This is a genomic window from Stenotrophomonas sp. STEN054 (assembly GCF_056854535.1).
This window is the reverse complement of the sequence record NZ_JBXFWG010000009.1, coordinates 54210-107628: the sequence shown is the minus strand read 5'-3', so window position 1 is coordinate 107628 and position 53419 is coordinate 54210. Positions and strand designations below refer to the sequence as shown.

53 protein-coding genes, 1 tRNA gene and 1 riboswitch (1 of these 55 running past the window's edge) are annotated in these 53419 nt (G+C 67.6%); of the genes, 38 read left to right on the top strand and 16 right to left on the bottom strand.

The window, feature by feature from the left end; translation table 11 throughout:
• Nucleotides 1-175: 175 nt before the first annotated feature.
• Nucleotides 176-1033, bottom strand: a complete 858-nt coding sequence (locus AC1VXD_RS05680; protein WP_482991233.1) for an EamA family transporter — start codon at nt 1031-1033, stop codon at nt 176-178.
• A 43-nt stretch (nt 1034-1076) separates the two neighbouring features.
• Between AC1VXD_RS05680 and AC1VXD_RS05675 the strand changes: the two genes are divergently transcribed.
• From AC1VXD_RS05675 to AC1VXD_RS05665, 3 genes are all read left to right on the top strand, one after another.
• Nucleotides 1077-1748 (top strand): alpha/beta hydrolase, encoded by a 672-nt coding sequence (locus AC1VXD_RS05675; RefSeq protein WP_324805790.1) that lies wholly within the window; start codon nt 1077-1079, stop codon nt 1746-1748.
• On the top strand, nt 1745-2845 hold the full coding sequence (gene zapE, locus AC1VXD_RS05670) for a cell division protein ZapE (RefSeq protein WP_482991232.1): 1101 nt from the start codon (nt 1745-1747) through the stop codon (nt 2843-2845). The genes AC1VXD_RS05675 and zapE overlap by 4 nt, the downstream gene beginning before the upstream one ends.
• 66 nt (nt 2846-2911) lie before the next feature.
• Nucleotides 2912-3172, top strand: coding sequence for a hypothetical protein (locus AC1VXD_RS05665; RefSeq protein ID WP_482991231.1), 261 nt, complete (start codon nt 2912-2914; stop codon nt 3170-3172).
• A 222-nt stretch (nt 3173-3394) separates the two neighbouring features.
• Here the strand turns inward: AC1VXD_RS05665 and AC1VXD_RS05660 are convergent, their stop codons facing one another.
• Nucleotides 3395-4201, bottom strand: coding sequence for a DUF2884 family protein (locus tag AC1VXD_RS05660; protein ID WP_482991230.1), 807 nt, complete (start codon nt 4199-4201; stop codon nt 3395-3397).
• A gap of 566 nt (nt 4202-4767) precedes the next feature.
• Between AC1VXD_RS05660 and AC1VXD_RS05655 the strand changes: the two genes are divergently transcribed.
• From AC1VXD_RS05655 to AC1VXD_RS05640, 4 genes are all read left to right on the top strand, one after another.
• Nucleotides 4768-7179: a ribonucleoside-diphosphate reductase subunit alpha gene (locus tag AC1VXD_RS05655; RefSeq protein WP_482991229.1), complete on the top strand. Its 2412-nt coding sequence runs from the start codon at nt 4768-4770 to the stop codon at nt 7177-7179.
• A gap of 112 nt (nt 7180-7291) precedes the next feature.
• Nucleotides 7292-8311: a ribonucleotide-diphosphate reductase subunit beta gene (locus AC1VXD_RS05650; RefSeq protein ID WP_482991228.1), complete on the top strand. Its 1020-nt coding sequence runs from the start codon at nt 7292-7294 to the stop codon at nt 8309-8311.
• Between the two features lie 362 nt (nt 8312-8673).
• Complete coding sequence (locus AC1VXD_RS05645; protein ID WP_482991227.1) at nt 8674-9327, top strand: hypothetical protein; 654 nt, start codon at nt 8674-8676, stop codon at nt 9325-9327.
• A 143-nt stretch (nt 9328-9470) separates the two neighbouring features.
• Entirely contained in the window at nt 9471-10031 is a 561-nt protein-coding gene (locus AC1VXD_RS05640; protein ID WP_482991226.1) for a hypothetical protein, read from the top strand.
• 118 nt (nt 10032-10149) lie between these two features.
• Here AC1VXD_RS05640 and AC1VXD_RS05635 read toward each other — a convergent pair whose 3' ends face one another.
• A complete protein-coding gene (locus AC1VXD_RS05635) occupies nt 10150-10713 on the bottom strand; it encodes a LysE family translocator (RefSeq protein WP_482991225.1) in 564 nt (187 codons plus the stop codon).
• A 164-nt stretch (nt 10714-10877) separates the two neighbouring features.
• Between AC1VXD_RS05635 and AC1VXD_RS05630 the strand changes: the two genes are divergently transcribed.
• The 3 genes from AC1VXD_RS05630 to AC1VXD_RS05620 all read left to right on the top strand — a co-directional run bounded on the left by AC1VXD_RS05630 (nt 10878) and on the right by AC1VXD_RS05620 (nt 13418).
• Nucleotides 10878-11300 (top strand): acyl-CoA thioesterase, encoded by a 423-nt coding sequence (locus tag AC1VXD_RS05630; RefSeq protein ID WP_482991224.1) that lies wholly within the window; start codon nt 10878-10880, stop codon nt 11298-11300.
• Between the two features lie 43 nt (nt 11301-11343).
• Nucleotides 11344-12150 carry an NAD-dependent protein deacetylase gene (locus AC1VXD_RS05625; RefSeq protein WP_482991223.1) on the top strand — a complete coding sequence of 269 codons (807 nt, stop codon included), beginning with the start codon at nt 11344-11346 and terminating at the stop codon, nt 12148-12150.
• Nucleotides 12151-12314: 164 nt separating this feature from the next.
• Entirely contained in the window at nt 12315-13418 is a 1104-nt protein-coding gene (locus AC1VXD_RS05620) for an NADH:flavin oxidoreductase/NADH oxidase (RefSeq protein WP_482991222.1), read from the top strand.
• A gap of 3 nt (nt 13419-13421) precedes the next feature.
• On the opposite strand, the gene AC1VXD_RS05615 is transcribed toward AC1VXD_RS05620, so the two are convergent.
• The gene (locus AC1VXD_RS05615) at nt 13422-14333 is read right to left on the bottom strand and encodes a LysR family transcriptional regulator (protein ID WP_482991221.1); all 912 of its coding nucleotides are present in this window, start codon (nt 14331-14333) and stop codon (nt 13422-13424) included.
• A gap of 122 nt (nt 14334-14455) precedes the next feature.
• On the opposite strand from AC1VXD_RS05615, the gene AC1VXD_RS05610 reads away from it, so the two are divergent.
• The 3 genes from AC1VXD_RS05610 to AC1VXD_RS05600 all read left to right on the top strand — a co-directional run bounded on the left by AC1VXD_RS05610 (nt 14456) and on the right by AC1VXD_RS05600 (nt 16678).
• Complete coding sequence (locus tag AC1VXD_RS05610) at nt 14456-14710, top strand: DUF2798 domain-containing protein (RefSeq protein WP_482991220.1); 255 nt, start codon at nt 14456-14458, stop codon at nt 14708-14710.
• Nucleotides 14711-14770: 60 nt separating this feature from the next.
• Nucleotides 14771-15622, top strand: coding sequence for a formyltetrahydrofolate deformylase (gene purU / locus AC1VXD_RS05605; protein WP_482991236.1), 852 nt, complete (start codon nt 14771-14773; stop codon nt 15620-15622).
• Nucleotides 15623-15706: 84 nt separating this feature from the next.
• Nucleotides 15707-16678 (top strand): glutathione S-transferase family protein, encoded by a 972-nt coding sequence (locus AC1VXD_RS05600; RefSeq protein WP_482991219.1) that lies wholly within the window; start codon nt 15707-15709, stop codon nt 16676-16678.
• A 13-nt stretch (nt 16679-16691) separates the two neighbouring features.
• On the opposite strand, the gene pncA is transcribed toward AC1VXD_RS05600, so the two are convergent.
• From pncA to AC1VXD_RS05580, 4 genes are all read right to left on the bottom strand, one after another.
• On the bottom strand, nt 16692-17318 hold the full coding sequence (gene pncA / locus AC1VXD_RS05595; RefSeq protein ID WP_482991218.1) for a bifunctional nicotinamidase/pyrazinamidase: 627 nt from the start codon (nt 17316-17318) through the stop codon (nt 16692-16694).
• 56 nt (nt 17319-17374) lie between these two features.
• Nucleotides 17375-18046, bottom strand: coding sequence for an epoxyqueuosine reductase QueH (locus AC1VXD_RS05590; protein ID WP_482991217.1), 672 nt, complete (start codon nt 18044-18046; stop codon nt 17375-17377).
• Nucleotides 18047-18204: 158 nt separating this feature from the next.
• Nucleotides 18205-18398: riboswitch (cobalamin riboswitch) on the bottom strand.
• 103 nt (nt 18399-18501) lie between these two features.
• Nucleotides 18502-19911: a nicotinate phosphoribosyltransferase gene (locus tag AC1VXD_RS05585; RefSeq protein WP_482991216.1), complete on the bottom strand. Its 1410-nt coding sequence runs from the start codon at nt 19909-19911 to the stop codon at nt 18502-18504.
• A 65-nt stretch (nt 19912-19976) separates the two neighbouring features.
• Nucleotides 19977-21026 carry a bifunctional nicotinamide-nucleotide adenylyltransferase/Nudix hydroxylase gene (locus tag AC1VXD_RS05580; RefSeq protein WP_482991215.1) on the bottom strand — a complete coding sequence of 350 codons (1050 nt, stop codon included), beginning with the start codon at nt 21024-21026 and terminating at the stop codon, nt 19977-19979.
• A 209-nt stretch (nt 21027-21235) separates the two neighbouring features.
• Here AC1VXD_RS05580 and AC1VXD_RS05575 point away from each other — a divergent pair, with 209 nt between their 5' ends.
• Together AC1VXD_RS05575 and AC1VXD_RS05570 are read left to right on the top strand one after the other, a co-directional pair.
• Nucleotides 21236-23110 (top strand): RpoH suppressor, encoded by a 1875-nt coding sequence (locus AC1VXD_RS05575; RefSeq protein ID WP_482991214.1) that lies wholly within the window; start codon nt 21236-21238, stop codon nt 23108-23110.
• Between the two features lie 43 nt (nt 23111-23153).
• Nucleotides 23154-23591 (top strand): hypothetical protein, encoded by a 438-nt coding sequence (locus AC1VXD_RS05570; protein ID WP_482991213.1) that lies wholly within the window; start codon nt 23154-23156, stop codon nt 23589-23591.
• Nucleotides 23592-23917: 326 nt separating this feature from the next.
• On the opposite strand, the gene AC1VXD_RS05565 is transcribed toward AC1VXD_RS05570, so the two are convergent.
• The gene (locus AC1VXD_RS05565) at nt 23918-25285 is read right to left on the bottom strand and encodes a helix-turn-helix domain-containing protein (RefSeq protein WP_333628747.1); all 1368 of its coding nucleotides are present in this window, start codon (nt 25283-25285) and stop codon (nt 23918-23920) included.
• Nucleotides 25286-25399: 114 nt separating this feature from the next.
• On the opposite strand from AC1VXD_RS05565, the gene AC1VXD_RS05560 reads away from it, so the two are divergent.
• From AC1VXD_RS05560 to mmsB, 5 genes are read left to right on the top strand one after another with little or no spacing between them, the layout of a single operon-like run.
• Nucleotides 25400-26905, top strand: coding sequence for a CoA-acylating methylmalonate-semialdehyde dehydrogenase (locus AC1VXD_RS05560; protein WP_200752216.1), 1506 nt, complete (start codon nt 25400-25402; stop codon nt 26903-26905).
• Between the two features lie 14 nt (nt 26906-26919).
• The gene (locus AC1VXD_RS05555) at nt 26920-28086 is read left to right on the top strand and encodes an acyl-CoA dehydrogenase family protein (RefSeq protein WP_482991212.1); all 1167 of its coding nucleotides are present in this window, start codon (nt 26920-26922) and stop codon (nt 28084-28086) included.
• Nucleotides 28083-28880 carry an enoyl-CoA hydratase gene (locus AC1VXD_RS05550; RefSeq protein ID WP_482991211.1) on the top strand — a complete coding sequence of 266 codons (798 nt, stop codon included), beginning with the start codon at nt 28083-28085 and terminating at the stop codon, nt 28878-28880. Before AC1VXD_RS05555 ends, AC1VXD_RS05550 begins: the two co-directional genes overlap by 4 nt.
• Entirely contained in the window at nt 28877-30052 is a 1176-nt protein-coding gene (locus tag AC1VXD_RS05545) for an enoyl-CoA hydratase/isomerase family protein (RefSeq protein ID WP_482991210.1), read from the top strand. Before AC1VXD_RS05550 ends, AC1VXD_RS05545 begins: the two co-directional genes overlap by 4 nt.
• On the top strand, nt 30049-30939 hold the full coding sequence (gene mmsB / locus AC1VXD_RS05540) for a 3-hydroxyisobutyrate dehydrogenase (protein ID WP_482991209.1): 891 nt from the start codon (nt 30049-30051) through the stop codon (nt 30937-30939). The genes AC1VXD_RS05545 and mmsB overlap by 4 nt, the downstream gene beginning before the upstream one ends.
• 203 nt (nt 30940-31142) lie before the next feature.
• On the opposite strand, the gene AC1VXD_RS05535 is transcribed toward mmsB, so the two are convergent.
• Entirely contained in the window at nt 31143-31568 is a 426-nt protein-coding gene (locus AC1VXD_RS05535) for an organic hydroperoxide resistance protein (protein ID WP_108758371.1), read from the bottom strand.
• Between the two features lie 109 nt (nt 31569-31677).
• Nucleotides 31678-32634, bottom strand: a complete 957-nt coding sequence (locus tag AC1VXD_RS05530; protein ID WP_482991208.1) for a cation diffusion facilitator family transporter — start codon at nt 32632-32634, stop codon at nt 31678-31680.
• A gap of 231 nt (nt 32635-32865) precedes the next feature.
• Between AC1VXD_RS05530 and AC1VXD_RS05525 the strand changes: the two genes are divergently transcribed.
• The 4 genes from AC1VXD_RS05525 to AC1VXD_RS05510 all read left to right on the top strand — a co-directional run bounded on the left by AC1VXD_RS05525 (nt 32866) and on the right by AC1VXD_RS05510 (nt 37985).
• Nucleotides 32866-34320, top strand: coding sequence for a SulP family inorganic anion transporter (locus AC1VXD_RS05525; RefSeq protein WP_482991207.1), 1455 nt, complete (start codon nt 32866-32868; stop codon nt 34318-34320).
• Between the two features lie 153 nt (nt 34321-34473).
• Nucleotides 34474-34932 carry a lysozyme inhibitor LprI family protein gene (locus tag AC1VXD_RS05520; RefSeq protein WP_482991206.1) on the top strand — a complete coding sequence of 153 codons (459 nt, stop codon included), beginning with the start codon at nt 34474-34476 and terminating at the stop codon, nt 34930-34932.
• Between the two features lie 25 nt (nt 34933-34957).
• Entirely contained in the window at nt 34958-35557 is a 600-nt protein-coding gene (locus AC1VXD_RS05515; RefSeq protein ID WP_482991205.1) for a lysozyme inhibitor LprI family protein, read from the top strand.
• Nucleotides 35558-35597: 40 nt separating this feature from the next.
• Entirely contained in the window at nt 35598-37985 is a 2388-nt protein-coding gene (locus AC1VXD_RS05510) for a VgrG-related protein (RefSeq protein WP_482991204.1), read from the top strand.
• 48 nt (nt 37986-38033) lie between these two features.
• Here the strand turns inward: AC1VXD_RS05510 and AC1VXD_RS05505 are convergent, their stop codons facing one another.
• Nucleotides 38034-39815, bottom strand: coding sequence for a peptidoglycan-binding domain-containing protein (locus AC1VXD_RS05505; protein ID WP_482991203.1), 1782 nt, complete (start codon nt 39813-39815; stop codon nt 38034-38036).
• Between the two features lie 43 nt (nt 39816-39858).
• Complete coding sequence (locus tag AC1VXD_RS05500; RefSeq protein WP_482991202.1) at nt 39859-40263, bottom strand: lysozyme inhibitor LprI family protein; 405 nt, start codon at nt 40261-40263, stop codon at nt 39859-39861.
• A gap of 234 nt (nt 40264-40497) precedes the next feature.
• Between AC1VXD_RS05500 and dusA the strand changes: the two genes are divergently transcribed.
• The 4 genes from dusA (at nt 40498) to AC1VXD_RS05480 (ending at nt 44324) form a co-directional block, all read left to right on the top strand.
• Nucleotides 40498-41529, top strand: coding sequence for a tRNA dihydrouridine(20/20a) synthase DusA (gene dusA, locus AC1VXD_RS05495; RefSeq protein ID WP_482991201.1), 1032 nt, complete (start codon nt 40498-40500; stop codon nt 41527-41529).
• Between the two features lie 212 nt (nt 41530-41741).
• Complete coding sequence (locus tag AC1VXD_RS05490; RefSeq protein WP_482991200.1) at nt 41742-42122, top strand: PepSY domain-containing protein; 381 nt, start codon at nt 41742-41744, stop codon at nt 42120-42122.
• Nucleotides 42123-42193: 71 nt separating this feature from the next.
• Complete coding sequence (locus tag AC1VXD_RS05485) at nt 42194-42877, top strand: response regulator transcription factor (RefSeq protein ID WP_004136763.1); 684 nt, start codon at nt 42194-42196, stop codon at nt 42875-42877.
• 22 nt (nt 42878-42899) lie between these two features.
• A complete protein-coding gene (locus AC1VXD_RS05480) occupies nt 42900-44324 on the top strand; it encodes an ATP-binding protein (protein WP_482991199.1) in 1425 nt (474 codons plus the stop codon).
• 91 nt (nt 44325-44415) lie between these two features.
• Here the strand turns inward: AC1VXD_RS05480 and AC1VXD_RS05475 are convergent, their stop codons facing one another.
• Both AC1VXD_RS05475 and AC1VXD_RS05470 read right to left on the bottom strand, forming a co-directional pair.
• Nucleotides 44416-45204 carry a M90 family metallopeptidase gene (locus AC1VXD_RS05475; protein WP_482991198.1) on the bottom strand — a complete coding sequence of 263 codons (789 nt, stop codon included), beginning with the start codon at nt 45202-45204 and terminating at the stop codon, nt 44416-44418.
• Nucleotides 45171-45455 carry a hypothetical protein gene (locus AC1VXD_RS05470; protein ID WP_482991197.1) on the bottom strand — a complete coding sequence of 95 codons (285 nt, stop codon included), beginning with the start codon at nt 45453-45455 and terminating at the stop codon, nt 45171-45173. The genes AC1VXD_RS05475 and AC1VXD_RS05470 overlap by 34 nt, the downstream gene beginning before the upstream one ends.
• Before the next feature lie 142 nt (nt 45456-45597).
• On the opposite strand from AC1VXD_RS05470, the gene birA reads away from it, so the two are divergent.
• From birA to AC1VXD_RS05450, 4 genes are all read left to right on the top strand, one after another.
• Nucleotides 45598-46563 carry a bifunctional biotin--[acetyl-CoA-carboxylase] ligase/biotin operon repressor BirA gene (gene birA / locus AC1VXD_RS05465; RefSeq protein ID WP_482991196.1) on the top strand — a complete coding sequence of 322 codons (966 nt, stop codon included), beginning with the start codon at nt 45598-45600 and terminating at the stop codon, nt 46561-46563.
• Nucleotides 46560-47291 carry a type III pantothenate kinase gene (locus AC1VXD_RS05460; RefSeq protein ID WP_108767424.1) on the top strand — a complete coding sequence of 244 codons (732 nt, stop codon included), beginning with the start codon at nt 46560-46562 and terminating at the stop codon, nt 47289-47291. Before birA ends, AC1VXD_RS05460 begins: the two co-directional genes overlap by 4 nt.
• 10 nt (nt 47292-47301) lie before the next feature.
• Entirely contained in the window at nt 47302-48147 is an 846-nt protein-coding gene (locus AC1VXD_RS05455; protein WP_482991195.1) for an SPOR domain-containing protein, read from the top strand.
• 197 nt (nt 48148-48344) lie between these two features.
• Nucleotides 48345-48420: transfer RNA gene (locus AC1VXD_RS05450), tRNA-Thr, on the top strand.
• Nucleotides 48421-48430: 10 nt separating this feature from the next.
• Here AC1VXD_RS05450 and AC1VXD_RS05445 read toward each other — a convergent pair.
• Entirely contained in the window at nt 48431-48718 is a 288-nt protein-coding gene (locus tag AC1VXD_RS05445; RefSeq protein ID WP_482991194.1) for a helix-turn-helix domain-containing protein, read from the bottom strand.
• 90 nt (nt 48719-48808) lie between these two features.
• Here AC1VXD_RS05445 and AC1VXD_RS05440 point away from each other — a divergent pair, with 90 nt between their 5' ends.
• The 6 genes from AC1VXD_RS05440 to AC1VXD_RS05415 form a co-directional block, all read left to right on the top strand.
• Nucleotides 48809-49258 (top strand): hypothetical protein, encoded by a 450-nt coding sequence (locus tag AC1VXD_RS05440; protein WP_482991193.1) that lies wholly within the window; start codon nt 48809-48811, stop codon nt 49256-49258.
• A gap of 145 nt (nt 49259-49403) precedes the next feature.
• Nucleotides 49404-50333, top strand: a complete 930-nt coding sequence (locus AC1VXD_RS05435) for a transglutaminase family protein (RefSeq protein ID WP_482991192.1) — start codon at nt 49404-49406, stop codon at nt 50331-50333.
• Nucleotides 50333-51088 (top strand): RHS repeat-associated core domain-containing protein, encoded by a 756-nt coding sequence (locus AC1VXD_RS05430; RefSeq protein ID WP_482991191.1) that lies wholly within the window; start codon nt 50333-50335, stop codon nt 51086-51088. Before AC1VXD_RS05435 ends, AC1VXD_RS05430 begins: the two co-directional genes overlap by 1 nt.
• Nucleotides 51085-51516, top strand: a complete 432-nt coding sequence (locus AC1VXD_RS05425) for a hypothetical protein (protein WP_482991190.1) — start codon at nt 51085-51087, stop codon at nt 51514-51516. Before AC1VXD_RS05430 ends, AC1VXD_RS05425 begins: the two co-directional genes overlap by 4 nt.
• A gap of 343 nt (nt 51517-51859) precedes the next feature.
• A complete protein-coding gene (locus tag AC1VXD_RS05420; protein WP_482991189.1) occupies nt 51860-52159 on the top strand; it encodes a helix-turn-helix transcriptional regulator in 300 nt (99 codons plus the stop codon).
• A 3-nt stretch (nt 52160-52162) separates the two neighbouring features.
• Nucleotides 52163-53419: the 5' portion of an AAA family ATPase gene (locus AC1VXD_RS05415; RefSeq protein WP_482991188.1), read on the top strand. Its footprint extends 768 nt past the window's final position; the window shows 1257 of its 2025 coding nt (coding positions 1-1257); its start codon is at nt 52163-52165; its stop codon lies off the right edge, out of view.

The window sequence follows — 53419 nt, the reverse complement described above, 5'->3', positions numbered from 1 at the left end:
CGCGCTGCCCGCCGGGGGCTCCCGGCGCCGCCACGGGCCGGGCCGGGGGCGCGGCCCCGACCCGACCCGGGGGGTGGTGGTTTTTGTTAATCCCCCCCCCGCCGCGCTGGGCCCGCCGCTACCGGTGTACGTGCGTTCGTTGGATGGGTAGCGCCGGGCCATGCCCGGCGGTCTTTCACCCCCAGGCGATCAAGCCGATCGCCAGCACCGCCAGCGCCAGGCCGGCGCGGTTCCACTTCGTGGTGGCCTCGCCGAAGGCGAACACGCCCACCAGCGCGCCCAGCACCACCACGCCGATGTTCATGCCGGCGAATACGGTGGCCGGGCTGTCCGGCATCGACTGGTGCGCGTGCACATAGAAAAGAATGTTGCCGCCGTTGAGCAGGCCCAGCAGCGCGCCGGCCCCCAGGTTGCGCCAGGCCAGCCGGCTGCGACTGCTGGCATGCCGCCACAGCTGCAGCGCCAGCATCAGCACGAAGGCCACGCTGAAGCTGGCCAGCACCGCCGCCATCGACGGCGTGCCCGACAGCGCCACCTGTTTCAGCAGCACGTCCACCACGGCAAAGCCGCCCCACACGCCCAGCAGCCAGCCCCAGCCACCGGCCGAAGCAGCGACCGCCGGGCCGCGCGGGCGCAGGCTGATGGCCACCATCGCCAGCAGGCCCAGGCCCAGCCCGGCCAGCTTCCACGGCGTGGCGGTCTGGCCGAAGAACAGGAAGGCCGCGGCCAGTGACAGCAGCAGCGACAGGCGCTGGGCCACGTCGCTGCGGACGATGCCAGCCACGGCCACTGCGCGGCCCAGCACCAGGAAGATCGACGGCAGCACCACCGCCAGCGCCAGCAGTGACAGCCACGGCGCATGTGGCGCGCGCAGCGCGTCCAGCGGCGGCTGCAGCACCACGGCGGTCAGGGTGGCGGCCACCAGATAGTTCCAGGTCACCATCTGCGGCACGTCCAGCGCACGGCGGTTGGCCAGCTTCAACAACACCGAAACCAGCACACTGCAGATCACGGCCAGGGACAGGTAGAGCATGGGGCGGGCACAGGGCAGGGGCGGGGGGCGGTATCATGGTGCCATGCACAAGCCCTCGTTCCCCGTCGCCCCCGGCGAAACCGCCTGCCTCGTACTGGACGGCCCGGCCGGCCCGCTGGAAGTGGTCGTCGACCTGCCCAAGGCCGATGTGCCGGTGCAGCCGATCGTGGCCGTCATCTGCCACCCGCTGTCCACCGAAGGCGGCACCCTGCACAACAAGGTGGTCACCATGACCGCCACCACCCTGCGCGAGCTGGGCATCGCCACGGTGCGCTTCAACTTCCGCAGCGTCGGCGGCTCGGCCGGCAGCTTCGACCACGGCGTGGGCGAACAGGACGACCTCAAGGCGGTCACCGCCTGGGTGCGCAGCCAGCGCCCGGATGACCGCCTGTGGCTGGCCGGTTTCAGCTTCGGCTCCTTCGTTTCGCTGAAGGCCGCAGGCGAGCTGCAGCCGGAAGCGCTGATCTCGATCGCGCCGCCGGCCGGCCGCTGGGATTTCAGCGGCGTGCAGCCGCCGGCCCGCTGGCTGGTCATCCAGGGCGAGCAGGACGAGATCGTCGACCCGCAGGCCGTCTACCAGTGGCTGGACACGCTCGATTTCCCGCATGAGCTGGTGCGCATGCCCGAAACCAGCCACTTCTTCCACCGCAAGCTGATCGACCTGCGCGGCGCGCTCACCCACGGCGTCAAGCACTGGCTGGGCGCGGCGGCATGAGCGAGCAGGCGTTGACCCCGTCGCAGCGGTACGCGGCCGGGGTTGCCAGCGGCGACTGGCAGGACGACCCGGCCCAGCACGCGGCCCTGGCCGAGCTGGACCGCATCCACCTGGGCCTGGTCGACAGCGCCGAGGACGGCTGGCTGGACCGCCTGTCCTCGTTCTGGAAGAAGCCCGAGCCGGTCAAGGGCCTGTACTTCTGGGGCGGTGTCGGCCGCGGCAAGACCTTCCTGGTGGACCTGTTCTACGACGGCCTGCCGATCAAGCAGAAGTACCGCACGCATTTCCACCGCTTCATGCGCAGCGTGCACGAGCGCCTGCGCGAGCACCAGGGGCAGAGCGACCCGCTGGCGAAGATCGCCCAGGAATGGCGCAGCAACCTGCGCGTGCTGGTGCTGGACGAGTTCTTCGTCACCGACATCGGCGATGCGATGCTGCTGGCGCGCCTGCTCGAGCGCCTGTTCGCCGAGGGCGTGACCCTGGTGACCACCTCCAATACGGCCGTGGAAAACCTGTACCTGAACGGCCTGCAGCGCGAGAGCTTCATGCCGGCCATCGGCCTGCTGCAGCGCTTCTGCGTGGAGCTGTACGCCGAGGGCACCGAGGATTACCGCATGCGCGCGCTGACCCGTTCGCCGGTGTACCGCGCGCCGCTGGCCGCCGACAGCGACGACTGGCTGGCCAGCCGCTGGGGCGAACTGAGCGGTGGGCAGCCGGCCAAGGCCGGCAACATCGAGATCGAGGGCCGCAAGATTCCGGTGCGGGGCCGCGGCAAGAGCATCGCCTGGTTCGATTTCGCCGCGCTCTGCGAAGGCCCGCGCGGCCCGTCGGATTACATCGAGATCGCGCACGAGTTCAACACGGTGCTGCTGGGCGGCATTCCCGCCTTCGACCGCCTGAACGAAGATGCCGCGCGCCGCTTCGTGAACCTGATCGACGAGCTGTACGACCGCCACGTCAACCTGGTGTGCACCGCCAGCACCTCGCCGGTGGAGCTGTATGCCGGCGAGCGCCTGCAGGGCGCCTTCGAGCGCACCGCCTCGCGCCTGATTGAAATGCAGAGCGCCGAGTACCTGGGCACCCCGCACCGGGCGTGAGGGGGCCGCTGGTTGTAGAGCCGAGCCCATGCTCGGCTGTTTCAAATATTCCGGTAGAGGTGATTCATGAGCCAGGAAATCGACAAGCACGTTGCGCGAGCCCTCGTTGACCTCGCCGTATTCCTCGAGTTTTCGGCGGATGATGTATTGGATCCTGACGCTGCAATCCAGCGGCTCGAACAACTGGCTTCGACACTGCAGATGATGGACCTGGAGTCCCAATCATCGTTGTGCTCGCAGTTCAGAAGCATCGCAATGGACTATTCAGATGAGCAGGCAGGCTTTGTGGAAAGTCTGGGCGAAGCGCTGGGGCTGACCGAGGAGTAGTCCGCTCGCCTATAGGGATCCAGGAATCTTCTTGAAGTAAGAGACGCCTTCGAGCGCACCGCCTCGCGCCTGATCGAAATGCAGAGCGCCGAGTACCTGGGCACCCCGCACCGGGCGTGAGGGGGCCGCGGGTTGTAGAGCCGAGCCGATGCTCGGCTGTTTCTGAATGAAGCGCCGAAAGGCAGCCGGGCGCGGGCTCGGCTCTACAACAGCACTGCGGGCTTATCGGCTCGGCGCCACCGCATCGCCCTGCGGCTGCTCGCGCACGCTGGCCGCCACCTGCACGCCTTCACTGCGCTGGATCAGCCGCAGCGGCTGCCCTTGGTAGCGCACCTCCAGCGCGTCGTGGGCCTCGGCTACGGCGGCCACCAGCGGGCACAGCGCCTGCGCGCGGGCCTCGATGCGCTCGGCGCGGCCTTCCAGTTGCTGCTCCATCTGCGCGTCCAGGCGGTCGCCGCGCGCCTCCATCGCGTCGCTGCGGCCGGTGACCATCTGCCACAGCATGCTGCGGGCGATGGAAGCGGACAGCGACTCGGCCATGTGCTGCACCTTGGCCTCGAAGCCCGGCCCGAACACCGCCTGTTCCCAGTAGCCCTTGCCCAGCGTGCCGCCGATCCAGTCATCGGCCTGCCGGCGCAGGCGCCGGACCTTGCGGCTGTTGGCGGTGCCGGTGAGGCTCTCATAGACCCCGTCGAGCACGTCGAAGCTCAGTCCACTCACTTCATGGGCCAGCGCCGTGGCCGCCGGCATCAGCTGCCGCGCCCCGGCCTCCATCTGCCGCAGGCGGGCGGCGTCGGCCTCGCTGACCGGCACGACCGTGTCGTCCAGGCTCAGCACGCCATCGTGGAACACTACCTCGTGCGGCGCCTGCGGGCCATGCCGCAGCCAGATGCCGCCGCTGTCCACCAGCACGTCGTAGTCGGTGCGCATGCCGCACTGGTCCGAGCGAAGCTTCGGGGCGTCGCCGGCCAGCACCGGGGCGGTGGCCAGGCAGGCCAGCAGGGCCAGGGCGGGCAGGGGCAGGCGCATGGTGGAATCCTTTCCGGTCAGTGCAGGCCCCCAGCATCCCGCGCCCGCACGGTGCCGTCACCGGCCGGAAGTCACTGCCCGATAGCCATCGCTCTGCCATACCGGCTTTCCCACCGGCTGCCCACCACCTATCCACAGGGTTGTCCCTAGCCAGCTTCATCACTGTCATGTGAAGCTGTCATTGTTCCGTTTCCGCAGCACGTTGTACCGCCGATGTGACGCCTTCCGGGCTTGACTGCGCAGCCCGTTCCGGCAGGTCCAAAGCGTCCAGACGCGGCGCCGACGGCATGATCCTTGCGCCGCAAGGGATTACCAGATTTCACTACATTTGGCGTTGACGGCCCCCACCACCCCCACTATCTTGTGGCCGTCGGTCGCAACGACCCCATCGCCTGGGGTCCGCAACGGGGCTCTACCGCGGTACCCGCCAGCGATCGCCAACCGGCAGCGGAAGGCGCAGGGTCTCACCTCCTGCGACGCCGTCCTGCCACCCTGGGCTGTCATGTCCCGGGTCGAGCAACCCTGATGCATACAGCACCCCCAATCACGCCAAGAGGACACACGCCGTGACCACCGAATCCAGCGCCACCATCGAAAAGGAAAGCGAGTTCCTGCTGACGTCGCCGCCGACGGCCAACGCGATGAGCGTGACCAAGCGCAACGGCACGACCGAGCTGGTGGATCTGAACAAGATCGTGCGCGCGGTGCAGCGTTCCTCCGAAGGCCTGCACGCCGTCGATCCGATGCGTGTGGCCACCCGTACCATCTCCGGCCTGTACAACGGCGCCACCACCCGCGAGCTGGACGAACTGTCCATCCGCACCGCCGCCCTGCTGATCGGTGAAGAGCCCGAGTACGGCCGCCTTGCGGCGCGCCTGTTGGCCAACTACATCGCCAAGGAAGTGTCGGGCCAGGAAATCTACGCCTTCTCGCAGTCGGTCAGCCGTGGCCACGAAGTCGGCCTGATCAACGACCGCCTGCTGAACTTCGTGCAGACCAACGCACGCAAGCTCAACGATGCCATCGACATCTCGCTGGACCTGAACTTCGATTACTTCGGCCTGCGTACCCTGTACGACCGCTACCTGCTGCGCCACCCGCACACCCGCAAGGTGATCGAGACCCCGCAGCAGTTCTTCCTGCGCATCGCCAGCGCGCTGAGCGAAGACGTGCCCGAGGCCCTGGCGCTGTACAAGCGCATGGGCAACCTGGACTACCTGCCGTCCAGCCCGACCCTGTTCAACTCCGGCACCACCCACGAGCAGCTGTCCTCGTGCTTCCTGCTGGATTCGCCACAGGACTCGCTGGAATCGATCTACTCCAAGTACGGCGACATCGCCCAGCTGTCGAAGTTCTCCGGCGGCATCGGCGTCAGCTACACCCGCGTGCGTTCGCGTGGTTCGCTCATCAAGTCCACCAACGGCCACTCCAACGGCATCGTGCCGTGGCTGAAGACCATGGATTCGTCCGTGGCCGCGGTGAACCAGGGCGGCAAGCGCAAGGGCGCAGCCTGTGTGTACCTGGAAACCTGGCACGCCGACATCGAGGATTTCCTCGAGCTGCGTGACAACACCGGCGACGAATCGCGCCGTGCGCACAACCTGAACCTGGCCAACTGGATCCCGGACCTGTTCATGAAGCGCGTCGAGGCCGACCAGGAATGGTCGCTGTTCGATCCGCGCGTCGTGCCGGAGTTCACCGACCTGTTCGGCGAAGCCTTCGAGGCCGCCTACCTGCAGGCCGAAGCACAGGGCAAGGCCAACCGCACCATCTCCGCGCGCAAGCTGTACTCGCGGATGATGCGTACCCTGGCCGAGACCGGCAACGGCTGGATGACCTTCAAGGACAAGTGCAACCGCGCCAGCAACCAGACCCTGCGCGCCGGCAACGTCATCCACCTGTCCAACCTGTGCACCGAAATCCTGGAAGTCACCTCGGCCGAAGAGACCGCAGTGTGCAACCTGGGTTCGATCAACTTGGGCAACCACTTCGACGGCAACGGCGAGTTCGATTTCGACAAGCTGGCCGACACCGTGCGCCTGGCCGTGCGCCAGCTCGACCGCGTCATCGACCTGAACTTCTACCCGATCGAATCGGCGCGCCGCGGCAACCTGCGCTGGCGTCCGGTCGGCCTGGGCTGCATGGGCCTGCAGGACGTGTTCTTCCGCAAGCGCCTGCCGTTCGATGGCGCCGAAGCACGCGCGCTGTCGAAGAAGATCGCCGAGACCATCTACTTCCACGCGCTGGAAACCTCGGTCGAACTGGCCCAGGAACGCGGCAAGCACCCGTCCTTCGCCGACACCCGTGCGGCCAGCGGCGAGCTGCAGTTCGATGCCTGGAACGTGGTGCCCGAAGATGCCGAGCGTTGGGACACCCTGCGCGGGCGCATCAAGGAACACGGCCTGCGCAACTCGCTGATGATCGCCATTGCCCCGACCGCGACCATCGCCTCGATTGCCGGCTGCTACGAGTGCGTCGAACCGCAGGTGTCCAACCTGTTCAAGCGCGAAACCCTGTCCGGTGACTTCCTGCAGGTCAACCGCTACCTGGTGAACGAGCTGAAGAAGCTGGGCCACTGGACCCCGGAAATGCGCGACGCCATCAAGCTGGCCGAAGGCTCGATCCAGGGCATCACGCAGATTCCGGAAACGCTGCGCCACGTCTACCGCACCGCGTGGGAACTGCCGATGCGTTCGCTGATCGACATGGCTGCCGACCGTGGCGCCTTCATCGACCAGTCCGCCTCGCTCAATCTGTTCATGGAAAGCCCGAACATCGGCGCGATGTCCTCCATGTACATGTACGCCTGGAAGCAGGGCATCAAGACCACCTACTACCTGCGTTCGCGCCCGGCTACCAAGATCGCCAAGACCACGGTCAGCCACACTGCCACCGCAGCGCCGGAAAAGGTGTTCAGCCCGGAAGAGGCCATCGCCTGCTCGCTGGAGAACCCGGAAGCCTGCGAGGCCTGCCAGTAACACCGCGCGGTGGGTGCCGACCGTTGGTCGACACGCCTGCTCCGCTGCGGAAACACCCACGGTAGCGCCGGGCCATGCCCGGCGGCTCACCCAGGAATTCAAGGAAACACCCATGGCCGACAAGCCCAAGCAGATGCTGCTCGATCCCGGTTTTGAACTGACCCTGCGCCCGATGCGCTACCCGCAGTTCTATGACATGTACCGGAACGCGATCAAGAACACCTGGACGGTGGAAGAGATCAACTTCCAGATCGACATCAGCGACCTGCACAGCAAGATGTCGCCGGGCGAGCGCCACCTGATCCACCGCCTGGTCGCGTTCTTCGCCACCGGCGATTCGATCGTGTCCAACAACCTGGTGCTGAACCTGTACCAGCACCTCAATGCGCCCGAAGCGCGCATGTACCTGTCGCGCCAGCTGTATGAAGAAGCGCTGCACGTGCAGTTCTACCTGACCCTGCTGGACAACTACCTGCCGGATCCGGATGAGCGCGCCAAAGCCTTCGACGCGGTGGAGAACATCGACTCGATCAAGAAGAAGGCCGATTTCTGCTTCAAGTGGATCGACTCGATCCAGAACCTGAAGCGCATCGAGACCCGCGAAGAGCGTCGCCAGTTCCTGCTCAACCAGATCTGCTTCGCCGCGTGCATCGAAGGCCTGTTCTTCTTTGCCGCCTTCGCCTACGTGTACTACTTCCGCTCGCGCGGCCTGCTCAACGGCTTGGCCTCGGGCACCAACTGGGTGTTCCGCGACGAGAGCGCGCACATGGACTTCGCCTTCGAATGCGTGGATGTGATCCGCGAGGAAGAGCCGGACCTGTTCGACGACAAGATGAAGCAGGACGTCTACGAAATGCTGGCCGAAGCCATCGAGTGCGAAGTGCAGTTCGCCGAGGACGTGCTGTCCGGTGGCGTGGCGGGCATCTCCACCCGCGACATGCGCCAGTACCTGCAGCACTGCGCCGACAACCATTTCCATCGCCTGGGCATGGAGCGCAAGTACAACGTGCGCAACCCGCTGAGCTTCATGGAACTGCAGGACGTGCAGGAACTGACCAACTTCTTCGAGCGCCGCGCCTCGGCCTACCAGGTCGGCGTGCAGGGCGAAGTCGCCTTCGACATGAACTTCTGATCGAACAAAGGGGCGCGCTTATCGCGCCCCTTTGCTTTGGTTTCGGCCAAAAAAAACGTCTCGCCGAGGCGAGACGTTTTTCAAAACTACAACGAAAGGGAGGGCAAGCGACCAAAAAGCTTCCAGCAACAGACGCTTCGCTTGATTCCTACAAATTCGTGTCTTGGCGGACGCGCAATTGTAGGTCCAAGTGAAATCACTGGTAAAGCCCATTTTTCTTAACGGGCATCCAGATGTGAAGCGGTCATTGACATGGAAGCAACCGCAGAAGTGGTTCAGCCGCTCCACATCCGCATCTAGCTCGCATGTGCGTCATGCACTTCGAGCTAGTTCGACCTTTGCTTTCGAGGACGTACCTCACAATGAGCGCCATCCTGAAATCCGTAGAGTCATTCCCGCGACTCTCTGTCCGAAGTCTCGCCAGCTTTACGCGGCTTCGTGGTGTTGAACAGCAGAAGCTGCTTCACGGCCAGAAATTCCCTCGCCAAGCACCTCAGGTTTTCATGCAACCCTACTACGGCCCGCCACTTAAGGGCATCAAGTCGTTCTTGGAGACCGGTACTACCGCTTTGGTGGACGCACGTGCCGAGTTCCAGCGAATGAAGCAGGCATCAAGGCGGCTCCACTGCAACAGGGTCCTTGAGTCTTTTGTAAGGTCTGATCACGCTCATCGCGGGCTCATTCCAGTCTCCATCCCCCGCTACTACGCCAGCATGCGTAGCCTTGAGCTCCGCCTCTCGCCAGACCTGGTTGCGATGGACGGTAGTACTCGGAAGTTCATCTATTTCAATTGCAAGGAAGCTGAAGCAGACTCGGCAGCCGTTCGATTGACCCTTGAATTCGCTCATTGGCTGTTGAGCGAAAATGGGCTGCACATTGAGCCTGAGCAGATCGAGTACATCGACCTTTTCACCGGTGTTCTCCACACCGGTCGCAAAGTGCGAAAGGGCACCATGCGCGAGCTTGAGGAACACGCCAAGCTGATTGAACTGATTTGGCCAGGCCTAGAGCCCTAACAGGTGTTGTCGTAAGCGCCCCGACTTCGGTCGGGGCTCTTCGTTTCTGCGACTGGATTGCTGTCCTCAGGCTACTTGCAAAGACCAAGGATTGGTTCACGCAAATTGACGCAATCTGCGGATTCAGACGATGGCGACGAGCTATGTCGTCGTTCGCCTCAGTTCAAAACTTTGTCGCAAAACCCTCTGGAATCATGCGGATTCCGCTGCCCATCATGGCGCGTTGCTGGCGCACCAGCAGCCGGGACTGCAATCCCGCAGAAGAACCGATGGTAGGCTCGCCAACCGTCGCCGGCATTGCCCGGTGGCGGTTGGTGGACCGTCGCACGCCTATGGCGGGCGATGCGTTGGAGGGCGAACGCCCACCGGTTTCTCATCGGTTTTTCCGGGATTGCAGCCACGCATCGTCCGCCACCCTCACCGGTGGCCTGATCCGTAATGGAGGCACCACCATGAGTACCGATCCGACGAACGCGCACGAACTCAACCATCTGCTGCTGCGCTTGCGCCGCCTGATGCAGGGCATCGAAGGCACCGCTCTGCTGCTCTGCGACCACCAGCTTGCCCAGGCGACTGGCAGCACCTCGCCGCTGCAGGGCAAGCAGCCGGCCGAAGCCATCCACGCCATGCTGTGCCTGGCCATCAACGGCCGCCGCTGCGCGGAAACGATGGAGCGGCTGGTCGCCGGACCGACCGTGCACTGAAGGTAGCGCCCGGGGCCCCCCCCCCGGGGGAGAAACACCCCCCGCCCCCCCCCCCCGGGCGGGCCCCCCCCCCCGGGGGCGCGCCCGCGGGGGGGCGCCCCCCCCGCTACCAGCGGTTTTACCGCCGTCCTTCCACCGCCATCCGCACGGCCAGCCCGGCCAGCACCGTGCCCATCAACCAGCGTTGCGCGGCCTGCCAGCTTGGTCGCGCGGCCAGGAATGCCGCAATGCTGCCGGCCATCAGCACGATCATCGTGTTCACCGCTAGGCTGACCGAGATCTGCGTGAAGCCCAGCACCAGCGATTGCGCCAGCACGCTGCCGTGGCCGTCCGGGTGCAGGAACTGCGGCAGCAGGGACAGGTACATCACCGCGATCTTCGGATTCAGCAGGTTGGTGAGGAAACCCATCGCGAACAACCGGCGCGGGCTGTCGACGGGCAGCGCATGCACCGCGAACGGCGAGCGGGCGCCGGGCTTCATCGCCTGCCAGGCCAGATACAACAGGTACAGCGCGCCGCCGATGCGCAGCGCGTCGTAGGCGAAGGGCACGGTCATCAGCAGGGCGGTGATGCCCAGCGCCGCGCACAGCATGTAGAAGACGAAGCCCAGCGCCACGCCGCCCAGCGACACCAGCCCGGCGCGGCGGCCCTGGCAGATCGAGCGCGAGACCAGGTAGACCATGTTCGGCCCGGCGTGAGCACCATGCCCAGCGACAGCAGGGCGAAGGCCAGCAGGTCGGTGGCGGCGGGCATGGTGACGTTCCGTGCAGTGGGCGTGGCGCAGTCTAGCGCCGCCTGCACTGGGCCTGGCTTAACATTGCCGCACCCCACACCGATGGCCCCGCCATGACCCCCATCCCCGAAACCGTGCCGCCCATCGAAGTGCGCATGGCCGAAATCGTCTTCCCCAACCACACCAACCACATGGGCACCCTGTTCGGTGGCCAGGCGCTGGCGTGGATGGACAAGGCCGCCTTCCTGGCCGCCGCCCGCTATTCGCGCCGCACCGTGGTGACCGCGCGCAGCGACCAGGTCGATTTCAAGCTGCCCATCCGCATCGGCCAGATGGTGGAAACCGTGGGCCGCATCGTCGAAGTGGGCCGCAGCTCGATGAAGGTTGAGGTGGAGCTGATTGCCGAAGACCTGCACAGCGGCGAGCGCAAGCTGTGCACCCGCGGCCACTTCGTGATGATCGCGCTGGGTGATGATGGCCAGCCGACCGCCGTGCCGCGCCTGCCGGGCGCCCCGGTGGCCGACCCGGCCAGCTGACCACGCGCTTGCAGGGGCGTCCGCGCGCCCCCATTTGGCTGCCATGACCCCGCCGCTGACCGACTTCATCGACCGCGCCCAACGCCTGTTCGTGCTGACCGGCGCCGGCTGCAGTACCGCCTCGGGCATCCCCGATTACCGCGATACCGACGGCCAGTGGAAACGCACGCCGCCGGTGACCTACCAGGCTTTCATGGGCGAGGTGGCCACCCGCCAGCGCTACTGGGGGCGCAGCCTGCTGGGCTGGCCACGCTTCGGCCTGGCCCTGCCCAACGGCACCCACCAGGCGCTGGCCGCGTTGGAAGCCCGCGGCACACTGCAGGTGCTGCTGACCCAGAACGTGGACGGCCTGCACCAGCGCGCCGGCAGCCGGAACGTGATCGACCTGCATGGGCGGCTGGATCGGGTGCGCTGCATGGGCTGCGAACGCCGCAGCGGGCGCGGGGATTTCCAGCAGCGCCTGCTGGATGCCAACCCGGGCTGGGACACGCTGGAAGCGGGCATCGCCCCGGACGGCGACGCCGACCTGGAAGCCGACTTCTCCGCCTTCGTGGTGCCGGATTGCCCGTACTGCGGCGGCCTGCTGAAGCCGGATGTGGTGTTCTTCGGCGAAAACGTGCCGCGCGAGCGCGTGGCGGCCGTGCACGAGCACCTGCAGCAGGCCGATGCCGTATTGGTGGTGGGCTCCTCGCTGATGGTTTATTCCGGCTTCCGCTTCGTGCAGGCTGCCGCGAAGGCCGGGTTGCCGGTGGCGGCGCTGAACCGCGGCCGCACCCGCGCCGACGACCTGCTCCAGTTCAAGGATGAACGGGACTGCGCCGAGGCGTTGGCGGGTTTCGTGATCCGGTAGCGCCGGGCCATGCCTGGCGAGCGCGCAGCGCGGCGGCCGTTGTTCGCCGGGCATGGCCCGCCGCTACCGGTGACAGGCCGCGCGAAACAGCGATCCATCCAGAAGGTTGATCCGCAGCCCGTGCAGCGGTGCAATACGCACCCCCTACGCATGTCCTTACCGTCTTGAGCCAACTGTTCTCGCCGATGTCCCTCGGCCCCCTGACCCTGCCCAACCGCATCGTGATCGCGCCGATGTGCCAGTACTCCGCCGAAGAGGGCCGCGCCAGCGACTGGCACGCCATGCACCTGGGCAACCTGGCGCAGTCCGGCGCCGGCCTGCTGATCCTGGAAGCCACCGCGGTCGAGCCGCGGGGGCGCATCAGCTGGGCCGACCTGGGCCTGTGGGATGACGAGACCGAGGCCGCCCTGGCCCAGGTGCTGTCCAGCGTCCGCCGCTGGTCGTCGATGCCGCTGGGCATCCAGCTGGCCCACGCCGGCCGCAAGGCCTCCACCGCCCGCCCGTGGGACGGCGGCCGCCAGCTGCCGGCCGACGATGCCAACGGCTGGGCCACCGTGGCCCCGTCGCCGGTACCGTTCCACGCCACCGACCCGGCCCCCGAGGCGCTGGATGAAGCCGGCATCGCCGAGGTCATCGCCGCCTTCGCCGCCAGCGCAGTGCGCGCCGAACGCCTGGGCTTCGAGCTGATCGAGATCCACGCCGCGCACGGCTACCTGCTGCACCAGTTCCTGTCGCCGCTCAGCAACCGCCGCACCGACGGTTACGGTGGCTCGCTGCCGAACCGCCTGCGCCTGCTGGTGGAAGTGTTCGATGCAGTGCGCGCCGCGGTGTCGGACAAGGTGTCGGTGGGTGTTCGCATTTCCGCCACCGACTGGGTCGACGGCGGCTGGGACCTGGTGCAGAGCGAAGCGCTGGCGCAGATCCTCGACGCGCGCGGCTGCAACTTCCTGCACGTGTCCAGCGGCGGCCTCGACGAGCGCCAGAAGATCAGCGTCGGCCCGGGTTACCAGGTGCCGTTCGCGGCGGCCATCAAGGCCAGGAAGCTGCGCATGCCGGTCATCGCGGTGGGCCTGATCACCGAGCCGGAACAGGCCGAATCGATCCTGCGCCACAACCAGGCCGATGCCATCGCCCTGGCCCGCGGCATCCTGTACGACCCGCGCTGGCCGTGGCACGCCGCTGCCGCGCTGGGCGACAGCGTGGTGCCGTCGCCGCAGTACCTGCGCTGCGAGCCGCGCGAAGCGCGCAACGTGTTCCGCGCGCGCTGAGCCTCAGACCTGCCAGGCCGGCGCGATGCCGGCCTGCAGGTGCTCGAACAGCGCGCGGATCTTCGCGGTGAAATCGCGGCGGTCGCTCACGCAGAAGAACACCTCCATCGGCTCGGGCTGCCAGTCGCTGGCCGGGCCGAACACCGCCTGCAGGCGGCCATCGCGCAGATAGGGCTCGGCCACGAACGCAGCCAGCCGGGTGATCCCCGCGCCTGCAGCGGCCAGTTCGGCCAGTGCGTCGATGTCATCGCAGACCATGCTCGGCGGCAGCGCCGCATCCACCCGCTGGCCGTCCTTCAGCAGGCCCCAGCGCAGCGGCCGGCCATCGGTGGGGAAGCGGTGCAGCAGCCCGCGATGGCCGTTCAGTGCGGTCGGATCGGCCGGCGCGCCGTACGCCTCCAGGTAGGCCGGCGATGCGCAGAAGACGAACGGGATGCGCGCCAGCGGCCGCGCTACCAACCCGTCTTCCAGCTGCGCGCCGATGCGGATGCTGGCATCCACCGCTTCCGGCCCATGCTGCACGGCGCGATCGCTCAGCCGCAGTTCCAGCTGCAGCTGCGGGTAGCGCTGCTGCAGGCTGGGCAGCAGCGGTGCCAGCACGTGGCGGCCGAACGCGCTGCTGCTGGCGATGCGCAGCGGCCCGGACGGTTCGATATCGCCGGCGGTGACCATCGCCTGCGCGCGCGCCAGGTCGGCCTCGATGTGCCGCACCTGCGCCAGGTACACGGCACCGGCTTCGCTGAGTGCGAGCTGCCGCGTGCTCCGGTTGAGCAGGCGCACGCCCAGGTGGGCTTCCAGCCGGTTGATGTTCTGGCCCACGGCGGTGGCGCTGATGCCAAGGTGGCGGGCCGCGGCGGCAATGCTGCCGGTCTCTGCGGTGCGGGTGAAGCTGCGGATGAGCTGCAACAGGTTCATGACCGGCCAGCTTGCCATGCGGGAGGACAAGTATCGCTTGGGTCTGTACCAAGCGCGACAGGGCTGTGCGCGGGCCGCCGCACCGCTAGCCTGCCGGCCCACTTCATTCGATGCGATGTGCCATGGCCCCACCCCGATCGCCCCGCTGGAAGCTGCACGCCCGCAGCACGCCGTTTGTCTTCGCGTTCTTCATGGCCGGCCTGATGGCGCTGCTGATGTGCCTGGTCATCACCGCTGCCAATGCCGGACTGGGCAGCGACTACCTGGCCCGGGTGCTGGCCGCCTACCAGATGGCCATGCCGGTGGCATTCTGCGGGGTGCTGCTGGTACGCCCGCTGGTGGTGCGTCTGGTCGCGTTGACGGTGCATCCGCACTGAAGATCGGTTGCATCTGACAGCATTGTGCATCGCGGCAGGATGCTGCCCTACACTCGGGCGATGCGCCCCGATTCCATTCTTACCCTGTCCTGCCCCGACCGCACCGGCATCGTCTACCGCGTATCCGGGCTGTTGTTCGACCACGGCTGCAACATCCTCGACGCCCAGCAGTTCGGCGATGAGGAGAGCGGCCGCTTCTTCCTGCGCGTACATTTCGACCGCGACGCCAGCCTGCCGCTGGACACCGTGCATGCGGCGATGGGCGCGCTGGCCGCCGACTTCGGCATGGACTGGCAGCTGCACGACGGTCGCCGCCGCGCGCGCCTGCTGGTGCTGGTCAGCAAGCAGGGCCATTGCCTGAACGACCTGCTGTTCCGCGCCCATAGCGGCCAACTGAAAGTGGACATCGCCGCGGTGGCGTCCAACCACGCTGATTTTGCGCCGCTGGCCGCGTCCTACCAGGTGCCGTTCCACCACCTGCCGGTCAACGCGGACACGCGCGCCGTTCAGGAGCAGCAGATCATCGACCTGGTCGAACGCGAGCGCATCGACCTGGTGGTGCTGGCGCGTTACATGCAGATCCTCTCACCCACGCTGTGCCGTGCCCTGGCCGGTCGCGCGATCAACATCCACCACAGCTTCCTGCCCAGCTTCAAGGGCGCGCAGCCGTACCACCAGGCGCACGCGCGCGGGGTCAAGATCATCGGCGCCACCGCGCACTACGTGACCGAGGATCTGGACGAAGGCCCGATCATCGAACAGGACGTGGCCCGCGTGGACCACGCGATGGCGCCGCGCGAACTTGTGCGGCTGGGCAGCGATACCGAATCACAGGTGCTGGCGCGTGCCGTGCGCCGGCACGTGGAGCACCGCATCCTGCTCAACGGGCATCGCACGGTAGTGTTCCGCTGAGGGGGCCCGCCTCCACGCAGTTCTCACCGGACGTTGCGGCTGCACGCGCTACGGTATCGGTTCTGCAGCAGAGGGAGTATCGGTATGGGCCAACTCGTTGATGGCGTCTGGCAGGTCGGCACCGCAGGGGCCGCCAGCGAGGATGGGCAGTTCCACCGCGAGCAATCCACGTTCCGCCACTGGCTGACAGCTGATGGCGGGCCCGGTCCGCAGGGCCAGCCAGGCCATGCGGCCGCTTCCGGGCGCTACCGCCTGTATGTCAGCCTGGCCTGCCCCTGGGCCCACCGTGCCCTGATCATGCGCGCGCTCAAGGGTCTGGAATCATTGCTGCCCGTATCGGTGGTGCACTGGTACATGGGTGACCAGGGCTGGACGTTTCAGCCGGGACGCGGCGTGATACCCGACCCGGAACTGCAGGCCGGGTACCTGCATCGGCTGTACACCGCCGCGAAGCCGGGCATGACCGGCAAGGTGACCGTGCCGGTGCTGTGGGACCGCGAGCAGCGCGGCATCGTCAGCAACGAATCGGCCGATATCCTGCGCATGTTCAACGAAGCGTTCGACGGTCACGGCGCGCTGCCCGGCGATTACTACCCCAAAGCCCTGCGTGCGGACATCGATGCGATCAACGCGCGCGTCTATGAAACGGTCAACAATGGCGTCTACAAGGCAGGCTTCGCCAGCACCCAGCAGGCCTACGACGAGGCCGTGGGGCCGTTGTTCGAAACGTTGGACATGCTGGATGCGCAGCTTCAGCAGTCGCCGTGGCTGGTGGGTGGTCGAATGACCGAGGCCGATATCCGCCTGTTCACTACGCTGGTGAGGTTCGATGCGGTCTACCACGGCCATTTCAAATGCAATGTGCGGCAGATCGCCAGCTACCCCGGTCTGAACGGGCTGCTGCAGCGGATGCTGGCGATGCCTGCGGTCGCGCGCACGGTGGATGCCCACCACATCACCCACCACTACTACCAGAGCCATCGCCAGTTGAACCCGACCGGCATCGTCGCGCGGGGCCCGGCATGGATGAGGGACCTGCCCCCCGCACAGCTGTGAAGGCGGCGATGGATCAAAGGATCGCAATTCCCGCCTTGCCCAGCGCCTCACGCACCATCGTGTCGTTGGCTTCGGTCACCGGCCGGGTCAGGTCCCACAGGAACTTCACCCGGAAGCCGGATTTCACTGCGTCCTGCGCGCTCCACAGCACGCAGTAATCGCGCGCCAGGCCGCACACATGCACTTCGCGGATGCGGCGCTCGTGCAGCCAGCCGGCCAGACCGGTCGGCGGGCGTTCGCCCTCCGGGCCATGGTTCTCGCGGAACGCGCTGTACGAATCCACCTGCTGGCGGGTGCCCTTGCGCAGGATCAGGTCGGCCACGGTCCAGTCCACGCCCGGGTGCAGCGCGGCGCCGTCGCTGCCCTGCACGCAGTGGTCCGGCCACAGGGTCTGCGGCTGCGCGTGCAGCAGGATGTTCTCGAACGGGCGCGTGCCCGGGTGCTGGCTGGCGAAGGAGGCGTGGTCGGCCGGGTGCCAGTCCTGGGTGGCCACCACCGTGCGGTAGCGGCGCTGCGCCAGCAGCTCGGCGATCGGCGCCACCAGCGCATCACCCTGGTCACAGGCCAGCGCGCCACCGGGCATGAAGTCCGGCTGCAGGTCGATCACCAGCAGGGCGACATCGGCGGGCAGGGCGGTCATGGCAGGGTCCAGCACAGCTGAGGGGGCGACCAGCGTGGCCGCCTCCCGCGCACACGTCAATCGCCTTGCGGCGTTTCAGCCTCCTGCCCGTAGTACAGCAGGCCGATCTTGATGCGCTCGCGGCCAGTTTCGCGGCGGTGGCGGTTGGCATCGCGCAGCGAGTACACGCAGCCGCAGTATTCCTGCTGGTAGAACTGTTCGCGCTTGCTGATCTCCACCATGCGGCTGGCACCGCCGCCCTTGCGCCAGTTGTATTCCCAGTACTGCAGGCCTTCGTAGCGCGACGCCGCGCGCACGCCGCAATCGTTGATCTGCGCCATGTTCTTCCAGCGCGAAATGCCCAGCGACGAACTGATGGTGTCATAGCCGTGCTCATGCGCGTACAGCGCAGTGCGCTCGAAACGCATGTCGAAGCACATCGTGCAGCGGATGCCGCGCTCGGGCTCGTCTTCCATGCCGCGCGCACGGCTGAACCAGTTGTCGGTGTCGTAGTCGCAGTCGATGAAGGGGATGCCGTGCTGCTCGGCGAAGCGGATGTTCTCCTGCTTGCGCAGCTCGTATTCCTTCACCGGGTGGATGTTGGGGTTGTAGAAGAAGATCGCGTAGTCGATCCCGGAGGCGGTGATCGCCTCCATCACTTCGCCCGAGCAGGGCGCACAGCACGAATGCAGCAGCAGGCGCTTGCCGTCGGCGGGCAGGGACAGGGCGGGGCGTTGGAACTCGGTCATCGTCGGGTGCATCTGGGCGTGGGCAACGGGTCTGGCCGGAAACCGTGAACAGGACGCGCGCGGCCACGCCGCCTGCACGCGCAGGACGACATTGGCCCCGGCAACCTCCCCGCGGAGATTCCAGGTCGAGTCAGGGGACGGTCGTGTCCCCCGGCCGGGGCCGGTATTCGGGCTGATGGACCCGGGCCGCAGCCCACCTACTACCTGCCGCTTCCCAGGCGCGAGCCCAGTGCTGTTGGCAGGATTCGTTTCCATTCACCGCTGCGGGGCAGCTCCGGAATGGGCGCGCGAGGCGCCTTCACCGGATTCCCGTTCAAATCCCTGTCGTCGTCGCGACGACAGCAGGGATACCTTCGGCGTGCCCACGGTGGACGCGTTGCTGCTGCCGGTCAAGGGGCACCGGGGTCGGATCCCGCTGCCACGCAGCGGGCTCTGACCCCGGGCGGGACGTACCTTCAACGCCCCGCCGCGGCCCGCGCGCGGATCTCATCCAGCCGCTGGTCGTACAGCAACCGCCCGTTCTCCCACACGGTCACCATCGCATCCTCGAAGCCCGTCGGCAGGGTGTCGTCACCGCTGGCCGGCAGCGCCACCGTATGCAGGCTGCCATCGTCCGAGCGGCGCAGCAGGCGCATGCGGCCGCGCTTGCTGGTCTTGCCGGCATCGGTGATCGGGTCCTTGTAGACATCGATCCAGGTACCATCCACCCGCGCGGCCGAGCACTTCAGCGCGAACTTCTGCGTATCGCGGTCCAGCCGCTGCAGCAGTGCACCGCCCATGCCGAAGGCCACGTTGTCGGCGGCGTAGCCGTCAGCGGTGACGCGCTGCAGGATGGCGCGGATCGTGTCCGGGTCGATGCCATCGCCCTGGATCACCCGCACGTGGTTGAGCACGCGGTAGCCCTTGCCGTTGATCGTGTGGCCAAACGCCTCATCCAGGCGGCGCAGGCTTTCGGCCACCACCTCCACCGGGTCACCCGAATCGGGGCGGATGACCAGGGTCGCGCCCGAGGCGATCACTTCATCGCGCAGGGTGGTGCCCCAGTGCTCGCTGATGGCGCGGTAGATGTCATAGCTGTCCGACACCACCGCGACGATGGCACCGGGCTTGCCGAACTGGCGCAGCATGTTGCGGTACGCATCCACTTCGCGCTCGCGGCCCCAGCTGGTGATGGTGCTGTGCTCGGCGGCGGGAATCGAATAGCCGGCCATCGGCGCGTGGTAGTGCGCGCGGGCCAGGCACAGCGCCGAGACAGTGTCGGTGCCGAGGAAGTTGACCAGATGCGCGGCACCGCCCAGCGCGGCCGACTGCAGGCTCGACACACCGCGCGCGCCGAAGTCGTGCAGCTTGAACGGCAGCTGCTCCTGCGGGTCGTCGCTGGTCTGCTGCAGGAAACCGGCGATGGTCTGCCGCGCATGCCAGCTGATGGTGGCCACGGTGACCGGGTACCACACACGCAGCAGCAGGGTTTCCAGGTACGAGGGCACCCAGAACGCGGCCGGGTCGGTCGATTCGATGGTCATCAGCGCCTGGTGCGTGGGCACCACGCTGCCCTCGGGCACGGCGCGGATGCGTACCGGCAGGTGGCCACCGAGGCGGTCGACGATATCGCGCCAGCCGGCTTCATTGAACGGCTCGCCATGCGCGGCGAACACCGCAGCGGCGTCGTCGATATCGGCGTGGGTGACCGGCCGTGCCAGCGCGTCCTTGAGGATCGCCTGCAGGCCGAAGAACACCGTGCGGTCATGCAGGCCGCCGCGCGATTCCACGTAGAAGAACGTGGCATCGGTACCCGGTGGGTACTGCAGCCAGTGGCTGGCCTTGTAGCTGTCGGTGTCGAGGAGAAGATTATCGAGGTAATGCATGACGGAAGCTCCTTCGCGTCGAGTGACACCGGCGGTCTATCCGCCGGTGGGGAAAGCCGGTCGGGTCAGCCCCGGCCTAGGAAATACTCCAGGATGTGCAGGTGGTCTTCGAACAGCTGCGGGCCCATCTCCAGGGCTTCGCTCACCGGAATCCAGCGCGCCTTGTCGGCGTCGTCGCCGCCGCGCACCGCCGGCAGTTCACCGGCCGGGAAGTCGAAGTGGAAACCGTGGGTGATGGTGCGGCCGCGCTGGCTGCGGTCGGGGTGGTCGAACACCTGCTGGCTCTTCAGCGAGCCCTTCAGCACCGGCAGCGGAATCTTCAGCCGGGTCTCTTCGCGCAGTTCGCGCAGGCAGCTGTCGAGCAGGCTCTGTTCCTGGCCGACGAAACCGCCGGGCAGCGCCCACAGGCCCTTGCCGGGTTCCGAACGGCGGCGCACCAGCAGCACGTGGCCCGAATGCACCACCACCGCATCGGTGGTGACGAAGGTGGGCGCGTAGGGCGCGTCCTTCCAGGCGGCCTTGTACTGTTCGATGAAGCGGTACTCGGCCACCAGCTGGCCATAGGCCGGTGCGCTTTTGCGGAAGGCTTCGAGCATGTCGTACACCGGCGCCGGCACGTTGCCACGCAGCATCAGCAGCGCACCGTGGAAGTCCACGTCGCCGGCCTCGAACAGGTAGCGGCGCAGCTCGGTGGCCGACAGGGTGGCAGTGTGCTGCACGTCCACCAGCGGCCACTGCGGAAATTCGCGCAGGTAGTAGCTGGAGGCGTCCTTGTCCATGCCGATCAGGCCGACCTTGGCATCGGCGGCGGCGCCATCATTGCGCAGGGCTTCGGCCACCTGGCGCTGTACGTTGGCGATCCACTGGGCCTCGTTGTAGAGGTGGTCGCGCAGCGGGCGGATCAGCAGGCGTTCGGTGTTGCCATCGAGGGCGGCCTGGATCATCACGGCGCGTTCGGCCACGGTCCAGGGATTGCGCAGGCTGCGGGGGGTATCGGCAGAGCCGACCAGGAAGATCAGCTTGCGGGCCCGGCTCAGGGCCAGGCGGGCAACGGCGGCGTGGCCGTTGTGGAAGGGCTCGAAACGCCCGATGAAGACGAGATAGTCGAATTCCATGAGAATCCCTCATGTCGTTGTGGTAGCCGCGGGTCTGTCCCTTGGCTTGCTGTCGATGCTACGCCGATGGTCGTCAGGGTCAAGTGCACCGGTAGATCCACGCCATGCGTGGATGCGTGGCCGGGTTCTCAAGTTGTGAGAAACCCCCGCGTCATACTCCATCCGTAGCGTCGGGTGGCATCTCAGGCACAGTCAGCGGGGGCAGGGTAGTGGCACACAAGTACTGCGATCTGGTCATGAAGGGCGGCATCACCAGCGGCATCGTGTACCCCAATGCTGTACTGGCGCTGGCCCGCGACTATCGGTTCAAGAGCATTGGCGGCACCTCGGCCGGCGCCATTGCCGCAGCGGTGGCGGCAGCGGCGGCCTATGGCGATCGCCGCCAGCAGACCGGCGAGCACCTGGCCGGCGACGCCGGCTATGGCGGCCTGTCGGCGGTGTCGGCGCAGTTGTCGCGGCGCGGCTTCATCTACAGCCTGTTCCAGCCGGCGCGCGGTGCACGGGCGGCCTACCGGCTGCTGGTCGCGCTGACCGGTGGTTACGGCTGGCCGCGCAAGCTGCTGTGCCTGGCGGTGGCCGTGTTCGAGATCGCCCCGCTGGAAGTGCTGGTGTCGCTGGCGCTGCTGCTCGGCCTGGGCTGGTGGGGCGGCGGTTGGAGCGGTGTGGCGGCCACCCTGCTGCCGTCGCTGTTGTGCGCCTATGGTGCCGGCGTGGCCGGTGCCGCGCTGCGGGTGGCGCGGGTGGCGCGGCGCAACCTGCTGGGCCTGTGCAGCGGCCTGGGCCGCGATGCACGCAAGCCGGCACTGACCGAATGGCTGCACCAGAGCCTGCAGGAGCTGTCCGGCAAGCCGCTGGACGCACCGCTCACCTTTGCCGATCTGCACGATGCACCGCGTTATGCCGGCGAGCCGGAGAGTCCGCATGCCATCAGCCTGCAGATGATCACCACCTGCGTCTCGCACAACGAACCGCGCACGCTGCCGCTGGGCGGTGCGCAGTTCTGGTTCCTGCGCGAAGAGTTCGAGCAGCTGTTCCCGGCCAGCGTGGTGCAGTGGCTGGTCGACCACGCCGGTGCGCCGGTGGAGGTGGAAGGGCGGCAGTACTACCACCTGCCACAGGGCCCGCAGTTGCCGGTGCTGGTGGCCACCCGCATGAGCCTGAGTTTCCCGCTGCTGATCAGCGCGGTGCCGCTGCATGAACCCGCGCGCCGCGAGCGCCGCTGCGAGCCGTCGCCGGCCGCGGCCGATGCCGAACACAACGTGGCCGACAGCATGGAAGGACTGACCAGTGCCGGCCAGTCCTGCGGCCCGGTCATCACTGCGTTCCGCATCTGCTGGTTCTCCGATGGTGGCATCAGCAGCAACTTCCCCATCCACCTGTTCGATGCGGCGATGCCACGCTGGCCGACCTTCGCGATCAATTTGGTCTACCCGCAGCACGTCGAGGATGTCAGCCACGGCACCACGGGCCAGCAGGCACTGGAGCGTGCGGTGGTGCTGCCCACCGAGAACCGTCATGGTTGGCAGAGGCATTACCAGTCCATCGCCACGCCGCTGGCCGCGGCCGAGCTGGGTCGCTTCCTGTTCGCGGTGGTGGCGACCATGCAGAACTGGCGCGACCTGCTGCAGGCGCGTGCACCGGGCTACCGCGACCGCATCGTGCATGTGAGCCTGCAGGGCGACGAAGGCGGCATGAACCTGGACATGCCGCAGGAGGTGCTGAGCCGCATCGCCGACAAGGGCAGCCTGGCAGGCGCACGCTTCTGCGCGTTCTCGTTCGAGAACCACTACTGGATCCGCTGGCGCAACCTCGCTTCGGCCTACCAGCGCTACACGCTGGAAGTGGCGCGCACCGACGACCCGGCGCAGCAGGTTCTGGCATACCGCGCGGCGTATTCCATCGTCGCCCGCGGCGAACCCGTGCCGCCGTCGTACAAGCTGGGCTCGGAAGACAAGCGTCGTGGGTCGCAGCAGCTGTGGGCGCAGATGGTGGAGCAGGGCCGCACCTGGGAAGACCTGGGCCCGGACCTGACCGACGGCGCACCACGGCCGTTGCCGCAGATGAAGGTGACGCCGATCTACTGACCGCGATGGATACAATCGCGGCCCCCATTGCAAGGAGCGCCCCATGTCCGCCCGTCAGCAACTGCTGGATCTGCTTGCACGCCTCGACGCCCGTGATCCGGAGCACCTGCCGGTGGTACCGTTGGCCGCGTACTTCGAAGGCAACGACTTCGAAGAGTGCATCGCACCGAACCAATGGGGCTACGGTCGCCCGCCGATTGCCGAGCTGTACGCACGCTTGGCCGCGATTGCCGAAAAGCCTCAAGTGGAAGGTGTCTACGTGGGCCTGCACCAGGACTGGGGCAGCGCACTGGAAGACGACAGCGAGTGGCCTGCCGCGGAGAACGTGCACGTGCTGACCCGCGCCGACGCCGCAACCGTGGAAGGCTGGCTGCAGGGCCTGGAATGCGACGGTGTTGGCGAAGGCTGGCCGTACGGCCAACACGTCGACGCCTCCGCGCCCTCGGAAGGCCACCGCGTATTGACCGTGTTCTGGGACTAAAACGTGCCAACCAAGGTTGGCATCCACCAGTAGAGCCACGCCACGCGTGGATGCATTTTGCGCACGGCCAAAGCGTGCCGACCAACGGTCGGCACCCACCAGCAGCATCAGCATCAGGTTCCAACAGCCGCAGGAAACTGTCGAAGGCGGGGTGGGTACGGTTGAGGGGGTGTGAGCGGCATCGATGCCGCGACCAAGCCCCCATGGATGGGTTTACCGCGTCCCCATCAACCGGACCCACCCCCCGCCATCCCACGGAAAGCCAGCTTTTGCTTCGGCCGTTGCCGTTGATTCGGCAGCTGCAGGGCGCAGCCCTGCAAAACCCCCTACCTCCCCGGCAACTGCGCGAACGCGCGCTGCATGCAGTCCTCCCGCGGGCACACCCGGCACCCTGGGCCAATCGACACCGAATTCCCCGGGCTCTGCACATCCAGCCCCAGCGAATACACCAGCCGCTCCGCATGCTGCAGATCGCAGCCCAGCGCCACCGCAAATGTCTTGCGCGGCTGACCATGCCCCACCGGCCCGCTGCTCACCTGCCGTGCCAGCCAGAAATGGCGCCGCCCATCGGGCATGCGCGCGGTCTGCGTCAGGATCCGCCCCGGCTGGTTGAACGCCTCGTAGACGATCCACAGCGGGCACGACCCACCCACCTGCGAGAAATGGAAGTCGGTCGCCGAATGGCGCTTGGACACATTGCCCGCACGGTCCACGCGGATGAAGAAGAACGGCAGCCCCGGTGCACTGCGCCGCGCCAGCGTGCTCAGCCGGTGGCACACCGCCTCGAAGCCCACGCCGAATTGATGCGCCAGCAGTTCGATGTCGTAGCTGCTGGCCTCGGCCGCACGCAGGAAGCGCATGTACGGCATCACCAGCGCCCCGGCGAAGTAATTCGACAGGCCGATGCGCGCCTGCGCGATGCGCGCGTCATCGTGGAAGCCCGCGCGGGCGATCACCGCATCGATCTGCGGCAGGTAACCGTGCAGGGCCAGTTCGGCCGCCATCTGGAAGGCCTGCTGGCCCGGTTCCAGGTAATCGGGCAGCCACAGCCGCCGCGCGCCGGCATCGAACTGGCGCTTCTCGCGCCCGGCCTGCAGCGCGGCCACTTCCACCAGCACGCCGTGGCGGTCGGCCAGCAGCTGGCGCAGGCGCGGCGCCACATGCCCCGGTGACAGCCCCCACTCGGCGAACAGGCGCTCTGCCAGTTCGTCCAGCTCGGGGATGTGGTTGTGCATGCGGTTGAAGAACTCGCGCACCTGGTCGCCGGCAGGCAGGGTGCTGCCGGCCGCGGGCTCGCCCAGCTGGAACTCGAGCGCGGCGGCGTGCTCGCGCAGGGCCAGATGGCGGCGGTGCAGGTCCAGCAGGGCGCGGCTGACCTGCGGCAGGTTGCCGGCCAGCGATCGCAGCTCGGTGGCACTCACCTCTGCCAGGCCCAGGTCGCGCAGCGTCTCGCCCAGCGCCTCCTGCAGCGCGGCGGGCTCATCGTCGTCGAACAGGGCGGAAACATCGCCCAGGACCTCGCCCAGCTTCTTCTGTACGGCCGGCGTCAGCGGGCGCTTGTTGCGCTCGATCTGGTTCAGGTAGCTGGCCGACAGGCCAAGGGCACGGGCCAGGTCCACCTGGCTGTAGCCGCGCTGCTCGCGCAGGCGCAGCAGGCGCAGGCCCAGCTGGCGTTGGGAAGGCTGGAAATTCACAGAATTAACATGAATCGTCTGGCGTGTTGGCCAGATTAAGCGGATTCAGGCCGGAAATCGAGGTGGCTGCTGTGAATAATGCCAAGCATCTTTCGAGCCAGTGGGATTGTCGTCATGACTGTTGCAGCGCCCCGTATCCGCATGCTGATCGATGGCCAGTTCATTGAATCGGCCACCTCCCACTGGCAGGACGTGATCAATCCGGCCACCCAGGATGTGCTGGCCCAGGTGCCGTTCGCCACCACCGGTGAAGTGGATGCTGCCGTCGCCGCCGCCAAGGAAGCCTTCAAGACCTGGCGCAAGACCCCGATCGGCACCCGTGCGCGCATCTTCCTGAAGTACCAGCAGCTGATCCGCGAGAACATGAGCGAGCTGGCCCACATCCTCACCGCCGAACAGGGCAAGACCCTGCCCGACGCCGAAGGCGATGTGTTCCGCGGCCTGGAAGTGGTCGAGCACGCTGCCGCCATCGGTAACCTGCAGCTGGGCGAGCTGGCCAACAACGTGGCCAACGGCGTGGACACCTACAGCATCATGCAGCCGCTGGGCGTGTGCGCCGGCATCACCCCGTTCAACTTCCCGGCGATGATCCCGCTGTGGATGTTCCCGATGGCGATTGCAACGGGCAACACCTTCATCCTCAAGCCGTCCGAGCAGGACCCGATGGTGACCATGCGCCTGGTCGAGCTGGCGCTTGAAGCGGGCATTCCAAAGGGCGTGCTGAACGTCGTACACGGCGGCGAGGAAGTGGTCAACGCGATCTGCGACCACCCGGACATCAAGGCCGTGTCGTTCGTCGGTTCCACCCGCGTCGGCACCCACGTCTACAACCGTGCCTCGCTGGCCGGCAAGCGCGTGCAGTGCATGATGGGCGCCAAGAACCACGCCGTGGTGCTGCCGGACGCCAACAAGGAACAGACCCTCAACGCCATGGTCGGCGCCGCCTTCGGTGCAGCCGGCCAGCGCTGCATGGCCGCTTCCACCCTGGTGCTGGTGGGTGAAGCGCGCAACTGGGTGCAGGACCTTGTGGCCAAGGCCAAGACGCTTAAAGTCAGCGGCGGCACCGTGTCCGGCACCGACGTCGGCCCGGTCATTTCCTGCAGCGCCCGCGAGCGCGTGGAAGGCCTGATCGCCTCGGGCGTGGAGCAGGGCGCCAAGCTGGTGCTCGACGGCCGCAACCCCCAGGTCGATGGCTTCGAGAAGGGCAACTTCGTCGGCCCGACCATCTTTGCCGGTGTCACCACCGACATGCGTATCTACCAGGAAGAAGTGTTCGGCCCGGTGCTGGTCATCCTCGAAGCGGAAACGCTGGACGAGGCCATCGCCATGGTCAACAGCAACCCGAACGGCAACGGCACTGCGCTGTTCACCCAGTCCGGCGCCGCTGCACGCAAATTCCAGGAAGACATCGACGTCGGCCAGGTCGGCATCAACGTGCCGATCCCGGTGCCGGTGCCGCTGTTCTCGTTCACCGGTTCGCGCGCGTCCAAGCTGGGCGACCTGGGCCCTTACGGCAAGCAGGTCGTGCTGTTCTACACCCAGACCAAGACCGTCACCGCACGTTGGTTCGATGACGAGACGCTGAGCCACGGCGTCAACACCACCATCAGCCTGAAGTAAGGGCAGGAGCAGCCATGAGCCACTCGATGACGACGGAGCAGGAAGAAGCGCAGCAGGCGTATCGTGAAGCCGCGCGTGACTTCGCACAGGCCGAACTGGCGCCGCACGCCGCGCGATGGGATGCGGAGGGCATCTTTCCGCGCGAGGCGATCGCCAAGGCCGGTGAACTGGGCTTCTGTGGCCTGTACATGGACCCGGAAGTCGGCGGCAGCGGCCTCAGCCGCCTGGACGCCGCCGTCGTCATCGAGGAGCTCGCCAACGTCGATCCGTCGACCGCGGCGTACGTCAGCATCCACAACATGGCTTCGTGGATGGTGTCCAAGTGGGGCCAGGCCGAGCTGCGCGATGCGTGGGGCACCGATCTGTCCTCGGGCAGCAAGCTGGCCTCGTACTGCCTGACCGAGCCGGGCGCCGGTTCCGATGCGGCCTCGCTGAAGACCACCGCCATGCGCGAGGGTGACGTCTATGTGCTGAACGGCTCCAAGGCCTTCATCTCCGGCGCCGGTGCCACCGAGCTGCTGGTGGTGATGGCGCGTACCGGCGGTGCCGGTGCGGGCGGTGTCAGTGCCATCGCAGTGCCGGCCGACCTGCCGGGCATCAGCTATGGGCGCAAGGAAGAGAAGATGGGCTGGAACAGCCAGCCCACCCGTGGCATCACCTTCGAAAACGTCCGCGTGCCGGTCAGCCACCTTCTGGGAGAGGAAGGCGGCGGCTTCAAGCTGGCGATGAAGGGGCTGGACGGCGGCCGCATCAACATCGCCGCCTGCTCGCTGGGTGCCGCGCAGGGCGCGCTGGATGCCGCACGCCGCTACATGGGCGAGCGCCGCCAGTTCGGCAAGGCGCTGGCCGATTTCCAGGCGCTGCAGTTCAAGCTGGCCGACATGGCCATCGAACTGGTCGCTGCCCGGCAGATGGTGCACTCGGCCGCGCGCAGGCTCGACGCCGGTGCCAGCGATGCCAACGTGTGGTGCGCCATGGCCAAGCGCTTCGCTACCGATGCGGGCTTCAAGATCTGCAACGAAGCACTGCAGATCCACGGCGGCTACGGCTACATCCGCGAATACCCGATCGAGCGCCTGCTGCGCGACAGCCGCGTGCACCAGATCCTGGAAGGCACCAACGAGATCATGCGGGTGATCGTTGCCCGCCACCTGCTCAACACCGAAGAGGAACTGCGATGAAGGATTGGCGTACCCAGGAGCACGTGGGCCTGAAGGTCGAGGCCGATGGCCACACCGCCGTGGTCACCCTGCATAACCCGCCGGCACACACCTGGACCGTGCACAGCCTGTCCGCGCTACGCGACCTGGTGGGCGCGCTCAACGCAGACCGCGACATCTACGCGCTGGTGATCACCGGTGAAGGCGAGAAGTTCTTCTCCGCCGGCGCCGACCTCAACCAGTTCGCCTCGGGTGACAAGGCCGCCGCACGCGAAGCCGCACGCCGTTTCGGTGAAGCCTTCGAAGCGCTGTCCGCCTTCCGTGGCGTGTCCATCGCCGCCATCAACGGCTACGCGATGGGCGGTGGCCTGGAATGCGCCCTGGCCTGCGACCTGCGCATCATCGAAGACCACGCCCAGGTGGCGCTGCCGGAGGCCACCGTCGGCCTGCTGCCGTGCGCCGGCGGCACCCAGAACCTGCCGCGCCTGGTCGGCGAGGGCTGGGCCAAGCGCATGATCCTGCTGGGCGAGCGCATCAACGCTGAAACCGCCGTGCGCATTGGCCTGGCCGAAGAGAAGGTCGGCCAGGGCGAAGCCAAGGCGCTGGCGCTGGAGTGGGCGAAGAAGGCCGGCAAGCAGAGCCCGACCAGCATCGCCGCCTGCAAGACCCTGGTGCAGTCCACCCGCACCGGCACCCACGCCTCGGCGCTGGTGGCCGAGCGCGAAGCCTTCGTCGATCTGTTCGACACCGCTGACCAGGTCGAGGGCGTGAGCGCCTTCCTGGAAAAGCGCGCCGCGCAGTGGAAGAACGCATGACCACCGACACCGTTGCCGACGAAGCACCGGTGCTGTTCGAAGAGCGCGTGGCCGGCAACGGCACGCGCATCGGCTTCGCCACGCTCAACGCACCGCGCACGCTCAATGGCTTCTCGCTGCCGATGGCACACCTGCTGCTGAAGCAGTTGAACGCCTGGGCCGACGATGACGGCATCGCGATGGTGGTGCTGCAGGGCGCCGGCGAAAAGGCGTTCTGCGCCGGTGGCGACCTGCACAGCCTGTACAAGGCGATGGTCGCCTTCCGCGACGCCGGCCACGGCGACATCCGCGAAAACGACTACGCCGCCGAGTTCTTCGACGTCGAATACCGCGTCGACTACCTCATCCACACCTACGCCAAGCCGATCCTGTGCTGGGGCCACGGCATCGTGATGGGGGGGGGCATCGGCCTGATGTCCGGCGCCAGCCACCGCGTGGTGAGCGGGCGCTCCAAGCTGGCCTTCCCGGAAATCACCGTGGGCCTGTTCCCGGACGTGGGTGGCAGCTGGCTGCTGCCGCGCGTGCCGGGCAAGGGCGGCCTGTTCCTGGCCCTGACCGGCGCATTGCTGAACCCGGGCGATGCCATCTACGCCGGCCTGGCCGACGTGCACGTTGCCGAAGAACGCCGCAGTGCGGTGTTCGATGCGCTGCTGCAGGTGGCCTGGTCGGGCGATGCCACGCTCAACCACGAACGCCTGGATCATCTGCTGCAATCGCATGCCAGCGATGCGGCCACCGGCCCGCTGCTGGTCAACGCCGCGCAGGTCGACGCGCTGTGCGCAGGCGATGATCTGCCCGCGATCATCGCGCGCATCCGCGACCTGCAGACCGACGATGCCTGGCTGCAGGCCGCACAGAAGACCCTCGCTGCCGGTGCGCCCGGTTCGGCGCGGCTGGCCTTTGAACTGCAGCGCCGCAGCGCCGGCCAGGACCTGGCCAGCGTCTACCGCCTGGAGTACGTCACTGCGCTGCACTGCGCCGCCCGTGGCGACTTCGCCGAAGGCATCCGCGCGCTGCTGATCGACAAGGACCGCAACCCGCAGTGGAACCCGGCCACCCTGGCCGAGGCCACCGCCGCGTGGGCGGACACCTTCCTTGTTTCCCCTTGGGCCGAGGCCGCGCACCCGCTGGCCGACCTGGGCACTCCGCTTGCTGAAAGGAGCCTTGCATGAGCCGTATTGCATTCATCGGGTTGGGCAACATGGGTGGCCCGATGGCCGCCAACCTCGTCAAGAACGGCCACACCGTGCGTGTGTTCGACCTGGTGCCGGCCGCGGTCCAGGCCGCCGTCGACGCCGGTGCCGCCGCCGCGCCGTCGGCGCGTGACACCCTGGCCGACGCCGACGTGGTGATCTCGATGCTGCCGGCCAGCCGCCACGTCGAAGGCGTGTACCTCGGCGATGACGGCATCCTGGCCGACATCCCGGCCGGTGCGCTGGTCATCGACTGCAGCACGATCGCTCCGGCCAGCGCCCGCAAGGTCTCTGAAGCCGCCGCCGCGCGTGGCCTGCAGATGCTCGACGCACCGGTGTCCGGCGGTACCGCCGGCGCACAGGCCGGTACGCTCACCTTCATCGTCGGCGGCGAAGAGGACGCGCTGGAACGCGCGCGCCCGGTGCTGCAGGCCATGGGCAGGAACATCTTCCATGTCGGTGCCAGCGGCGCCGGCCAGGTCGCCAAGCTGTGCAACAACATGGCGCTGGGCGTGATCATGGCCGTCACCGGCGAGGCCATCGCCCTGGGTGTGGCGCACGGCCTGGACCCGAAGGTGCTGTCGCAGATGATGGCGGTCAGCACCGGCCGCAGCTGGGCCACCGAAGTGTGCAACCCGTGGCCGGGCGTGCTGGAAAACGCCCCGGCTTCGCGCGGCTACAGCGGCGGTTTCGGCAGCGACCTGATGCTGAAGGACATGGGCCTGGCAGTGGAAGCGGCGATGAATGTCGGCGCCTCGATCCCGCTGGGTGAAGTGGCCCGCAACCTGTATTCGATGAACCACCAGGCCGGCCGCGGCAAGCTGGATTTCTCCAGCGTCGTGCAGCTCATCACGAGCGATAAATAGAGCTTGAACGTGTAGAGCCGAGCCCATGCCCGGCTGCATGGATCAGCCGAGCATGGGCTCGGCGCTACACAAGCAAATGCGTCCCCGGCCATGTGCCGGGGCCCACCCGAGGTGGGATGGGCGGATGCCCGGTTTCGACCGGCATCCGCCCATTTTTTTGCCCGGCGCGCGGGTAGTGCCGGACGCTGGCCGGCATCAGCGCATCAGGCAACAATCAGCGTCACGTCGATGTTGCCGCGGGTGGCGTTGGAGTACGGGCAGACGATGTGGGCCTTCTGCACCAGCTCTTCCAGTTGCTCGCGCGGCACGCCCGGGGCGTTGATGGTCAGCTCGGCTTCGATGCCGAAACCGGTCGGGATCTGGCCGATGCCGACCTTGCCGGTGACGGTGGTCTCGGCCGGCAGCGCGACCTTGGCCTGGCCGGCGACGAACTTCAGCGCGCCGAGGAAGCAGGCCGAGTAGCCGGCAGCGAACAGCTGTTCCGGGTTGGTACCCGGGCCGCCGGCGCCGCCCAGCTCGCGCGGGGTCGACAGCTGGATGTCCAGCACGTTGTCGGAGGAGACCGAACGGCCCTCACGGCCGCCGGTGGAGGTGGCCTGGGCGGTGTACAGAACCTTTTCGATGGACATGGGATGCTCCTGGTCAGTGGGTGGGTGTTTCGGTGGGTCTACTTTGCCCGATCCAGCAGGACGATAGGTGATGAGCCGTCCTGGATATTTGATGCATCGTCCTGTCGGCTTAGAGGGTCCACTCGCGGTCGGTGGTGAACATGATCGTCAGCCAGCGGTCCGGCGAGGCCTCGCCCAGCGCATCGCCGATCTCGTCGCGCAGCTGGTCCCACTCCACCAGCGGCCGTGCCGGGTCGTCCTCGCGGACCACGAAGAAGAGCTCGATCTGCTCGCCTCGGCCGACCTGGGCCACGTAGCTGCGGTGTTCGACGAAACCATGCCGGGCCACGATGTCGCGCGCCACGGCATCCACGTGCGCCTGCAGCTCCGGCGGGGTCACCAGCAGGATCCCGGCCAGCGCGCGGCGCACCGTGCCCAGCGGCGCCACCATAACGAACAGACAGACCACCGCCAGGATGGCCGGATCGATATAGGGCCCGACCCAGGCCAGCGATGTGCCCTGCACCAGCACGCCGCCCACGAACGCGACCACATAGCAGGCCGACATGCTGGCGGCGATCACCCAGTTCTTCGCGTCCAGGGCGATGAAATCCGAACCGATGCGGCGGTTGGCGCGCCACACGAACGCACCGAACGCACTTTCCGCCAGCAGCGAGACCACGCCGAACACGATGGCCGGTCCCAGAGCGATGTGACGCCCGCCAGACATCAGCGCATCCACCGCATTGACCAGCGCGTACAGCGCCGCGCCGATCATCAGCAGGCCGCTCACCCCCAGTACGATCGGTTCCAGGTGCCAGAAGCCCATGGTGAAGCGCTGGTTGAGCCGCGACTGCAGCGCATCGGTCTGGGTGGAAAGCGCGATCAGGCGTGCCACCAGCAGCGACAGCCAGGTCATCACCACGTCGATCAGGCCGTAGATGCCGTCGAAGATGATCAGCGAGGAATTGGCCAGCAGGCCGAACACCACGCCGGCCAGCGCAACGGCCAGCGAAAAGGCGATGGACAGGCGCAGCACGCCCTGTTCGGTGGCGGGGTCGAAGAAGCGGGGATGCTCGGCGGCCATGGTTCAATTGTAGAGCGGAGCCATGCTCCGCTGCTGTGTCGCCCCCGTGCGCTATCCCTGCCGGGTCGCTTCCCGTAGACTGCGCGCCTCCCACGTACCGGCTCCCGACTGCAGTGATCACGCCACCCTGACCCTTGCCGCACCTCGGCAGCCGGCCCGCCCGGCTCAGGAACCCGTGTCTTTCCACTGCAGCGCCACGTGGCCCCATGCCCGTGCGCGCGGAGTTTTCCCATGCAAACGTCCTACCCCCTGCGCCAGCAATGGCTCGGCAACATCCGTGGTGATCTGCTGTCCGGCATGGTCGTCGCCCTGGCCCTGATTCCCGAGGCCATCGCCTTTTCGCTGATCGCGGGCGTCGACCCCAAGGTCGGCCTGTACGCCGCGTTCTCGATCGCCGTGGTCACCGCCATCGCCGGCGGCCGCCCCGGCATGATCTCCGCCGCCACCGGCGCAATGGCGCTGGTGATGGTCGACCTGGTCAAGGACCACGGCCTGCAGTACCTGTTCGCCGCCAGCATCCTGGCCGGCCTGCTGCAGGTGCTGGCCGGCGTGTTCAAGCTCGGCTCGCTGATGCGCTTCGTCTCGCGCTCGGTCATCACCGGCTTCGTCAACGCGCTGGCCATCCTCATCTTCCTGGCGCAGATGCCGGAACTGATCGGCCGCGGCCCCACCGTCTACGTGCTGTGTGCCGCCGCGCTGGCCATCATCTACCTGCTGCCGCGCATCACCCGCGCGGTGCCGTCGCCGCTGGTCGCCATCGTCGTGCTCACCGCCGTGGTCGTCGGCTTCGGCGTGGACGTACGCAGCGTCGGCGACATGGGCCAGCTGCCCGACAGCCTGCCGCACTTCCTCCTCCCCGACGTGCCCCTCACCTGGGAAACGCTGCGCATCCTGCTGCCGGTGTCGGCCACGCTGGCCGTGGTCGGCCTGCTCGAATCGATGATGACCCTGCAGATCGTCGAGGACATCACCGGGACCCCCAGCGAGCGCAACCGCGAGTGCGTCGGCCAGGGCGTGGCCAACACGGTCACCGGCTTCCTCGGCGGCATGGCCGGCTGCGCGATGATCGGCCAGTCGGTCATCAACGTGACCTCCGGTGGCCGCGGCCGCCTGTCCTGCCTGGTGGCCGGCGCGCTGCTGCTGCTGCTGGTGGTGTACGGCAGCGACCTGGTGCGGCAGATCCCGATGGCGGCGCTGGTGGCGGTGATGATCATGGTCAGCATCGGCACCTTCAGCTGGCGCTCGCTGCGTGACCTGCGCACCCATCCGCGCAGCTCGTCCGCCGTGATGCTGCTGACCGTGGTGGTCACCGTCGCCACCCACGACCTGGCCAAGGGCGTGCTCAGCGGCGTGCTGCTGTCGGCACTGTTCTTCGCGCGCAAGGTCGGCCGCATGCTGGATGTGCAGCGTGACGACACCGCCGATACCCAGGTCTACCGCGTGCGCGGCCAGGTGTTCTTCGCCTCGGCCGGGCAGCTGGGCGCGGCGTTTGATTACCAGCACGTGGCGCCGAAGGTGCAGATCGACCTGCGTGATGCCCATCTGTGGGACCTGACCGCGGTGGCGGCGCTGGAGCGCGCGCAGGAAAAGCTGGCCGCGCATGGTGCGCAGGTGACGGTGGTGGGCCTCAATGCCGCCAGCCAGACCCTGATCGAGCAGGTGGGTGGCGCGCGCGGCGGACATTGAGCCACCGCGACGGCGCCCACACAATCTGAATCCGGTCAGGCACCTGAAACCCGGGCCGCCGTAGGATTGCCGGCGTGATGGGGACCGATGGACGGCCCCGCCCGGGCCAGCGTCTGCTGGCCCCACGCCAGGGAGATGCAGGTGATGCAGGCAATGCGCTTCCGTAAGCACATGCCCCTGAACCGCCGACGCTGGACGGCGCTGATGCTGTGCACGGCACTGGGCGCGTGCCAGGCGTCTTCCTCCACGCCATCGGCCGAAGCGGCCGCCACCGCGCCCGCGCAGGCCGTGCTGCGGCCTGCATACAGCCAGTGCGTGCAGGACGCGCGTGGCATGGACGACCCGCTTGAAGCGTGCGACGCCAGCGAGCTGGCCTACCAGCAGAAGCAGATGGAGGCCGAGGTCGCGCGCCTCATGGATGGCCCCGATGGTCCGGCCAAGGACCGCTGGATGGACGAGCAGGTGAACTGGGCCGAAGACACCGACATGCGTTGTTCACCAGCCAGCGACCACGTGGGACCGATGCTGGATGCACAGTCGTGCCGCATCAACCGGTATGCCCGCCGCGCCGTCGAGCTGCGTTCGCGCGAGCTGGCGGCACACCTTCAGTGATCCCGCTTCCAAGGAGAGATGAGCAATGCAGGCAATGATGCTGTTCACGTGCAACCGACGCCTTCTACCCGCCAATGCGGCTGCATTCGTTCTTGCGCTGGTTATCAGCTTCGCCCTGACCGCCTGCAAGGACACGACGGCGGACGCGACGACGGCTGCGGCCCCTGCAGCCGCGGCCCAGTCAGGTAACGCTGCCCCCGCAGCCCCGCCGGCAGCGCTCGCCGCACCCGGCGCGTCCACCTCGGCCGACGCCGATGCGGATGACTTCCCGGCCCCGCGCCCGGATGACTCATACAAGACGGCTACGCTGCGTCCGCAATACGCGACCTGCGTGAATGCTTCCGGCGGCGCGACGCCCGCTCTGCAGGCCTGTGGCGATGAGGAACTGCGCTACCAGGAAGACCGGTTGGCGGCGATTGTCGCAGAGCAGGTGGCCCGCCCGGACAGCAAGGCCAAGGATGACTGGATGGAGGCGCAGGCCGCGTGGTGGTCCGACACCAACCGTTACTGCACGTCGGACCCCGGTACCGAAGGCCAGGGCCAGATGCTGGACGCACAGTCCTGCCGCATCAACCGCGTGGCCAACCGCGTGGACCAGTTGAACGCTTCGACCGATCAACCCTGAGCACCCCCTTCGAACCTCCAAACGCAAGGAGACCAGCAGCATGGACGTGGTGACCGACGCAAAGAAGGCGATGGACGGCTGGCACCGCGGCCAGACGTCCGCAAGCTACGAAACCAGCAACCGCGGCCCGGGCTGGATTTCCTCCGGAAAGGGCGACCATGGCGGCGTGTCCTATGGCACCTACCAGTTCGCCAGCGCAGTGGGCGGGGTGGACGAATACCTGGCGGGCTCGCGTTACGGCGCCGAATTCCGTGGCCTGACACCGGCCACCCAGGCCTTCAACGATCGCTGGAAGGAGGTCGCCGACCGGGACCCGGGGGCCTTCGGTCGCGACCAGCACACCTTCATCCAGCACCAGTACTACGACAAGCAGCTTGCGCGCCTGAAGGATGCCGGGGTGGATCTGCACGGCCGTGGCCCAGCGGTGCAGGATGCCCTGTGGAGCACGTCGGTGCAGTACCGGAACATGACCCGCGGTGTCTTCGTCAACGGGCTGAAGCAGGCCTATGGCGATGGTTACAAGCTGTCTGAACTGAGTGATGAGCAGATCGTGCGCGCGGTGCAGGATTACAAGCACGACAACGTGCAAAGGCACTTCGAGAGTTCACCCACGCAATGGAATGCGCTGCGCGAACGCACGCTCAACGAGAAGGCGGATCTGGTCGGGCTGGCGCGTTACGAGCAGGTCAGCCGCCATCCGCAGGATTTCCAGGGCAAGACCTACGAACAGGCGTTCGGCGAGCCGCTGCACCGTGCGCGGGGCAGTCATGCCGCGCGCCCAGCGATGGCCGACGGCGTCCTGGTGCAGGGCGAGCACGGTGCCGAGGTGCAGTCCCTGCAGCAGAAGCTGGCGCAGGCCGGCTACACCGGCAAGGACGGCAAGGCGCTGAATCCCGATGGCGATTTCGGCGGCAATACCGAACACGCGGTGCGACAGTTCCAGAAGGCCCATGGGCTTGAGGAAGATGGCAAGGCCGGTCGCGATACGCTGGCCGCGCTGGGCGCGGGTACCCAGACGCGAGCAGCCGCGGACGAGCGAAGCCACTCGCCGACGCCGACGCAGACGTCGGCCCCTGCGGCCGCTGCTGCCGCCCCCGGTGGGGGCCGCATCACCGTGGTCGAACCGTATGGCAACGTCACCAGCAATCGCACGCTGGCCCATGGCATGAGCGGGGACGAGGCGTATCGCCTGCTGAAGATCCACCACCCCAACACCAACGCCGAAGCGGTGCGGACCGGCGATGCCAGCAAGGCCGATCGCCAGTCCGGCATGGTGGAAGGGGAGATGGAGAACATCCGCACCACCGGCGACAAGAACGGCATTCCGCTGGTGCGCAAGGACCTGATCCTGACCGACCGCCTGGCCAACCGCGATGTGATGATCCCCAACCCGGTGGCAGGCTACGTGGAGTTCCTGAAGGACCCCACCAACGGCATCCGCATCTACAGCCACCCGGCCGGCGATCCGCGTCGCGAGCTGGTCGGCCAGGTCATGCACGGTGCGGCTGGATCGTCGCCGTACAAGAACGGTGACTTCGTTGAATACGGCGCGCCGCTGGTCAAGCAGTCAAACGCTGGCACCAAGGCGGTGCACGCCCACATCGAGCTCGAGCCGGACCAGTACCGCCGCTACCTGGGCGACATGCTCAACGACCGCATCACCCTGGGCGGCACGGTGCACGCGCAGGGCCCCGCCGCCGCGCAGGCCGCGCGCACTGCGCAGCAGGCACCCATGGCCGACGGCATGCTGGTGAAAGGCGAGCGGGGGGATGAGGTCAAGGCGCTGCAGGGCAGGCTGGCCGCGCTGGGTTACACCGCCGCCGACGGCAAAGCGCTGGGCGCCGATGGCATCTTCGGCAAGGACACGCTGGCTGCGGTCAAGCAGTTCCAGGCCAACAACGGCCTGGACGACGACGGCAAGGCCGGCCGCCTGACGTTGGCGCGCCTGCAGGATCCGGCTGCAGTGAAGGCCGGCGCGCAGACCACCGCCGCCCCGTCACGCACCGAGCCGGTGGCACCGGCCGCACCAGCCAGCATGCGTGACGCCGGGCATGTCGAGAACCCGCGCTTCAACCAGGCGCTGGAGAAGCTGCAGGCGCTGCAGCAGCAGCGCACGCAGGCTGGGCTGAGCCCGCTGTTTGCCAACGCGCAGGAAACCGAACGTGCCGCCGGCCAGCTGGCCTATGAGAGCAAGGTTGCCGGCATGCGCCAGATCGACCATGTGCTCGCGCGCCCGGATGGCACGGGCCTGTTCGCGGTGCAGGGCAATGTGGGCGACCCGGCTGCACAGCGCGCCTTCGTCGATCGCCAGCAGGCGGTGTCGCAGTCGGTGGAAGCCAGCACCCGGCAGAGTGCCGAGCTGGATACCCAGTTCAGCCCGCAGGTGCAGGCCCAGCAGGAGGAACAGGTGAAGGGGCGCGCGCTGTAACGCTGCTGAAAAGGCAGGCCCCGGAATGTCCCGGGGCCTGTCGTGAGCTTACGCCATCATGGCTCGCGGGCCGTGCTGCTGGGTCTGCTGGTCGATCCGCTGCTGCTCGCGCTGCTGGTCGCTTGCCTGCAGGGCGCGCTCGCTGTTTTCCTGCACGCTCTGGCCCATCGCCTCGGCCGTGGACACCGGCGCGGAATTGCGGTTCAACGCGCTTTCGTCGCGCATCGCATTGGCCTGCACGGCGCGCGCCATCGAGCCATCCTGGTTGAGCTCCACCCGGTCGATCTTCCACATCCCGGCCCGGGTCGCTTCCACGGTGAGGGCGGCGGCCAGCTTCTCGCTGTGTTCGCCGGACGGCAGCCCGCGCGCTTCCTCGGCGAACTTCACCTGCACCAGCGTCTCGGTGTACAGCCAGTTCTGCGGGCTTCGCGGGTCGGACATCGGGTACACCGTCTCGCGCGCCGGATCGGCGGCGGTCTGCTGTCCCGGGTTCTGGCCCTGGCCCTGCGCCCGCTGCTGCACTTCGCTGGCGAGTGCCTGGCGGGTGTCCGCATCGGCGATGCCGGTGGCGGGCAGGCCGTGCTGCTGCTGGAACGTGTTGATGGCATGGCGGCTGCCAGTGCCCAGGTAGCCATCGCTGGCAATGGCCTGGCCCTTGGCATCGGTCAGCCCCAGCGCGGCCAGGTTGCCCTGCAGTTCGCGCGCTTCGCGGTCGATGGCGGTCAGCGTGTCACGGCCGGCCTTGCCGTCCACCGGATCGAGGTTGTGCGCGCGCTGGAACGCTTCCACCGCCTGGCGGGTGCTGGCATCGAAGCGGCGGTCGGGGTTCAGCGTCTGCTGGCCGTCCGCGCTGGCAAAGCCGAGCGCCACCAGGTTGTTCTCCAGCTTCAGCACCTCGCGGCCGCTGGAGCCTTCCTTCAGCGTCTGCGAAGCGGCCTGCTGCCGCGGCGCGCCGATCTGGCCCAGCGCCACCTGGATGTCGGCATCGTTCTGCTCGCCGGCAGGCGAGAAGTCGCGGCTGCTCACCTTGGCGTGGGCGCGGTCCATCGCGTCCTTGTTGTTGGCGTAGGCGTCTTCGTAGCGCACAGCGATGTCACCGGCCTTGGGCGCATCGAAATACTGGTAGGTCTCGCGGATCTGGCCCGCCTTGGCGCGCAGCGCCTCGTAGTCACCGCCTTCTTCCAGCACCTTCTGCAGCTTGGGCAGCTGGCTGGGCAGCTGGTTGGCGGTCTTGGCGATCAGGCTGATCGCTTCGAAGCGGTTTTCCTCGGCGATGTTGCTGCCATGCGTGTCCACCATCGTCATACCAGTCTGGGTGGCGTTGCGCACCTGCGGGTAATCGATGTTGGCGTGGATCCACTGCTTGCCTTCGGCCGACCCCGCCCAGGCATTGATGCTGTCGCGGGTGTTGGTGTCGATGAATTCGATCGAGCTGCGCCCGCTGAGGCCATTGCCGTGGCTGAGCAGGTCGCGGCGCAGGTCGGCGTGGTCCTGGGTGAAGGGCAGGTTGTGAGCCTTCGCATAGGAGCTGGCCTGTTCGATCACTGCATCGACATAGGTGGTCTCGCCCGGTTTCAGAGCGTGCCCGTCGATGGCGCCCAGCGCCCATTCGCCACGCTGGCCGAAGTCGACCTGGATCGCGCCCAGGCTGTAACCGCTGTTCTGTGCGACCCGGCTGACGGTGCCCCAGTGCGGTTCGCTCACGCCCTGGGTGATGCCGGCGATGGCCAGGTGGTAGGACGCCGGGCCGCCCTCGGTGCCGCGGCCGACCGCGAAGTACACCGCGCCGGAGGTGGCATCCAGGTCGTGGGTGTCGATATTGGTAGGCATCTTCTACATCCTTGTGCAGGGGGAGGGCATGCCCTCCCGAAGGTCAGTCCAGCAGCTGCAGGTAGGCCTGGAGCTGGTCCGCACGTGCGCTCAGGCGCATCGCGTCGTTCAATCCGCTCTGCAGGTTGCCCGGCTGCGAATCGTCGTACAGCGCGGTCTCCAGTTCGCCATCGCGGCTGCGCGACTGCAGCCAAGCGCGTTGCGCGTTCACCAGCCTGGTCTTTTTGGCGCCGCTCAGTTTGGCCTGCAGCTGCTTGTAGGCCTGGTTCAGGCGCTGGTCCTGGCGGTTGGTTTCCGAGGACAGGCACGCGGCCTGCTCGATCGCCCCCTGCGCCTTGTCCCTGCAGGCGGTGAAGGTCGGGCTCAGCCCGGTCGCGGCCGGTGCCGCAGTCGCCGTGCCGACGGCCAGGGCAGCCACGACCAGTGCTGCGGCGAGGGTCCTGCTCATACGCTTGTGCTGCATCATCTGCTCCACACGTCCAATCCATTGCGAGCGCGGGACTATAGCGGCGTCAACATTCCGACACCGTCAACGGAGGGCGATAACTGTGGCCGGTTGCTCAGGATGATGGGTCTGGATCGGCCTGGCCTTCAGGCAGGCCGCGCTGGTGCCGTTTCCCAGCGCCCAAGGCCCGCCCGGCGCCATTCAGCCGCCCGGTGTAAACTATTGATCTCACTGGCAATGCCAGTCTCCACGATCAACACCCCGATGACGTCCGCCACCGCCCGTTACGCCGATTCCCTGCGCCTGTCCGTTGCCCCCATGATGGATTGGACGGACCGCCACTGCCGCGTGTTCCACCGCGTACTGGCGCCGGGTGCCCGGCTGTACACCGAGATGGTGCACGCCAACGCCGTCATCCACGGCGACCGCGAGCGCCTGCTCGGCTTCGACGGCAGCGAACAGCCGCTGGCCCTGCAGCTGGGCGGCAGCGATCCGGCCCTGCTGGCGCAGGCCGCGCGCATCGCCGCCGACTGGGGCTACGACGAGGTCAACCTCAACTGCGGCTGCCCGTCCGACCGCGTGCAGGCCGGGCGCTTCGGTGCCTGCCTGATGCGCGAACCGGCGCTGGTGGCCGAGTGCGTGGCGGCGATGGTTGCGGCGGTGGACATCCCGGTGACGGTCAAGTGCCGCCTGGGCGTGGACGAGGACAACGAGTACGACGTGTTCGCCAGCTTCGTCGACCGCCAGGTCGCCGCCGGTGCCGCCATGGTCGTGGTCCACGCGCGCAACGCCTGGCTGAAAGGCCTGTCGCCGAAGGAGAACCGCGAGGTTCCGCCGCTGAAGTACGACTGGGCCCACCGCCTGAAGCAGGAGCGCCCGGCGCTGCCGGTGGTCATCAACGGTGGCCTGGCCACGGTGGAGGCCGTGCAGGCCCAGGCCGCGCATGTCGATGGCGTCATGCTCGGCCGCGCCGCGTACCACGACCCCTACCTGCTGCATCAGCTGGAGGCGCTGCACACCGGCGCCGCGCTGCGCCCGCGTGGCGAACTGCTGCGCGCGATGCGCACCTACATCGAGGCTCGCCTGGGCGAGGGCCTGGCCCTGAAGCACATCACCCGCCACCTGCTGGGCCTGTTCCACGGCCAGCCGGGCGGCCGCGCGTTCCGCCAAGTGCTGAGCGAGGGCGCACACCGCCCCAGCGCCGACTGGGCGCTGATCGAGCAGGCGCTGGCGGTCACCGAGCGCGAGGCCGATCGCGCCGCAGCGTGATTTCAGTCACATTCCTGACTTGACAAGGCCCGGGGATTCGTCCCGAATGTTCACTTAGATGAACGACGCTGGAGAGCACCCGGAAAAGTTCAGATCGGATTCACCGCGCCAAACCAATCATTTGCAAAGGAAATGTAAAGGCCGGGTCCGTATCCGGCGTTCCGGATTTACGACTTTTGAACGAATCGCCGTGCTCGGCTAGGATCGCATCGATGTCTTCCGCCCCCTTCCACCGCCGCATTGCCCTGGCCACCTGCGTGGTCCTGGCCGCTGCCCCCCTTTCTGCAGCGATGGCCCAGCAGCCACCGCGCGGTGGTGGCGAGCCTCGGGCAGCCATGCGCGCGGACATGATGGATCGTGGTGGCCGTGGCGACGACCGTTCGCTGTCCGATGCCGTGCGCAGCGTGCAGCGCTCCACCGGTGGCCACATCCTCGGCGCCGAACGGGTGCAGTTCGATGGGCGGGACATTCGTCGCGTGAAATACATGGATGACCGGGGCCGGGTCCGCTACATGGACGATCCCGCTCCGGCACGTTCACAGCCGCGCACGCCGCGGCAGGATATGTCATCACTACGCGGCGATAACCCCTGAACAGGGATAGTTGCCGTAATACACCGTACCCACAGGCCTCCGGGCCACACCCAGGACACTAGGGAGAGTTCATGCGTATCCTTCTGGTCGAAGACGAAGCCCCGCTGCGTGAGACCCTGGCAGCCCGGCTCAAGCGCGAAGGTTTTGCCGTCGATGCCGCACAGGACGGCGAGGAAGGCCTCTACATGGGCCGCGAAGTACCGTTCGACGTCGGCATCATCGACCTGGGCCTGCCCAAGATGTCGGGCATGGAGCTGATCAAGGCCCTGCGCGACGAGGGCAAGAAGTTCCCGGTGCTGATCCTGACCGCGCGTTCGAGCTGGCAGGACAAGGTCGAAGGCCTCAAGCAGGGCGCCGACGATTACCTGGTCAAGCCGTTCCATGTGGAAGAGCTGCTGGCCCGCGTCAACGCGCTGCTGCGACGCGCTGCTGGCTGGAGCAAGCCGACTCTGGAATGCGGTCCGGTTGCCCTGGACCTGGCAGCACAGACGGTCAGCGTCGCCGGCAGCAATGTCGACCTGACCAGCTACGAGTACAAGGTGCTGGAATACCTGATGATGCATGCCGGTGAACTGGTCTCCAAGGCCGACCTCACCGAGCACATCTACCAGCAGGATTTCGACCGCGACTCGAACGTGCTGGAAGTCTTCATCGGCCGCCTGCGCAAGAAGCTGGACCCGGATGGCGAACTGAAGCCGATCGAGACCGTGCGTGGCCGCGGCTACCGTTTCGCGATCCCGCGCAACGAGGGCTGAGCCTTCCACAAGGCGATAAACGATGTCCGGCCGTCTGTGGTTCTTCCGACGCTGGCGGCCGCGCTCACTGCAGGCGCGCCAGCTGTTCGCCGCGTCCGTGGGCCTGGTCGCGTTCTTGGCCCTGGCCGGTTACGCGCTGGATGCCGCCTTCGCCGACACGGCGAAGGCGAACCTGCGTGAGCGCCTGAAGAACTACGCCACGGCCTACGCGGCCGGCATCGACTTCACCCGCGACCGCTCGCTGTACATCCGCGAGCAGCCGCCGGATCCGCGCTTCGACGTGCCAGGCAGTGGCCTGTACCTGCAGGTGGTGATGCCGGACGGCAAGGGCAATTCGATGTCCGCCGAAGGCCCGATGCTGCCCACCGTGGGCGGCGGCCTGCTGGCCCCGCGCCAGGAAGTGTTCGAAGGCCCGCTGCCGATGATCCAGATCGACGGCAGCCAAGGCTCGGTGTACCGCTATGGCCTGGGCCTGGTGTGGGACGCCGACGCCGACCCCGCCACCGAATTCCCGTACACCATCTATGTGATGGAAGACTCGCGCGCGCTGGGCGCGCAGCTGCGCGTGTTCCGCAGCCGGGTCTGGTTCTACCTGGGCGGCATCGGCCTGATCCTGCTGCTGCTGCAGACCGTCATCCTGCAGTGGAGCCTGCGCCCGTTGCGCCGGGTCATCACCGAGCTGACCAAGGTGCAGCGCGGCGAAACCGAGCGCATGAGCGAACGCCACCCGCGCGAGCTGGAGCCGCTGACCGACAGCATCAACGCCTTCATCGAGAGCGAGCGCGAGAACCTCGAGCGCCAGCGCAACACCCTTGCCGACCTGGCGCACAGCCTGAAGACGCCGATCGCCGTGCTGCGCACGCAGATGGACAGCGGTGCCGGCGATGGCGCCCTGCGCGAGGAACTGGACGTGCAGCTGCAGCGGATGAACAACCTGGTGTCCTACCAGCTGGCGCGCGCCGCCTCGTCGGGCCACAAGCTGTTCTCTGCGCCGCTGCCGGTGGAATCCAACGCCGAGGAAATCGTGCGTGGCCTGGAGAAAGTCTACGCGTCGAAGGGCGTGTTCTGCGAATTCGACATCGACCCGGCCGCGCGTTTCCACGGCGAACCGGGCGACCTGCAGGAACTGCTGGGCAACCTGCTGGAGAACGCCTTCAAGTGGGCCAAGCGCCGTGTGCTGCTGACCGCGCAGCCGCTGCCGGCACAGAACGCGCGCCGCGCCGGCCTGCTGCTGGCGGTGGACGACGATGGCCCCGGCATTGCCCCGGAAGACATCGGCAAGGTGCTGCAGCGTGGTGTGCGCGGCGACGAACGCGTGCAGGGCCACGGCATCGGCCTGTCGATCGTGCAGGACCTGATCAAGGATTACCGCGGCGAACTGCTGGTGGCCCGCTCCAGCGAACTGGGCGGCGCCCGCTTCGAAGTGCGGTTGCCGCCGGGGCCGTAACGATCCGGCATCCGATCCGCCGGGCACGGCCCGGCGCTACCGGTCGACGTGCCCCCAGGTAGCGCCGGGCCATGCCCGGCGTACGGATGAATCAACGGATCCTCGCCGGCGGCTCACCATAGAACCGCCGCAGATGCGCGGCCACCTCCGGCAATGCCTGCGCCAGCACATCCGGCGCGGAGAAGTGGTACTCGCTGGCCACCGCGAAGAACTCTTCCGGCGCCTCGGCTGCATACGGGTCGATCAGCGTTTCCACGCCGGCATCCACCTGCGCACAGAACGTATCGTAGGACGCCTGGAAGACCGCGGCCCATTCGCGCTGCCACGCACGCGGCAACGGCGGCGTGCCGTCCATCGCGCCATCCAGTGCATCCAGCTTGTGCACCATCTCGTGCACGGCCACGCAGTAGCCCTCGTGCGGTTCGGCCAGGTCGGCCTGCACGTCGGCCCACGACAGGATCAACGGCCCACTGTCCCACGATTCGCCAATCAGTTCGTCATCCCACTCGTGCAGCACGCCGGCTGCATCCATGTGGCTGCGATGCACACGGAAGGCATCGGGGTAGACGATCAGCTGCGACCAGCCTTCCAGCCCGACCTCGCCGAATTCCAGCAGCGGCAGGCAGCACAGCGCGGACAGCAGCACGCCGTCGGCCACCTGCAGCTGCAGGTCGCCAATCGGGGTAATGGTCTTCTCATGCAGGAAGCGGGTGGCCAGTACGCGCAGGCGTGCACGGCGTTCATCGTCCAGGCCCCGCAGCCAGGCGGCGCGGCCGCAGGCCTCATTCCACACCGCGTCTTCGATCGGCCGCGGCGCAGGCCGCAGCCACTGCAGCAACGACTTGATCAGCGGAACATACCCGGCAGGTAGCTGTGCCACTTCGGCGCGCGGATGCGCTGCAGCACATCGTCATCGCTGCCGCCGCCGCCGCTGCTGGTCGCGCTGCTCGCCGCCGGGCGCACCGGTGCCGGCTTGGCCGCGGTGGCCGAAGCGGTGGTGCTCGGCGCGCGCTGCGAAGCGGCATCCGGAGTGGAGTACACACAGGCCCCACGGCTGTCGTCCAGCGATGCTGTTGCCGAGGCCGCAAAGGGCATCGCCAGCAGGATCAGGCAATGGGCATAGTGGCGCATTGACGACATCCAGGTTGAGGGAGGGTGAGTTCCCGATTCTAGCCCGAACCCGGCCCTGGATTGGAAGCCCCGCCCCCGGCACCCCGCGGGCGTCGCTGGCGGCTTTCCCGCATAATTCCGTTCTGACCTTGTGGAAGCTGCCGTGGACGATCGCCAATTGCTGGCCAAACTCGCTGCCGGTCGCCTGTCCGGCGACGCCCTGGCCCGTGAGCTGGGCCAGACCCGGGCGGCAATCTGGAAGCGTATTCAAGGGCTTAGAGCTGCCGGTGTGGACATTGAAGGCCGTGCAGGCGAGGGCTACGGCCTGAGCCGGCCGCTGGAGCTGCTGGACCCGGCGGCCATCCGCGCGCACCTGCCCGGCGACGCCGTGGCCCTGCTGCATGACCTGCAGGTGGCCTGGACGGTGGATTCCACCAATGCCGAATTGTTGCGGTGCAGCGCGCCGCAGCGCGGCGTTTGCGTCCTGCTGGCCGAGCGACAGACCGGTGGCCGCGGCCGTCGTGGCCGCAGCTGGGCCTCGCCGCTGGCCGCCCACGTCTACCTGTCGGTACTGCGCCTGTTCTCTGGTGGCCTGGGCCGCCTGGCCGGCCTCAGCCTGGTGGCCGGCGTTGCCGTGGCCGAGGCCCTGCACGACCTCGGCCACACCCAGGCGCAGCTGAAGTGGCCCAACGACGTGCTGGTGGACGGCCGCAAGCTGGTCGGCCTGCTGGCCGAGGGCGGCGGCGAATACGCTGGCCCGGCGCGTGCGGTCATCGGCATCGGCATCAACGTGCACATGCCGCCGGCCTTCGCCGAACAGATCACCCAGCCCTGGGTGGATCTGGACACCCTGGCCGGCAGCCACGTGGACCGCAACGTGGTGGTGGCCGCCGTGCTGGCGCGCCTGCTGCCGGCGCTGGATGTGTTCGACCGCGAGGGCCTGGCCCCGTTCCTGCCGCGCTATGCCGCCTTCGACATGCTGGCCGGCCGCGAGGTGCGCGTGGAGCTGGAAGGCCAGTGGCAGCACGGCACCGCCCTGGGTCTGGCCGATGACGGCGCCCTGCGTGTACGCATCGATGGCCACGAGCGCCTGCTGCATGCCGGCGAAGTGAGCGTGAGGAAGGCATGAGCGATTGGTTGTTCGACCTCGGCAATTCGCGCTTCAAGTTCGCGCCGTTGCAGGGTGATCGTGCCGGTGATGTGCAGGCCTGGGCGCATGGCGCCGAAGGCATGGCCGCGCAGCCGCCGCACAGCCTGCCCACCGGCGGCACCGCCTTCGTGGCCAGCGTGGCCGCACCGTCGCTGACCACCGCCATGCTGCAGCAGCTTCAGGCCCGCTTCGGCGATGTGCGCGTGGTGCGTACCAGTGCCGAATGCGCGGGCGTGCGCATTGCCTACGCCAAGCCGGAAAAATTCGGCGTCGATCGTTTCCTCGCATTGCTGGCCGCCGCGACCGCACGGCGCCCGGTGCTGGTGGTGGGCGTGGGTACCGCGCTGACCATCGATCTGCTCGACGCCGATGGCCAGCACCACGGTGGCCGCATTTCCGCCTCGCCCACCACCATGCGCGAAGCGCTGCATGCGCGCGCGGTGCAGCTGCCGGCCAGTGGCGGCGACTACAGCGAATTCGCCAACGACACCGCCGACGCGCTGGCCTCCGGCTGTGATGGCGCCGCCGTGGCCCTGGTGGAACGCAGTGCGCGCCAGGCGCAGGCGCTGCTGGGCGTGGCCCCCGCGCTGCTGGTGCACGGCGGCGGCGCACCGGCGTTGATGCCGTTGCTGGACGGCGCCGATTACCATCCGTCGCTGGTGCTGGACGGCCTCGCCCGCTGGGCGGTGCACCAGCCCGCAGGCTAGTATCGGCAGCATGCTGACCCGTGCCCTGATCGTCGTCCTGGCCATCCTCAACGTAGGCGTTGCCAGCTGGTGGCTGCTGCGCACTGAACCCGCGCCGGCCACGCCGCCCCAGCCCGCCACCGGGGTGGCCGAGCTGCGCTGGCTGCCGGGCGGCACCGATGCCGCTGCCGTGGCGCAGACCGCCGCTGCCGCTGCGCCGACCGAGGCACTGCAGGAGCGCGAGGCTGCGCCCAGCGCCGCCGTGGCCGCCACCGAGGCACCGGCAATCACGCCGCCCGCCGACGCCGCTCCGACTGCGGAGGCCGCGCCTGCCGTGACTGCAGCCGCCCAGCCGGCAGAGCCCGTTGTGCAGAAGCCCGTGGTCGAGACGCCCGCCGTGGAGAGGCCTGCCGCGCCGCCGCGCTGCGTCGCCCTCGGGCCCTTCGCCGAGCGTGCAGCGGCCGTGGCCGCACAGGGCCGGGCCGGCAAGCTGCTGGCCCCGGCGCGCCTGCGCGAACAGCCCGCCGCCAGCGGCAGCACCCGCTACCGCGTGCTGCTGCCGGCCGCCGCCAGCCGCGAAGAGGCCCAGGCCACGGTCAAGCGCATCGTCGCCGCCGGGCTCAGCGATTACTACATCATCAGCCAGGGCGAAGAGAGCAACGCCGTCGCCCTGGGCCAGTACCGCAACCGCGAAGGCGCCGAGCGCCGCATCGCCGCCGTGCAGGCGGCCGGTTTCAAGCCGCGCCTGGTGGCCAGCGGCGACGCCGGCCAGTGGTGGCTGGAAGGGCAGCTGGCCGCCGGCAGCGAACCGGCGCAGGCGCAGCAGCGCAGCGGCGCCGCGCAGCATCGGTCGCTGGAATGCACGCGATTGCGCTAGAATCGCCCCACCGCGGCGCTGCCGCCGGTGAAGCACCCATGCCGCTTTAGCTCAGTTGGTAGAGCAACTGTCTTGTAACTCGGACGCGGTTGTTGTGGCGACCGGCCGGAAGGCTAAGCGCGGCAAGGCTTTAGGCTCGCCAGCGCGTAGACTGCGGGACGAGCCGGACACGGTTTGAGCAAGAGAAGTACGACATCGCCGCTTTAGCTCAGTCGGTAGAGCAACTGATTTGTAATCAGTAGGTCGTCCGTTCGATTCGGACAAGCGGCACCATCTCTCATAGTCAGCGCCGCTTTGCGCTGCTTTTTCTGGACTTCGGCTGCAGCTTGGCCGCGCGCTGCTCCAGGTACTCGCCCAGTAGTCCGAGCGGCCTGACGCCGAGCGCTTCGGCGAACTCCACCAGCTCCACGGCATCGATGCGCCGCTCCCCGCGCTCGCACTTGGACACGAAGGTCTGCGTGTTCCCCAGCCGTTCGGCCAGATCAACCTGCGACACGCCAGCCCGCTTGCGGGCCGCCTTCAGGACGGTCAGCAGTAGCTGGTAGTCGGAGTTGTGGGTCGATTGGGCCATCGCGCGGTGACAGGCAGGTCACCGCACGCTAGAGTCCATATTGGATTAGTCCAAAATAGACTATTTACTGGCGTTGCTCAGGGGGAGTGCATGAAGCGGATAGGGGTTCTTCTGGTCGTCCTGGTGGCCCTGGCCTGGGTCGGGTCGAAGATGGTGCCGCGCAGCGAGCCCGCAGTTGTCGCCGCGCCTATAGCGACGGAAGAGCCGTCGCCGAAGCAGGCGCCTGCGGCGTCGCAGCCCGAGCGCCCCATGTCGGCCGCCGAGAAGAAGGCCCAACAGGAGAAGTGGTTCGGCGCCGAGACGATCGTGGCGGCCGAGCGGGCCGTCAGGGCCGAGCTGAAGGACCCGGACGCTGCGCAGTTCCGGGACGTGCGCGCCAACTACACCGAGGAGTTCGGCGTGGTCGCCTGCGGCCGGGTCAATGCCAAAAACAGCTACGGTGGGTACATGGGCTTCCGGCGCTTTGTGTTCGGCGACGGAAGGGTCATCCTTGAGGGGCGGGACAACGTCGCCGACGCTTGGTCGGGCGCCTGCCTGTAGGTCCAGGGGGGCAACTGGACAGTAGCAGTTGACAGGGCCTAGGATCAGCAGCAAGTGGGAGAAGGTTGCAATGGGGAAACGGGCAAGCCGCCGATGGATCGAATGGGCTTGGGGCGCGTGGTTATTCGTCCTGGCCCCGCTTTCGTTGGCCGCCTCTGACTTCTCACCGCTGCGTGCCCAGTTCCAACTTCCCGACGACCGCGTTGATTACGCCGCCGCCAAGCTGGCGGTGGACCACATCATCGAACCGTCCACCGACACTGCGGCAGTGCGCCGGCAGCTCGACGAGTGGGAGCGCGCGGTGCGCGGCAACGTGCCCGCCAACCCGACGGCGCACCAGGTTCTCAACGCCTTGCTCAAGACGCTCTACGTGCCGGGCGAGTGGAACCAGAGCAAGCCTTTCACCTACGACCTGTCGGACCCGCTGGGCAAGAACCCGAAGAACAAGCAGCTAGCCACCTACTTGGCCACGCGCAAGGGCAACTGCGTTTCAATGCCCATCCTTTTTGTCATCTTGGGCCAACGGCTGGGGCTGACCGTTGCGCTGGCCACAGCGCCCAACCACCTGTTGGTGAAGTTCGCCGACGACGAACAGCAGATGTGGTTGAACGTTGAAGCCACAGCGGGCGGCTTCAAATACGACAGCAGCTACCAGCGCGAAACGGGGATCACCGAAGCGGCATTGAGCAATGGACTTTACTTGCGCCCACTGCTGCCGCACGAGGGCGTAGGCGCCATCACCGGCACGCTGATGGAGCACTACGGGGCGAAGAAGGATACCGATGCGCTGATGACCGTGGCCGATCTGGCGCTGGCGGCCAACCCAAAGGACTCGGTGGCGATGATCTGGAAGGCCAACGCCTACTACCTCCAGACCGACCAGCGCATTCGGTCCAAGTATCCGAATGCGGAGGATGTGCCGCCTGAGTTGCACGACGAATACCACCGTTTGACCCGCGAGAATCTGGCGTGGTTCGCCAAGGCCGAATCGCTTGGCTGGACGCAGAAAACGCCGGAGCAGGAAGCCAGCTATCTACAATCCATCCAGCGCGAACGCGCGAAAAGGGAGCCGTGATGCGCATTACCATCCAAGGACTGTTGACCGTGGCGCTGTGCGCCATTGCCTTCAACGCGTCTGCGCGATTCGTCTCAACGGACCCCGTCCAGGCCGCCCCGAACACGGGCGCCAACTACAACCGTTACTGGTATGGAAACAACAATCCCTACCGTTTCACCGACCCAGATGGACGCCTGTCGCGTGGCAGCGGCTGGACGGACAGGCAGTGGAAGCAGTTCGACCGCGCCCAGCAGAGCGCCGCCGGCAGCTTGGAGAAAGCAGCGGGCAAGATCAACGGTGCACTGGCCGAAGGGGGCAAGGCGCTCCAGCGCGCCGAGAAGTCGTTCGAACGCAACTTCGGCGCTGGTACTGCCACGCCGGAGAACATGGCCAAGGCCGCCTCCGACATGGGGGCGATGGCCTCAGCCCTCCGCGACACTGGCTCCGGTGCAATCCCCGCCAATGCGATGACTGGCCAGGCTCTGGCTGCGGCTTACCCTAGCGTCGGTGCCGACACCCTGGCAGGTGTGCCGACATCCGGGCCTGCGCAGGTGTTGGTGAACATTTCTCACCCCGGCTTCAACAGCCCGTCCACGCTTGCTTGGGGCGCTGGTCACGAAACCGGACATGCGGTGCTGGGCTACAAGGATCAGCGGATGAATGGTATTCCGGCCTACAAGTTCGGTACGCCGCAGCAGCAGGAAATCTTCAAGACGCTGCCAGGGCAGCAGCGATTGATCAACCCCGATCACTTGATGGATCAGGCGCGGTGAATCGCGGCCTGTCTCTGCTGACATTGGCGGCGCTCACCGCTTGCGCGTCGTCCGCATCCATCCGCTGGGCGCCGCGTACCGACTTCGCCTTGGAGATAGCGGACAACCCAACCCAGCAACACTTCGTCCTCACCCTGACTTCTAAGGCGGCCGAACCGCTGTGTCTGTCCAAGGAAGCCTGGCCGGCCGAAGCCGGTCTGCCACTGGGTTTCGACGGCGCAACACTCAACACATCTACCGGCCCCCAGGAACTGCTACCCACGGGTAGTGCGTATTGCCCTGGTGGATGCGGCGAAGTGCGTGTGGAGTCAGGCCAATCCGTGCGCGGCGTCCTGCCTTACGCAGCCTTCGGCGACGGTGCGGCCATTGCCGCTGATTCCACGCGCTCGCTGTCATTTGAGATTCACCCGTACATCTGTAGCAGGTAGCTACAACGAGCTCACCGGTGGCCCGTATCGAGTCCGGGGCAGCGCGGCCTGATACCGAGCAGCCCGGACCGAACCGGATGACACAGGCTCACCGGAGAGCCCCGACGCAACGTTGGTGTCAACGCGCGAGCCATCCGGGTACAGTGTGGTTAATCGGGCTGCGAACCAGACCAGCCCGAGGATCGTCGGCAATGGCTATGGCGATCAGAAGTGCTTTCGGTGGCAAGAACAGCCGAGGCCAGCCCAGCATGACGAACTGAGCAGCCCATCTCTGCGACGCGCAGCAGGCCCAGTCCCCCGGCGGCACTCCGCCTCCGCGGGAACCTGGAGATGGAGCACGCCTGTGACTACCCCCGAACCCAAGAAGCTCACCTCCGAGGAGCTGGCCGAGCTGCACGCCCTCCCCGATGAGGCGATGGTCAAGCCCGAGGAGGCCGCCGCGATCCTGCGGCTCAAGCGCGCCACGTTGGCGTGGTACCGCTGCCACGGCGGCGGCCCGAAGTACGCCCGCGTCGGACCGAAGCTGATCCGCTACCGCATGGGCGACCTGCGCGACTACGCGAAGGGTCAGCCGATGGGCGAAGGCGTCCGGCGCGCCGCGACGGCGATGCTCGCCGCGCGCACCGCCAACGCGGAGGGCTGACCGATGGCCGCAAATGAAAACGCCCACGGCGTGCAAGACCGTGGGCGCAGGGGTACAACCGACCGGGAGAGTGAGCTGTCCAAGACTCACGGGGTCAATGATGCCGCGGGGTCCGCAGCCGCGACGCCATCATTTGAGGCCGCGGCCGAGTACCGCGACATCCGCCTCGACCTGATCCCCCTGCGCCGCCGCGACAAGATGCCCGCCGACAAGCGCTGGCAGGAGCGCAGCTACGACCAGGCGGAGGTGCTGGAGCGCGCGAGGCGCGACGGCCTGAACCTGGGCGTGCGCCTGCCCGCCGACTTGGTCGTGGTGGACGTGGACCCGCGCAACTTCCCGCCGGGGCGCGACAGCCTGGCCGACATGGCCGCCGCCTTCGGCTTGGACCTGACGTCTGCGCCGCACGTACTCACCGGCAACCTGGAGCACCCCGGCCACCACTTCTACTTCCGCAAGCCCGCGGGCGCCGTGCTGCTGGACACCGTGGACGGCTTCGAGGGCGTCGAGTTCAAGTCGCTGGGCCGCCAGGTCGTCGCGGCCGGCTCGGTTCACCCGACCGGAGGCCTGTACCGCTGGGCGCCGGACTCGCCCCCGCTGCACGACATGCCGGACCTGCCCGCAAGGCTGGTCGCGGCGGCGCGCAGGCCGGAGAGGAAGCGCGCCACGGGCGCAGGCGAGATCACCGCCGAGCAGCTCGCCGCCTCACTGGAGCACCTGGACCCGACGGACTTCCGCGAGCACGACGGGTGGCGCGACCTGATGATGGCCTGCCACCACGCCACCGACGGCGGGGGGCGACAGGAGTTCATCGACTGGTCCACGTCCGATCCGAAGTTCGCAGATCACGAGTGGAAGGTCGGTCGCCGCTGGGATTCCCTGCACGCCGACCGCGACGACGCGGTGACCATCGCGACGCTGCGCAGGTGCCTCAACGATGCGGGCGCCGACATCGCGCCTCCGGACGCCGCCGACGACTTCGACGTGTGGGACGAGGTCGAGCCGGCCGATGAGCGCAGCCGCTGGAACTTTCTGTCGCTGGACGACGTGGAGTCGCTGCCGCCGCCGAAGTGGCTGGTGCCCGGCGTGCTGACCGAGGGCAGCCTCGCCGCCATCTACGGCGCCCCGGAGTCGGGCAAGTCGTTCCTCGCCGTGGACATGTCGATGGCCGTCGCGGGCGGCCTTGACTGGCACGGCAGGCAGGTCGAGCGCGGCGGCGTCCTGTACATCGCCGCGGAAGGCGCGCCCGGCCTGGGCAAGCGC

What these genes read in the sequence shown, in the direction of transcription:
- AC1VXD_RS05680 (WP_482991233.1), bottom strand. Translation starts at nt 1,033, where the DNA reads ATGCTCTACCTGTCCCTGGCCGTGATCTGCAGTGTGCTGGTTTCGGTG.
- AC1VXD_RS05675 (WP_324805790.1), top strand. Translation starts at nt 1,077, where the DNA reads ATGCACAAGCCCTCGTTCCCCGTCGCCCCCGGCGAAACCGCCTGCCTC.
- zapE (WP_482991232.1), top strand. Translation starts at nt 1,745, where the DNA reads ATGAGCGAGCAGGCGTTGACCCCGTCGCAGCGGTACGCGGCCGGGGTT.
- AC1VXD_RS05665 (WP_482991231.1), top strand. Translation starts at nt 2,912, where the DNA reads ATGAGCCAGGAAATCGACAAGCACGTTGCGCGAGCCCTCGTTGACCTC.
- AC1VXD_RS05660 (WP_482991230.1), bottom strand. Translation starts at nt 4,201, where the DNA reads ATGCGCCTGCCCCTGCCCGCCCTGGCCCTGCTGGCCTGCCTGGCCACC.
- AC1VXD_RS05650 (WP_482991228.1), top strand. Translation starts at nt 7,292, where the DNA reads ATGGCCGACAAGCCCAAGCAGATGCTGCTCGATCCCGGTTTTGAACTG.
- AC1VXD_RS05645 (WP_482991227.1), top strand. Translation starts at nt 8,674, where the DNA reads ATGAGCGCCATCCTGAAATCCGTAGAGTCATTCCCGCGACTCTCTGTC.
- AC1VXD_RS05640 (WP_482991226.1), top strand. Translation starts at nt 9,471, where the DNA reads ATGTCGTCGTTCGCCTCAGTTCAAAACTTTGTCGCAAAACCCTCTGGA.
- AC1VXD_RS05635 (WP_482991225.1), bottom strand. Translation starts at nt 10,713, where the DNA reads ATGGTCTACCTGGTCTCGCGCTCGATCTGCCAGGGCCGCCGCGCCGGG.
- AC1VXD_RS05630 (WP_482991224.1), top strand. Translation starts at nt 10,878, where the DNA reads ATGACCCCCATCCCCGAAACCGTGCCGCCCATCGAAGTGCGCATGGCC.
- AC1VXD_RS05625 (WP_482991223.1), top strand. Translation starts at nt 11,344, where the DNA reads ATGACCCCGCCGCTGACCGACTTCATCGACCGCGCCCAACGCCTGTTC.
- AC1VXD_RS05615 (WP_482991221.1), bottom strand. Translation starts at nt 14,333, where the DNA reads ATGAACCTGTTGCAGCTCATCCGCAGCTTCACCCGCACCGCAGAGACC.
- AC1VXD_RS05610 (WP_482991220.1), top strand. Translation starts at nt 14,456, where the DNA reads ATGGCCCCACCCCGATCGCCCCGCTGGAAGCTGCACGCCCGCAGCACG.
- purU (WP_482991236.1), top strand. Translation starts at nt 14,771, where the DNA reads ATGCGCCCCGATTCCATTCTTACCCTGTCCTGCCCCGACCGCACCGGC.
- AC1VXD_RS05600 (WP_482991219.1), top strand. Translation starts at nt 15,707, where the DNA reads ATGGGCCAACTCGTTGATGGCGTCTGGCAGGTCGGCACCGCAGGGGCC.
- pncA (WP_482991218.1), bottom strand. Translation starts at nt 17,318, where the DNA reads ATGACCGCCCTGCCCGCCGATGTCGCCCTGCTGGTGATCGACCTGCAG.
- AC1VXD_RS05590 (WP_482991217.1), bottom strand. Translation starts at nt 18,046, where the DNA reads ATGACCGAGTTCCAACGCCCCGCCCTGTCCCTGCCCGCCGACGGCAAG.
- AC1VXD_RS05585 (WP_482991216.1), bottom strand. Translation starts at nt 19,911, where the DNA reads ATGCATTACCTCGATAATCTTCTCCTCGACACCGACAGCTACAAGGCC.
- AC1VXD_RS05580 (WP_482991215.1), bottom strand. Translation starts at nt 21,026, where the DNA reads ATGGAATTCGACTATCTCGTCTTCATCGGGCGTTTCGAGCCCTTCCAC.
- AC1VXD_RS05570 (WP_482991213.1), top strand. Translation starts at nt 23,154, where the DNA reads ATGTCCGCCCGTCAGCAACTGCTGGATCTGCTTGCACGCCTCGACGCC.
- AC1VXD_RS05560 (WP_200752216.1), top strand. Translation starts at nt 25,400, where the DNA reads ATGACTGTTGCAGCGCCCCGTATCCGCATGCTGATCGATGGCCAGTTC.
- AC1VXD_RS05555 (WP_482991212.1), top strand. Translation starts at nt 26,920, where the DNA reads ATGAGCCACTCGATGACGACGGAGCAGGAAGAAGCGCAGCAGGCGTAT.
- AC1VXD_RS05550 (WP_482991211.1), top strand. Translation starts at nt 28,083, where the DNA reads ATGAAGGATTGGCGTACCCAGGAGCACGTGGGCCTGAAGGTCGAGGCC.
- AC1VXD_RS05545 (WP_482991210.1), top strand. Translation starts at nt 28,877, where the DNA reads ATGACCACCGACACCGTTGCCGACGAAGCACCGGTGCTGTTCGAAGAG.
- mmsB (WP_482991209.1), top strand. Translation starts at nt 30,049, where the DNA reads ATGAGCCGTATTGCATTCATCGGGTTGGGCAACATGGGTGGCCCGATG.
- AC1VXD_RS05535 (WP_108758371.1), bottom strand. Translation starts at nt 31,568, where the DNA reads ATGTCCATCGAAAAGGTTCTGTACACCGCCCAGGCCACCTCCACCGGC.
- AC1VXD_RS05530 (WP_482991208.1), bottom strand. Translation starts at nt 32,634, where the DNA reads ATGGCCGCCGAGCATCCCCGCTTCTTCGACCCCGCCACCGAACAGGGC.
- AC1VXD_RS05525 (WP_482991207.1), top strand. Translation starts at nt 32,866, where the DNA reads ATGCAAACGTCCTACCCCCTGCGCCAGCAATGGCTCGGCAACATCCGT.
- AC1VXD_RS05520 (WP_482991206.1), top strand. Translation starts at nt 34,474, where the DNA reads ATGCGCTTCCGTAAGCACATGCCCCTGAACCGCCGACGCTGGACGGCG.
- AC1VXD_RS05515 (WP_482991205.1), top strand. Translation starts at nt 34,958, where the DNA reads ATGCAGGCAATGATGCTGTTCACGTGCAACCGACGCCTTCTACCCGCC.
- AC1VXD_RS05510 (WP_482991204.1), top strand. Translation starts at nt 35,598, where the DNA reads ATGGACGTGGTGACCGACGCAAAGAAGGCGATGGACGGCTGGCACCGC.
- AC1VXD_RS05505 (WP_482991203.1), bottom strand. Translation starts at nt 39,815, where the DNA reads ATGCCTACCAATATCGACACCCACGACCTGGATGCCACCTCCGGCGCG.
- AC1VXD_RS05500 (WP_482991202.1), bottom strand. Translation starts at nt 40,263, where the DNA reads ATGAGCAGGACCCTCGCCGCAGCACTGGTCGTGGCTGCCCTGGCCGTC.
- dusA (WP_482991201.1), top strand. Translation starts at nt 40,498, where the DNA reads ATGCCAGTCTCCACGATCAACACCCCGATGACGTCCGCCACCGCCCGT.
- AC1VXD_RS05490 (WP_482991200.1), top strand. Translation starts at nt 41,742, where the DNA reads ATGTCTTCCGCCCCCTTCCACCGCCGCATTGCCCTGGCCACCTGCGTG.
- AC1VXD_RS05485 (WP_004136763.1), top strand. Translation starts at nt 42,194, where the DNA reads ATGCGTATCCTTCTGGTCGAAGACGAAGCCCCGCTGCGTGAGACCCTG.
- AC1VXD_RS05480 (WP_482991199.1), top strand. Translation starts at nt 42,900, where the DNA reads ATGTCCGGCCGTCTGTGGTTCTTCCGACGCTGGCGGCCGCGCTCACTG.
- AC1VXD_RS05470 (WP_482991197.1), bottom strand. Translation starts at nt 45,455, where the DNA reads ATGCGCCACTATGCCCATTGCCTGATCCTGCTGGCGATGCCCTTTGCG.
- AC1VXD_RS05460 (WP_108767424.1), top strand. Translation starts at nt 46,560, where the DNA reads ATGAGCGATTGGTTGTTCGACCTCGGCAATTCGCGCTTCAAGTTCGCG.
- AC1VXD_RS05455 (WP_482991195.1), top strand. Translation starts at nt 47,302, where the DNA reads ATGCTGACCCGTGCCCTGATCGTCGTCCTGGCCATCCTCAACGTAGGC.
- AC1VXD_RS05445 (WP_482991194.1), bottom strand. Translation starts at nt 48,718, where the DNA reads ATGGCCCAATCGACCCACAACTCCGACTACCAGCTACTGCTGACCGTC.
- AC1VXD_RS05440 (WP_482991193.1), top strand. Translation starts at nt 48,809, where the DNA reads ATGAAGCGGATAGGGGTTCTTCTGGTCGTCCTGGTGGCCCTGGCCTGG.
- AC1VXD_RS05430 (WP_482991191.1), top strand. Translation starts at nt 50,333, where the DNA reads ATGCGCATTACCATCCAAGGACTGTTGACCGTGGCGCTGTGCGCCATT.